Raw genomic sequence first — 57,671 nt, 5'->3', positions numbered from 1 at the left:
TAACGTAGCCTGTGGAAGTTTGGGTGCTCCCATACGTTGTAATGCTGCAACGGTTATTGGAGTCGGAGCTGCTACAGGATTAAATATGACAAGTACGATTCTAAGTGCAGCCGGAGGTTCTCTTACTCCTTATTGTAAATATATGGATGTTTTGCCCGGGCAGACTTATTATCTGTTTATCGATAACTGGGTGAGCAGTACAAGCAGTACGACAGCTCCGTTTTCTCTGACCTGGGGCGGTACGGCAACATTAGCTTCACCGTTTACAGATCCTAATATCCAGATAAATCCTTTCCATCCTCCCGGAGTTCCGGCTGCAAATCCGGCAGACCCAAGAGAAGTTGTGATTTGCGGAAGTACAGAATTATTTGATTTCTCTTCCCTTACTGCAGGTATTCTTAATGGAAATCAGCATTTCAGTATTACTTATCATACAAGCCAGAATGATGCCTTGACAGGGATAAACCCCATTACTGCACCAAGAATAGTGAATACCACAACAGTGTATTATTACAGCATCAGCTATACGGATATTACCAATCCGAATAATCCTCTTAATCAGTGTAAACAGGTAGGAAAATTTAAATTTAAAAACGGAGCAATTACCGTTAAGAATGCAACTTTGACAGCATGTAACAATAATAATTCCGGCACGGCAACATTTGATTTAACAACAGCTGATCTTATTTCGGATCCCAACGTTACGAAAAAGTATTATAACAGTATGGCAGATCTTAATACAGGAAGCAATGAGATCACCACTCCAATGGCTTTTCTATCTTCAGAAGGTACGGTGTATGTAAAAGTGGTATCTCCGTTCGGGTGTACTGCTGTTGCCCAAATTACATTAAAATTCTATCCGGCAATTGTGGTCAATGATGCTACCTTAAGAACATGTTTCCTTGAAAAAAATCCCTCTACCGGTATTTTTAATCTTACCACTGCAAGTGTAACAACCCAGCAGGGAATCGTAAAAAAATATTATCCGTCATTAACTGATGCGATGAATCAGACTAATGAGATTTCAAATCCAATGACTTATATTGCACCTAATGGTGTGGTGTATGTCAGAGTATCAGGTGATCACGGATGTTATAATGTAGCTAAAATTATTTTAATCGTTATTCCTCCGGTGTATTCAACTCTACTAAAAGATAAAACGATTTGTGCTGAAAATACGACGACTTTAGATGCCGGATCAGGTTTTAAGAGCTATGAATGGAGTACCGGTGCTACTACGCAGTCTATCAGTAATGTGGGAATAGGAACGTATTGGGTGAAACTTAAGACCGGTGATTGTGTAGCGATACAAACCGTGAAAGTATATCCTTCCGATCAGCCCGTAGTTTCAGCAATTGACATTGATAATAACAAAATTACGGTATCGGTAACAGGAGGTAATCCCCCGTATCAGTATTCTATGAATGCTATAAACTGGCAGGATTCCAATGTTTTCAACAATGTTTCAAGAGGAGATCATAAAGTGTCAGTCAAAGATTCTTATCATTGTAATCCTATCGAAATAGCGATTGTTGTTCCTAATTTAGTGAATGTTATTACTCCAAATGCAGATGGTATAAATGATGTGATTGACTATTCTGCATTAGGAAATAAACAGAACTTTGTTATGGATATTTTTGACCGGTATGGAAACAGAGTGTATCGTGCCGACCGATCGAACGGTTATAAATGGGATGGTACGGTAGCAGGAAAAAGAGTGCCTACAGGAACGTATTGGTACTCTGTTACCTGGACTGAAAATGATAAAAAGAATACCCCGGTTAAGTTTTCAGGATGGGTATTGGTTAAAAACAGAGAATAATTTTAAATAAAATACATAGATAAAACCACTTCTTTTGAGGTGGTTTTTATCTTTTAAATTGTTTACTTTAGTCAGTAAAATTAAAAGAATGAAAGAACTGTTTATCAAACGTTTTGAATATTATAAATCTCTGGGAGATAAAGCATTTAATCAGTTGTCTGATGAACAGGTTTTCTGGCAGTATAACGAAGAAAGTAATTCTGTTGCTGTGATTGTAAAACACATTGCCGGAAATATGCTTTCCAGATGGACTGATTTTTTATCTGAAGACGGAGAAAAAAGCTGGCGCAACCGTGATGATGAATTTATCAATACCTTTCAGACAAAAGAAGAAGTTATAGGATATTGGGAGAAAGGGTGGACGTGTTTTTTTGATGCCCTGAATCAGATCACTGATGAAAATCTGAATTCAGTAATTTATATTAGGGGAGAAGCCCATTCCGTTGTGGATGCAGTGTTCAGACAACTGGCTCATTATCCTTATCATATCGGACAGATTGTTTACATCGCCAAGATGATGAAAAATGAGAACTGGAAAACTCTTTCTATTGCCAGAAATCAATCACAGGACTTTAATAATGAGATGAAAAATAAATTTTCTTCCGAAGAACCGGGCGCTCATTCATCTCCTGTATGTTTTCAAAACAGCCCTGAAGTAAGAGATGAATACAAGCAATAGATTGAATCAATATTGAGTTGTGATTAAAATTACTATCTTTGCACCCATAAAATTCAGGAGTAACACATGTCTACTTTTCAAAGAACTGCCGCGTATCATACACTTGGCTGCAAATTAAACTTTGCAGAAACATCTACTATTGCCCGTCAATTAACAGATGCAGGTTATGATAAGGTAAGCTTTGATGAGAAAGCTAATATCTATGTAATCAACACCTGTTCGGTAACTGAAAACGCAGACCGTGAATGCAAACTTCATGTAAAAAGAGCAATGAAGGCAAATCCTGAGGGGTTAGTGGTAATTGTCGGTTGCTATGCACAGTTAAAACCAGAAGAAATTTCACAAATCGAAGGAGTAGATCTTGTATTAGGCGCCAAAGAAAAATTCAATATTCTGAGCTACCTTGATGATCTTGAAAAAACAGAAAATGAAGGAATTGTTCATTCATGTGAAATTGAAGAAACCGACTTTTTTATAGGAAGTTATTCTATTGGTGACAGAACCAGAGCCTTCCTTAAAGTACAGGACGGTTGTGATTATAAATGTACGTACTGTACCATTCCGTTAGCCAGAGGGATTTCCCGTTCGGACACGATTGAAAATGTTCTCAGAAATGCCACCGAAATTGCGGCAAAAGACATTAAAGAAATTGTTCTTACAGGAGTCAATATCGGAGATTACGGAAAAGGAGAATTTGGAAACAAAAGACACGAACATACATTCTTGGATCTTATTTCCGAACTTGATAAAGTAGAAGGAATAGAAAGAATCCGTATTTCTTCTATTGAACCGAATCTTTTAAAAGATGAAAGTATCGAGTTGGTTTCTAAGAGCAGAAGCTTTGTTCCGCATTTTCATATTCCTTTACAATCAGGAAGCGACGATTTATTGAAAAAAATGAAGCGCCGTTATCTGACAAAACTCTATAATGACAGAGTCAATAAAATCCGTACTGTAATGCCTGATGCGGCTATTGGTGTGGATGTTATTGTAGGTTTTCCCGGGGAAACAGAGGAGAGATTTATGGAAACCTATAATTTCCTTAATGAGCTTCCTATCACCTATCTTCACGTATTTACTTATTCTGAAAGAGAAAATACGGAAGCTGCAGATATGGATGGAGCGGTTCCTATTCCTGAAAGAAAAAAACGTAATAAAATGCTGAGAATCCTTTCTGAAAAGAAAAAAATGGCATTTTACCAGACTCAATTGGGCAAAACGCTTCCTGTTCTTTGGGAGCATGAAAATAAAGACGGAAAGATGTTTGGCTTCACAGAGAACTATGTGAGAGTTCAGAAAGATTTTGATCCGGCTTCAGTCAATCAGATAGAATTTCTAAATTTAGAAAAAATCCTGTCAGATGGCACGGTTTCTGTGCAATCTTCTTACCAAAATTTTTTAGCAAAAGCATAGGCTCTTTGCAAAAATTCCACTAAATTTATTTTTAACTTTAAATACTACATTCATGAGAGATAAGTTTTTATCTTGGGGAATTGTATTAGTAGCTGCTACATGGATTATAGCACTGCTGATCAGAACGCATTATTGGATACCAACGCTGCTATCCGCCATTTATGCATTGGGTGTGTACAATGCTTATCAGTCTAAACATGCTATTTTGAGGAACTTTCCTGTATTGGGGTACTTCAGGTACTTTTTTGAAAGTATTTCACCCGAAATGCAGCAATACTTCATCGAGAGAGAGACTGACGGAAAGCCGTTTCCAAGAAATCAGCGTTCTGCAGTATACAGACGTGCCAAAAATTTAAGTGATACCGTTGCTTTTGGTACTCAGCTGGAAGTTAACCATAGAAAATACGAAGGGATCAAGCATTCTATTTATGCTAAATCGCCATCAGAAGAGCTTCCGAGAGTTTGGGTAGGGGGAGAACAATGTACTCAGCCTTATCATGCGTCTTTACTCAATATTTCAGCCATGAGTTTCGGAGCTTTAAGTGACAGAGCTCAGATTTCTCTGAACAAAGGGGCCAAAAAAGGTAATTTCTATCACAATACAGGTGAAGGAGGTATTTCTCCTTATCATTTGGAAGGTGGAGATTTATGCTGGCAGATCGGAACAGGATATTTCGGATGCAGAGATGAAGAAGGAAAATTTAACCCCGACTTATTTGCAAAGTATTCAACACTTCCTAACGTGAAGATGATTGAAATCAAATTATCTCAAGGAGCCAAACCGGGCCATGGCGGGGTACTTCCGGGAGTAAAAAATACTCCGGAGATTGCAGCCATTCGTCATGTGACTCCGGGAATGACAGTGATTTCGCCACCGTCTCATACTTCTTTTTCCGATGCCGCAGGACTGCTGAGGTTCGTACAGCAGCTAAGAGAGCTTTCAGGAGGAAAACCAGTTGGATTTAAACTCTGTATCGGAGATACCAAAGAATTTGAAGATGTCTGCGTTCAGATGAATGTTTTGAAAATCTATCCTGATTTTATTACCATTGACGGAGCTGAAGGAGGAACAGGAGCTGCACCTCCGGAATTTTCAGACGGAGTGGGAATGCCTTTGGAACCGGCTCTGATTTTTGTCAACAGAACTCTTAATAATTACAACTTAAGAAACAAACTAAGAGTGATAGCAAGTGGTAAAGTACTTACAAGCCTTGATATTTTACGAGCAATTGCCATGGGAGCGGATATGTGTAATAATGCAAGAGGGTTTATGTTCTCTTTAGGATGTATTCAGGCTCTGAGGTGTAATTCAAATAACTGTCCTACAGGAGTTGCTACCCAGGATAAAATGCTGATCAAAGGATTGGATGTTACCGATAAAAGTGAAAGAGTATATCACTTCCATAAAAATACCCTTCATACTTGCAATGAACTTATTGCGGCTGCGGGAAGAAGTTCTTATGAAGAAGTAGATGCAACAATGTTTATGAGAGGAGACGAATTTGACCACCTGGCGGATCTTTATTTCCCGGATATTTTAGGGAATGTAAAACAAAAAGCAAGATCTTAATTCAGATAAAACAAAAGCCCCGCAACTTAACTATTGCGGGGCTTTTTATGTTATAACCAATTATTAATTGGCAGTTCTCGGAGTATTTTTATATACCTGGAAGTTGAAAACAAAACTTCTGTTTCTAAAAGAATATCCACTGTAATTGTAGTGAAGATCTCTTGCAAATGCTGCTCTTGAAGGAACAATGATCACCCCTTGAAGACTGTATCCTTCAGAATCTGATTTGTTATAAGACTTAAACTTCTGTAACGCTTCATTGAATCCTTCAATCATATAGTAGCTTTTCTGTTTTGCAGCGTCTGTCGTTGCACTCGTGATTAATTTATCATCGGATCTGATGTAGAAAAACTTGGGATCAACTATTGGTAACCCGGTTTCATTAATTGAATTATAATTAGTCATTGCAGCTTTCTGACCAAATACAGAAGTTCCGTTGACGTTTGTCGCAATATAGGTCTGAGTATTGGTCATGATACGGATACTGTCTTTAGGACCTATTGGAGTGTCTGCACCGGCAGGAGCTGTAGGTCTTGTGATAATGACCGTTCCGGAAGGAAGTGTTTCGTTCGGTAAATCGGATAATTTTTTTTCATTATCGTCACTAGTGTCCGTGTCACTGAAAGCCTTTATATTTCCCTGGGTATCCAGATAATTTTCATTCATAAATTTTTTAATAGCATCATTATCATAGCTATTTTGAACGTTAATGTCTTCGGGCTCATTAAGTGAAGTGTCTACAACATCATCTTTCTTACAAGCAGTAAAACACAAAGATCCCGCAAGGATATATAAAAATATTTTTTTCATTTCAAAAAACTTTAATTACTTTACAAATAATATAACGGCAAAAGTATAAAAAAATATGAGAATAGATAAATTTTTATGGAGCATTCGTTTTTATAAGACGAGAAGTATTGCAGCAGAGGAGATAAAAAAGAACCGCGTTTCCATAGGAACGTCTGCCGTAAAATCATCAAAGGAGGTAAAAGAGGGGGATGTCATTAAAATCCGTAAGAATCAGATTGATTATAAAATAAAAGTTATTCAGATCCCTAAAAGCAGGATAGGAGCGAAGCTGGTCCCTCTTCACATACAGGATGTGACAGATAAAGAGCAGTATGAATTGCTTAAAGTCCGTAAGATGTCTCAGGACTATTATAGAAATAAAGGGGAAGGAAGACCAACCAAGAAAGATAGAAGAGAGATGGATGAATATGTAGGAAATGATATTGCTTCCGATTTTACAGACTGGGATGATTTCTTCGGTGAAACAGATGATGAAACCGAAGAAGGGGAAGATTAAAATAAAAAAGCTCTAGATATAGAGCTTTTCTATTATTTCGTTGACAATGTCTTCGGGGGCTCTGGAATCAGTACCTACCGTAAACTGAGCTTTGCTGTAAAACTGGTTTCGTTCAAATAAATGTTTAGCAATAAATTCCGGAAGATCTTCATCAGTAATGTTGGCTATTAAAGGTCTTTTTTCTTTCTGCTTGGAAAGCCTTTCTGATAATGTACCTACCGATGTTCTTAAAAAGATACTTTTAGAATTATGGTTGATGATTTCCATGTTATTATAGTAAACGGGAGTTCCGCCACCTAAGCTTAACACTACATTTTCTTTGGAAGCCAGAATTTCTTCCAAAGCTTCTCTTTCCAGCTTTCTAAAATAAATTTCACCTCTTTTTTCAAAGATTTCAGGTATGGTTAATTTATTTCGCCTGGAAATCTCTTTGTCAAGGTCTATGAGGTTGAAATTTATTTTTTCGCTTAATATTTTGGAAATGTGAGATTTGCCGCTCCCCATGTATCCAATCAGTGAAATTATCATGAATTTTTTTTAAACAAATTTGCGAAAAAGTTTTGAGATAAAGAAAAAAGTCATATCTTTGCACCACTTAAAACAAGGGACATTACTGAAATGAAACTTGATGAATAAGTGGCCGACTCGGTAGCTCAGCTGGTAGAGCAATACACTTTTAATGTATGGGTCCTGGGTTCGAATCCCAGCCGGGTCACTAGCAATAAAAATTACTGATCTGTGTGATTTTATTGCCTGCGTGGTGAAATTGGTAGACACGCCATCTTGAGGGGGTGGTTTCCTAAGGATGTGCTGGTTCGAGTCCAGTCGCAGGCACTGCAAAGAAAATTAATAATTAATATTGAAATTTATTTCATTTTAATTGTGGCCGACTCGGTAGCTCAGCTGGTAGAGCAATACACTTTTAATGTATGGGTCCTGGGTTCGAATCCCAGCCGGGTCACAAGTTTACTGAAAAGTAAATTTTTTTCATATTAATATTTTGTGATTTGGTGTTTCAAAGGTCTCCCTCAGGAGGCCTTTGATTTTTTTTATATCATCCAGGAAGAGGCTTTGCTATTAATAAAAAAACCGGTTTCTAACAAGAACCGGAATTGTTTATCATATGTTTGCCTCTGAAAAGCATTGGCAGGGTTTTAGTCCAAATGCATATTGTCTATAAGTCTTACCCCGTCTACTTCCACTACAATAAAAGCTCTGAAGTTTTTATCTTTATAGAAAAAATCAGTTTCTTTTAAAGTGTCTTCATCGGCAATTAGGAAATATTCCAATTTCATCCCCTGTTGATCGTCAAAAATATCTCTTACTCTTGCTTTGATTTCGGGAATACTAACGGTCCTGAACCAGTCATTTACTTTTTTTAAGGTCTGGTAAATAATAGAAGATGCTTCTTTTCTGTTGTCATGAAGTCTTTGGTTTCTTGAGCTTAATGCCAGTCCGTTTTCAGCTCTGTAAATGAGAACTCCTTTTATTTTCAGCGGAAGGTGTTTTTTTTCAACCATTTTTTTGATAATGGCTAATTGCTGGAAGTCTTTTTCTCCGAAATAAGCATTGTCAGGTTGTACTTGTCTGAAAAGTTCTTCCACTACCGTGCCTACACCGTCAAAGTGTCCCGGTCTTGATTTGCCTTCCATTTCATTTTCTAATCCGTCAAAATCATAGTGTTTGCTTTCTGCTTTTTCAGGATATATATCAGTGACTTCAGGGATATAAACCGCGTCTACAAGACCTGAGTTTTCCAGAATTAAAATGTCCCGGTTTACATCCCGGGGGTACTTTTCAAGGTCTTCAGGGTTGTTGAATTGTGTTGGATTTACAAAAATTGAAGAAATTACCAGATCATTTTCTTTTCTTGCCTCTTCATAGAGGGAAAGATGGCCTTTATGCAGGGCTCCCATGGTAGGAGCAAAGCCAATTCTTTTTCCCATTTCTTTCTGTCTTTCAATGAAATCCTGAAGAACTTTACTGTTTTTTATAACTTCCATAGTTTATTTTAATACTATTTCAAAAATACTAAAAATATCGTATAATAAAGTGTGTTTTTAATAATTTGGAAAAGAGAATTTTCGTAAAAAAATGTTAATTAAAATAATGTTGGATGTTTTTTTGTAATTTTGCACATTAAAGCATTTTTACAAAAATTAGATAGAAAGTTTATGCCGAATCAAAAAATACTGTACATTACTACAGAGATGTATCCATATCAGGAAGATACAAATATGGCTGCAGTGGTTAATAAAATGGCACTTAAGATGCACAATGAAGGCAATGATGTAAGAGTTTTTATGCCAAGATTTGGACAAATAAGTGAGAGGAAATTCCAGCTTCATGAGGTGATCCGTCTTTCGGGAATGAATATTATTATCAATGACCTGGATCAGCCTCTAATCATTAAAGTAGCGTCTCTTCCGGGGGAAAGACTTCAGGTCTACTTTATCGATAATGAAGAATACTTCAAAAGAAAACAATACTATTTTGACGACGAAGGGAATCCTTTCGATGATAACGACGAAAGAGCTATTTTCTTTGCTAGAGGAGTTATTGAAACCATTAAGAAGCTGAATTGGGTTCCTGATGTGATTCACCTAAACGGATGGATGTCTTCATTTGTTCCAATTTATCTTAAAACGTATTACGAATCCGACACTTACTTCAAAGACGCAAAAATTGTTCTTTCCCTGTACAATGAGAAAGATGCAGCTCTGGATAAAAAAGTCGATGAAAAGCTGAAGTTTGATAATATTTCAGGCTTAAAAGCGTTAGATAATCCAACGGTTAAAAGTTTTGTTATCGAAAGTATGAACTATGTAGATATGGTAGTGAAAGGAGATGAGTTTTTAGATGAAGATCTGGATAAAGGCTTCAATGAAACTCCTACTCAAAAATCAGAATATCTGGACGTAGATTCTATAAACCAACTTTATTAAAAAACACATTTTTAATGACTCATACTCTTAAAAAGATTTTCGCCGTGCTTGTACTGGCGATCTTCGGAAGCACGATTCTTCATAATTGCGAACCGGATCCGGATTCTCTTGGTGAACAGCTCTTTGCAAAAGATGCCGTAGATGGTGAAGAAACCTTATATAATCTTATTGCTTACAATATCAGTAATAACGATTCTATCAGAAGTGATGCTTCCAGACTTGTCGGAGACCAGAATACTTCAGGAATATTTTCAACATATGGTGTTTTAGGGGCTTTTACCGAAAATGAATTCGGCGGGCAGAAAGCATCCTATGTTACCCAGTTAAGAATGCCGGACAGCTTTGACTTTGGCGGATCTAATGTGAAAGTAGACTCTGTGGTACTGGTAATGAAAGCACCGGATTATATTACAGACTCTGTGAAAGCACCGGGAGCTTATGATAAAGCAGACTTTCCGGTAGGTACTGAAAATGTAGCCGTTTCAATTGATAAAAAAACATATCCTGTTCGTAAATATGGTAAAATAGGAGGAAGTTATAATTCAATGACCGTCAATGTTAATGAAGTAACCACTTTCATGGATCCGAATATTCAGGCATTAACACGCTCAAATGCAGATATATCTACAGATAAGCTTTTGGGTTCTGCAGTATTTGACGGAACAGTAAGTACAATTTCCATTACTAAAAAATCTGATAACTCTTCCGTGTTTACTTCTAGTAACGATTTCAGAATGAGATTGGATAAAGATTATTTCCAGACTAAAATTGCAGATAAAGCAGGACAGCCTGAACTTCAGAATGCGGCTAACTTTATCAGATATTTCAGAGGACTGAGAATTTCAGTCAATGAAACGGATAAATATCTTTTCCAGTTCTCTCCGAATGATATGCAGATGATCATGTACTATAAATATGATAAAACAGATAATGGTACGGTAACAAGACCACAGGCTACCCTGAATTTTAATTTAGGTGCCGGGAATGTACATTTAGGACAGTATGCATACAACAGAAGCCAGACTTTCAATACCGTATTAGCTGGAATCAATACCACGGATGGAGATTCAAGGCTTTACGTTCAGGGAATGGGAGGCCCTTCTATAGGCGTTAAAATTCCACAGGAAACTATTGATAAGCTTAAAGCGCTTTATCAGGATAAGAAGGCAGGAATTGTAAGTGCAAGAATCAGAATGTACGTAGACACCGGGAAGACCTGGAATAATAAACATTCAGTATACACAGACCGTAAATTTACCCTTCTTCCTGTAGATAATTCAACCGGAGTAAATACCATATCAGATTTTACAAAGGATTTCTTAGCAGGTTCTCCTATTTACACGGTTAATCAGGATCCATTGTATTATGATTTCGTAGTAACGAGAACAATTAAGGATATTGTTGAAAATGCTCAGACCAATAAGCTTCTTCTTATTAATCTTGGATCTTTCATTAAATCTCAGAGTACAGGAGGATATTTTGGAGCTAAATTCAGTACCAGAGCATTTGATATGAACAGGGCCGTATTAATAGGAAGTGATAAGAATTCTGATAACAGAATTCAGCTGAGAGTTACTTACGGCACAAAGAAAATAACACAATAAAAATAAAACACTAGACAAAATAATTATGTGCGGAATAGTAGGATATACAGGTTTTCAAGATGCTTATGATATTGTTATCAATGGTCTTAGAAGATTAGAATACAGAGGATATGACAGTGCGGGAATCGTTTTGGAAGCTGCAAATAATAAGTTTGAAGTCGAAAAAACAAAAGGAAAAGTAGACGATCTTGTTAATATTTCGGAAGGACTGAAAGGAACAGCCAAAATAGGAATGGGACATACCCGTTGGGCAACACACGGGGTTCCAAGTGACAGAAACTCTCATCCACATTTGTCAAACAATGGGAAAATAGCTATTGTACATAATGGTATTATAGAGAACTATGATACAATTAAAAAGATGCTTACTGAAAAAGGATTTACTTTCCAGTCTGAAACAGATACTGAAGTATTGGTAAATCTTATTCAGCATTTTATGGATCTTAATCCTGAAAACGATTTCCCGACAGCAGTAAGATATGCACTGAATGAAGTATATGGTGCTTATGCGATTACTGTCCTTCATGAGGATTATCCGGGAATACTGGTCGTAGGTAGATTAGGTTCACCTTTGGCAATTGGGATCGGGGATAAAGAATACTTTATCGCTTCTGATGCTTCTCCATTTGTAGAATTTACAAAAGAAGCGATTTATCTTGAAGAAGGTCATATGGCTACAATTTCTCTTGAGCATGGAGTAGATATCAGAACCATTAGTGAGAATTCTAAAATAGAACCGGAGATCCAAAAGCTAAAATTAAGCTTAGAGCAGATAGAGAAAGGAGGATATGAGCATTTCATGCTTAAAGAAATCTTTGAACAGCCTAAATCTGTACACGATACGATGAGAGGAAGATTGCTTGTAGATGAAGGAATAATCAAAATGGCAGGAATCTGGGATCATGTAGAGAAATTCAAAAATGCTAACAGGATTATTATCATTGCATGTGGAACTTCGTGGCATGCCGGTCTTATCGGGGAATACCTTATTGAAGAATATGCAAGAATTCCTGTTGAAGTAGAATATGCTTCCGAATTCAGATACAGAAACCCTATTATTACGGATAAAGATGTTGTAATTGCCATTTCTCAGTCAGGAGAGACAGCAGATACAATGGCCGCTTTAAAACTGGCAAAAGAAAAAGGAGCATTTATATATGGTATATGTAATGTGGTAGACTCATCTATCGCCAGAATTACAGATGCAGGGTCATATACCCATGCCGGCCCTGAGATCGGGGTTGCTTCAACAAAAGCATTTACAGCCCAGCTTACCATTCTTACATTAATAGCATTTAAGCTAGGTAAGCACAATGGAAATTTAGGGAACGCTGAATTTATGAGCTTAATTGCAGAGTTAGATGCTATTCCGAGAAGAATTGAAGAAGTACTGAGCGCTACGCATGAGCAGGTTCAGGACATTGCAAAAGATTTTGTAAGTGCTACCAACTTCCTTTATTTGGGAAGAGGATACAATTATCCTGCTGCCCTAGAAGGAGCATTAAAATTAAAAGAAATTTCTTATATCCACGCAGAAGGATATCCGGCTGCGGAAATGAAGCACGGTCCAATTGCTCTGATTGACGAGAATATGCCGATTGTGATTATAGCGCCTAAAAAAGGACACTATGATAAAATCGTAAGTAATGTTCAGGAAATTAAGGCAAGAAAAGGAAAAGTTATCGCTGTGGTTAATAAAGGAGACCGTCAGGTAAGTGAAATGGCAGACTATGTTATTGAAATTCCTGAAACATCAGAATGTTTCTCTCCGATAGTGGCTTCAGTACCTCTTCAATTGCTTGCTTATTATATCGCAGTATATAGGGGCGCAAACGTAGATCAGCCAAGAAACTTGGCAAAATCTGTGACCGTTGAATAAAATGTTGTTGTAAATAAAATAAATTTAGATTTCTTCCGTTATTTCAAAAAAAATCTTAAAAGTTTCTTAAAAAAATTATATATTTACGGCTTAATTATAAAAATTAACATGAAAAGGATATTTCTTTTATTATTGTCTGCGTCAGTAGCATCGGTATCTTGTTCAGGTGGTGGCAGCTCTTCTGTAGGGAAGCCAGGAACAAAAGGAGAATTGATACCAAGAGAAAAAACGAAATCATTTGTTGCGGAAAGACCATACGGAATGGTTGCTATTCCTGCAGGTTCATTTGTTGCTGGTCTTGCTGATCAGGATCCAACACATACACCTGAAAAAACAGCATTGAAGACCGTTACTGTCTCCTCTTTCTTCATGGATGAAGCGGAAACTACTAATGCGGAATACAGGGTATTTATCAATTATGTAAGAGATTCTATCGCTAGAACTTTACTTGCCGAAGCTGCCGGAGAAGGTGGTGATGAAGGCGGACGTAAAGGAACCGGTATAGGAGATTACGCATACCTTGCTAAAAAAGAAGAAAATTTAACACCTTATCAAGAATATATGGAAGGCCAGGGTGGCCGAGAAGACGGAACTTATGATGCGAGCAAAAGATTAGATTGGAAAATTCCTTTACACTGGAGTACTACAAAATATCCTGATGTGGAATATGCAGAAGTTTTAGAATCTATGTACTTACCTGCGTCTTCCAGAATTGGAAACGAAAGAATTTTAGATGTAAGCAAGCTTAAATATACGTACCGTTGGGGAGATATGGATGCTGCACTTGCAGATAACGAAAGAGGAGTTAATTACCTGAAGAGTTCAAGTATTGCGGTGTATCCCGATACCACTGTTTGGGTAAAAGATTTCCACTTTGCTTACAATGAGCCATTATTCGAACAGTATTTCTGGCACAAGGCTTACAAAAACTACCCGGTAGTTGGAGTAACCTGGGATCAGGCAAGAGCTTATTGTAACTTCAGATCTAAATTGAAAACGGATTACAACGAAAGTTTAAAAAGAAAAAAACAAAGACCATTGCAGTTCCGTCTTCCTACAGAAATCGAATGGGAATATGCTGCAAGAGGGGGAATGCAAAATGCTACTTACCCTTGGGGCGGTCCATACTTAATGGATGACAGAGGTTGCTACTTAGCCAACTTCAAACCGAAGAGAGGTAACTACATGGAAGACGAGAAAAAAGGTACTTATACATATACAGCTCCAGTTAAGAAATTTAAGAAAAATGGATTTGGGTTATTTGATATGGCTGGAAACGTTTCTGAGTGGACAGAATCTGCGTATAACAATTCTTCATACGGATTCTCTTCAACATTAAATCCTTCTACTAAAGATAAAAAGGATACTAAGAAGTCTGTAAGAGGAGGATCTTGGAAAGATATAGGATATGCGTTAATGACGGGTGCAAGAGATTGGGAGAGAAAAGATTCAGCAAGAAGCTATATCGGATTTAGAACTGTACAGGATATTCCTGAGGCAGCTGTTAAGCCAAGAAGAGTTAACAGATAATAAACCAGACAATTCATTTTTCAATAACAATTTTATTTAACATTAAAAAAACTAACTCAATATGTTTAAGACTAAAGATGCTTGGATGAATTTCTTCTATTCATTCGGTGCTGCAATTGTAATTCTTGGAGCTTGGCTTAAAATTACTCACATTACACTGGGACCCATCAACGGTAATATAGCACTTACTGTGGGACTTATTACGGAGGCTATTATCTTTATCATTTTTGCATTTGACCCTCCGAAAACTGAAGAGTCTTATGCATGGGAAAATGTTTATCCTGAATTATTAGATAAACATGCTAACCCAAACCCATTACACTCTAATGTAACCACTAAAAATACGAATGCTCAATTTGCAGAATTAGAAAATTCTCTTTCTAACAAATTAGACAAAATGCTTCAGGATGCAAAATTAGATGTTCAGTTATTTGACAGATTAAGAACAGGAATTGATAAATTTTCAAATTCTGTAGATCAGATCAATCAGACGGTTGACGTATCTGCTTCTACTCATAAATATAACGATCAGTTAAACAAAGCTGCTCAGCATATGGAAAGTATGAATGCTTTATACGCTATGCAACTTGAGAATGGTAAGAAGCAATCTGAATTTGCCAATAAATATGTATCAGATATGCAAAAATCTGCCGAGCAATCTGAAAAATTCAATCAAGAGCTACAAGGTTTAACAACTAATCTTAATAATTTAAACAGAGTTTATGGTGGTATGTTAACTGCTATGAAGTCTTAATTCCTAACCATTTCTAAAATTTAACTACTTAATCAAAAACAAATAACAGAGAATGGCACAAGGAAAACAGACCCCTCGTCAGAAGATGATCAACCTGATGTATCTGGTTTTCATCGCGATGATGGCCCTAAATATTGATGCAGAAATCATCAGATCATACTATGACTCTACTAAAGCATTGAATGAAACCAGACGTTTAACAGAAAATAAAAACGAGAAGATTTTTGAAAGAACACTGGAAGCTAAGGCTAGACAGGTTCCCGATACTTACGAACAACCTTGGGGACAATATAAATTATTGAAATCCAAGATTGATGTACTTGTGAAATCTGCTCAGGATATCAAAGATTTGTTAAAAAAACAGTCTGAGTTTCATGACAAAGATAAAGAGGGTAAAGAAATCGATGTAAGTGAGAATTTTGCTGCACTTAACAATAACGAAGCTACCACGGAATATTTCTTTAAGGAAGGAGATGAAAATACCCCTTCAAAAAATGCACTGGACCTGAAAAATAAAATTGATGACGTAAGAAATTATATCAATGCAACTTTCGGTAACAATGCTCAGCTTAAAGATTTAGTGGAAAGAGCCAACAAATCTCTTATCGCGGAATATCCTAAAGGGAAATCTCCGAATGATAAGACATGGTTCCAGAATAAATTTTACCACCAGCCGCTAATCGCTGCAATATCCAATTTGGAAATTATCCAAAATGATGCCAGAAATGTGCAGTCAGATGCATTGGCATTATTGCTTCAGGAAAAAGTAGATGCAAGTATTAAGTTTTCTAACTACGAGCCTATTGTTTCCGGTCCGGTTGATATTCAGGCAGGTAAGCAGGCTGAAGTAAAAGTAATGTTAGGTACTTATTCTAACAGTAATAAGATCAACATTTCAGGTGTTAGCAAACAAGAAAACGGAAAAGGTACTATTTCAATTTCAGGTGCTGGAATTGGAGAGCATAAATTAGGAGGTACAATTACATTAACAGATGCTTCTGGTAAGCCACAAAGCTTCCCTTGGACGCATACATACAATGTAATTGCAGGACCTAGAGAAGTAAAACTTGAAAAAGGATTATTACTTTCTGCTGATAAAATGAATGTAATGTATAGAGGACTTGAGAACCCTGTTTCAGGATCAATCTTAGGGGCTGACAATTCTAAACTTTCATTATCAGTTCCGGGAGCTACTGTGAAAAGTACAGGACCTGGTAAATGGAATGTAAGACCTGGTGCAGGTAATACAGTTAAGTTAACATTATCTGGTTTAGATCCTTATGGAAAATCAGTATCTCAGGTATTTGAATACAGAATCAAGAATGTACCGCCACCACAAGGTCAGATGAGAGGACAGAATATATTGTCTATGCCGGCAACTTCTATTCCGAATCAGACGGTACAGGCAACGATTCCTGACTTCGACTTCCCGGTTTCATTCACGGTAACTCAGTTTATGGTTAGAGTACCTGGAAAAGCAGCATTGCTGATCCACGGAAACTCTTTAGGTGAGGCAGCCGGACTGGTAAGAAACTTAAGATCAGGAGATGTATTCTCAATCTTTGATATTAAAGCAACAGCTCAAGGTTTAGAAGGGCAACAGATTAAAAACATTACTCCTATATTAATTAATGTTCAATAGGACTAAAATTGTAACTTATTATGAAAAAATATATTAGCACCCTTTTAGTATTAGTTTCGGGATTTGCTTTGTCCCAGACTATTCTGAACGCTTCTTCTCCAGAAGAGTTTAGAAAGATGAGAGAGGAGAACAAACAAAAAGTTGGTGATACTATTATTGATAAAACAGTAAAGCCTCTTGAATATGGTTTTGTAGAAGATAAAGATATCCTTAAAAGTATGTTTGTTTGGGAAATCATTGATATGAATGATAAGATCAATCAGCCATTCTATTATGACAATCCGGACGGATTACTTTCCACTCCTACAAGATCTTTATATAAATTATTGCTTGATGCTGCTTTGAGCGGTAAGATTGAGCAGGTTTACAATGATGAGAATTTCGTTGATAAACTGACTCCTGAAGCCATTAAGAAAAGATTGGTTAATGTGAAAATCAGTGATGCAGCGATTGATATTCTGAACTCTGGTAGACAGTTAACCGAACAGGAGAAAAAAGAATATACCGATATTATTGAGACGACTACTGATAAAGTGAAAGTTCTTAAAATTATGGGAATGTGGTTCATTGATAAGAGAGACGGACAGATGAAGTACAGACCTCTTGGTATTGCTGCTATGGGACCTGATCCTGCAGTACAGGGTGTTGTAGGACCTGATGGTAAGCTGCTTGCAAGTAATGATGAGCTTATCGATCTGTTCTGGATCTTCTATCCTAATGCAAGAGATATCTTAGCTAACAATTATGTGTACAACAGAAAAAACTCTTCAGCTGATTTATCTTTCGATGATATTATCAATGCAAGAAGATTCTCTTCTGTAATCTATAAATCTTCAAGCGGTTTAGGAGACGGTACTATTAAAGATTATATTCCTAGAGATGCTGATGATCAGCTTGATGAAAGCGACAGAATCAAAGCGCAGATCCTTGAAATGGAAAATGATATGTGGAATTACTAAATTTCACTTGATATTTATACAAAACCTGAGTATTTTTACTCAGGTTTTTTTTATTATGAGAAATGTAGATTATATTATTGTGGGAGACGGGTATGCAGGACTTTTCTTCGCGCACAGGCTGATTAAGAATAACAAATCCTTTGTCCTGTTTTCAGAGGGTAGGAAAAGCGCATCCCAAATTTCTGCGGGAATTATCAATCCTGTGGTTCTTAAAAAATTTACAACCTTCTGGAAAGCGCAGGAACAAATTGATTTTCTTAAAAATACTCTCGAAGAAATAGCATCATATACCGGGAAAAATTATTTAGTAGATCAATCCATTCACAGAATTTTCCATGATGAAAATGAACAGAAGCTCTGGCTAAAAAAATCCGGTAATGAAGATTTATCCGGTTTTCTGAACCCAAATTTTGAGTCTTTAAATGGGGTAAAAAACGATTTTCTCAGCGGAAAGGTGAATCAGTCTGCCAGATTGAATGTTAGTGGATTTTTTGCGGGTTTATTTGGTTTTCTTGAAAAAAATGATCATTTGGTAAGAGAAAAATTCGATTATGAACATCTTAAGCCCTCCGAATCATCTTATAAAGACTTTGGTTTTAAAAATATAATCTTCTGTGAAGGGATGGGAGTGAAAGAAAATCCTTATTTTTCTGAAATTGCTGTCAACCCGAATAAAGGACATCACATTAAAGTCAGACTTTCAGAAAAGACTCCTGACGTAACCATTAAGAAGAAACACTTTTTATTTCCAACGGATAACGGTCTGCATTTCTACGGCGGAACTTATGACAGAGAACAACTTCATCATCATATAGACGAATCCGCGGTAAATCAGCTGGTAAACGGACTTTCTGAATTTTATCCCCATGATTTTGAAGTGAAAGAAGTTCATTTTGGTTTTCGCCCTACGGTAAAAGACAGAAGGCCTATTATGGGCAGACATGAGAATTTTGAAAATCTCTATGTTTTTAATGGCTTAGGAGCAAGAGGAATTCTGAACGGATCTTATTTTGCAAATGATCTTTATCGTTTTATAGAAGACAATATTCCTTTACATGAAGAAGTTGCTCTGAATAGATTTAAATAAGTTTTAAAGGTAAACTGAATGGGATGAACGAAAATATATTGGGTATTATTGCGGGAATTTTGACTTCTGTATCTATGCTTCCCCAGCTGATTAAAATAATCAGAGAAAAAAATGTAAAAGATATTTCTCTGGTTATGGTTTTAGTGCTTATTTCAGGGCTTAGCCTGTGGGTATGGTACGGAGTGAAAAAAGATGAACTGCCCATTATTCTGTCCAATTCATTTGCGGCTGCAGTGAATGTATGTCTGCTGGTCTGTTATATAATATATCACAAAAAACAACTATAATAAAAAAGAGCCCCTTCTGGAAGGAGCTCTTTTTATATGAAGTTCATTCATTGAATGTTTTTATTGAAGCACAAACTTAGCTAAAGGAGCCATTCTCGCTTTATTTAAAGTCAGAGTATTCCCGTTTACAGAATAGTTATCTGCAGAAAGCAAAGCTTTTGTGAACTGGTTTTCAATATCCAGATCTTCACAAGCCATCATCGTAGACATTCCCTGATTGAATTTAATTCTCATCATCTCAGGTTTGATTTCAAATGTACCACCTAAACCATTACATCCTGCATGACCTTCATATCTCATCCCGTCCGTATTAAGTTTGAAATAAGGGTTGTTTTTAGGATTCTTTAACTTAATAGGCTGGCCGTTAAGTTCAGTTAACTTCCAGGTTTTTCCTGTGATATCTGTAGTTTTTTGTTGGGCAGCCGGTGCTTTGCACGCAACAAGAAATACAACTAGAAAAAGGGCTGATAAATAGTAATACAAATTTTTCATAACATCGTTTTTTAAATGACTGTTTAACTCTTAGCTAATATGATGCCATTTTAGCCGGGCCTGATTCTTTTTTATCTTTTTTAAAATGGAAGAGAACCATATCTACATTTTTCTTCAGAAATGTAATATTACCTTTAATTTCGGAATATTGATACTCTTCATTAGAGGCTGTATACTCAGGCAGAGCATCACTTTTTTTAAGGTCATATGTTTTTCCGTCCAGATGTATGGAGGCAGTGTTCTTTGTATTGTTTATGCTGACTTCTATCTTTTCTCCGTAGTTGTCAACATATACGTTTTTAATAATATCATCTTCGTTTTCCGGGCTGCTCACGGTACTGCTGATTGTTTCTGTTTCTTTTCCGGGATGTTTACACGCTGTTAAGGAAAGAACTGCCAATCCCAAAAGGATTGTTGGTAATAATTTTTTCATAATGATAAGTGATTTTAAAGTGTTTCATGAATGTGGTGTTAATACTATATAAAAATACGAATATTTTTAATAAATATATGTTAATTTTTCATAAACTAATAATATATTTTAATTAACTCCCACAGCAACGCTCATCAAAGCGCTTTCTTTACAATAGAATAGATGTGCTTAAAATAATAAGAAATCAAAGACTGGGCTTTATAAGCTAACATTATGCAGTCGGCTCATTATAAGACAGATAAAATATAAATTTTTCATTGTTCATTTGTTGTCTAAATTTCCGGCAAAAATAATTCAATTGCCGGAGAATAACAACAGGGTTTTGTAAATAATTGGAAATCATGATAAAAGTTAGTTCTTATTAGCTTTTTTTCTGGATAAAATCTCTAAGAATGGTATTGGGTCGTATGATGGACATGGGAAGCTAAAACTTATATTACTCCGTAAATTCAGTTTTTTTAAAGGTTCGTTAAATTTTGTTAATCTATTGTGATAGTATCAAAATCTAGGTGTACATTTGCGACTTCAAAATGAGAAACTACATTGTATATTTTTTAACAAGTCTTTTTCTGCTGTTTATAGTAGAAACTAAGCTGAATGTTAGAACACTACGAAATGACTATTCGGGTCATGTTTCTCATCATTTACCCAAAAGAGCCAACCGTCTGAACCAGACCTATGAAAAATTAACGGTTCAGCAGATGGCAGATAATTTTGATACTTCCACCATGGAACTTATCGAAAATGATTTTCAGTTGTCTGATGTATTTCAGGTTGTTGTTACTTTTGCGGGGATTTTCAGTCTTATTTATATTTTTGGATTAAAAAGCTATAAACAATTTAAGCAGGAAATCCATGGTTTCGTTTTTGGCCTTGCTGCCAAAAGATTTCTTTTAATCCGTTCTATAAGAATTTAAAAATTCACCTTTCCGTGTATTTTCTGCCTGACTCAGGCAGACCCATTTTACGTTCAGGATGCTGGTAATCATCTTTTCGTATTATTCTTAATTACCATTTTTTTATTTCTATTCAAAACATTAACGATTTATATAAACTCTAGAATTATGATGAAAAGAGTTGCCTCGGGCATTGCGCTAAGCGTCCTCCTATTGGCCGTCGGCTGTAACAAGAAAAAAGAAGAGAAAGAAGAAGTCTCGGTTTATCCCATAACTTCCCCCGTAATAATGGACACTGTAATCAATAAAGAATATGTGGCCCAGATTCAATCGGTGAAAAATATTGAGGTAAGAGCACAGGAAAAAGGTTTCCTTGAAAAAATCTTTGTAGATGAAGGACAGTATGTGCAGGCCGGACAAACCTTATTTCGTATTATGCCTAAACTCTATCAGGCAGAGCTTTTAAAAGCTAAGGCTGAAGTAGAACAGGCTTCTATCGAATTGAAAAATGCGAGTACATTAGCCGGAAACAATATCGTGTCTAAAAATGAAAAAGCAATGGCAAAAGCTAAATTAGATGCTGCCAATGCAGAAATGAAACTAGCCCAGATTCACCTGTCATTTACAGATATTAAAGCCCCGTTTTCAGGAGTAATCAACAGAATCCCTTTAAAACTGGGAAGCCTGGTAGATGAAGGGGATTTGCTGACTTCATTATCAGATAATACCAGTATTTATACCTATTTCAATGTTTCAGAACCTGAATATCTTAGCTATCAGACGCATGTAGCAGACAGAGGAAGCAATCAGGTGTCATTAATTACGGCTAATGGAGAAATGTATACCCAAAAAGGAGAAATCCAGACGATTGAAGGAGAATTTGATAATGAAACCGGGAATATCGCTTTCAGGGCAAAATTTCCCAATCCGGATAAACTTCTGAGAAACGGAGAGACCGGAAAAGTACAGATGACTATGCCGGTTCATAATGCTTTGATTATCCCACAGAAAGCAACCTATGAAATTCAGGACCAGAAATACGTATTTGTGGTAGATAAAAACGGGACGGCAAGATCCAGAAATATTAAAATTGCTTATGAACTGCCTGATCTTTATGTAGTAGGTTCGGGACTTTCCAAAGGAGATCAGATCCTTCTGGAAGGTGTTCAGAAGGTAAAAGATGACCAAAAATTAAAAACAAAATTCCAGGATCCTAAAAAGGTTCTTCACTCATTGAAATTAAAAGCAGAGTAGTACTCTAAAAATGAAGTTGTATGTTTAAGAAATTCATTCGCAGACCTGTTCTGTCTATTGTAATCTCATTGATTATAGTGTTTTTAGGGATTTTGTCGCTGGTAAAACTTCCGGTGACTCAGTTCCCTTCTATTTCTCCGCCTAAAGTAAATATTACGGCAGAGTATCCCGGAGCCAACAATGAGCTGTTGATTAAATCCGTAATTATTCCTCTAGAAAGAGGATTGAACGGGGTTCCGGGGATGAAATATATGTCCTCCAATGCCGGAAACGACGGTGAAGCTGCTATTCAGGTGGTATTTGACCTGGGAACAGATCCCAATGTTGCGGCAGTAAACGTTCAGAACCGTGTATCTTCAGTAGTCAACAAACTCCCTCCTCTGGTAGTACGTGAAGGGGTGAAAATTACCCGTGAAGAACCGAATATGCTGATGTATATTAACCTGTACAGCGATGATCCCAAAGCTGATCAGAAATTCCTTTTCAACTATGCAGATATTAACGTAATGTCTGAATTGAGAAGGGTAAGCGGTGTAGGTTTTGCCGATATTCTAGGAACCCGTGAATATGCAATGCGTATCTGGCTGAAACCTGACAGGCTTACAGCATACAGTATTTCTGCTGATGAAGTCATGGAAGCACTGAACCAACAGAGTTTGGAGGCTTCTCCGGGGAAAACAGGAGAAAGCTCAGGAAAAAGAGCTCAGTCTTTTGAATATGTTTTAAAATATCCGGGACGTTTCAATAATGAAAAAGATTATGGGAATATTATTTTAAAAGCAAAGACAAACGGTGAATCTGTAAGATTAAAGGATGTGGCGGATATTGAGTTCGGAAGTTCAATGTATGATATCTATTCCACATTAAATGGTAAACCTTCTGCTGCAATTACTGTAAAACAGTCTTATGGATCTAATGCCAGTGATGTTATTAAAAATGTAAAAGCACTGATGTCTGATCTTGAGAAAAATTCATTTCCGAAAGGAATGCATTATGAGATCAGTTATGACGTTTCCCGATTCCTGGATGCTTCTATGGAAAAGGTAATTCATACATTGTTTGAAGCTTTCGTATTGGTAGCTATTGTAGTATTCCTGTTTCTGGGAGACTGGCGCTCAACGTTAATTCCCGCATTAGCGGTACCTGTTTCACTGGTAGGAACTTTTGCTGTGATGTCTGCATTTGGAATTACCCTGAATATGATTTCGTTATTTGCCCTTGTTATGGCTATCGGGGTAGTGGTAGATGATGCAATTGTTGTTATCGAAGCTGTTCACGCCAAAATGGAAGAGAAAAACCTGTCTCCGCTAAAAGCTACAGAAGAAGCCATGCATGAGATCAGTGGAGCAATTATAGCAATTACACTGGTAATGGCATCGGTATTTATTCCGATTGCCTTTATGACAGGCCCGGTAGGAGTGTTTTACCGCCAGTTCTCCATTACAATGGCTTCATCCATTATTTTATCAGGAGTAGTAGCCCTTACTTTAACCCCTGCACTATGTGCTTTAATCTTAAAAAATAATCACGGAAAAGCTAAAAAGAAAACTCCGATTACCCTCTTTCTGGATAAATTCAATGCCCTCTTTACCAGAGGAGCCGGGAAATATGAGAAAATGCTTAATAAAACGGTAACTAAGAAAGCCTTTACATTACCATTATTACTGGCTTTCTGTGCCGGAACTTATTTCCTGAGTAATTCTCTCCCGTCCGGATTTATTCCGGCAGAAGACCAGGGAATGATTTATGCCATTATCCAGACACCGCCGGGATCCACGCTGGAAAGAACCAATCAGATTGCAAGAGAACTCTTAAAAGAATCTGAAGGTATCGACGGGGTACAATCCGTTTCTTCACTGGCAGGATATGAGATCCTGACGGAAGGTACCGGCTCCAATTCCGGAACCTGTCTGATCAACCTGAAAAGCTGGGATGAGCGGAAAGAATCTGCAGGAGAAATTATCGAAAAACTGGAAGAAAAAGCTAAAAATATTCCGGGAGCCAATATTGAATTTTTCCAGCCACCTTCCGTACCGGGCTACGGTGCTGCAGGAGGCTTTGAACTCCGTTTGCTGGATAAAGCAGGAAGTGGAGACTATCATAAGATGGAGAAAGTGAGTAATGATTTTGTAAAAGAGCTGAAAAAACGACCTGAACTGGGATCAGCATTTACATTCTATTCTGCAAGTTTCCCTCAGTATATGCTGAGAATAGATAATGACCTTGCCGAACAGAAAGGCGTAACGATTGAAAAGGCAATGGATAACCTGTCCACACTAATCGGTTCCAACTATGAAACCAGCTTTATCCGCTTTGACAGACCTTATAAGGTAATTGTTCAGGCAGGACCGCAATACCGTGCCTTACCAACCGATCTGCTGAAATTATATGTTAAAAATGATAAAGACCAGATGGTGCCCTACTCAGACTTTATGAGACTTGAAAAAGTATATGGTTTATCTGAAATGACAAGACATAATATGTATAATTCCGCACAGGTGAGTGGAACTCCGGCACCGGGATATAGCAGCGGACAGGCCATTAAAGCCATTCAGGAAGTTGCAGACAAAACGCTTCCGAGAGGTTTTGGTATCGACTGGGCGGGGATTTCCAAAGATGAAGTAAGCCGTGGAAACGAGGCCGTATTTATCTTCCTTGTGTGTTTAGGATTTGTTTATCTGATTCTTTCTGCACAATATGAAAGCTTTATCCTCCCGCTTCCGGTAATTTTATCACTTCCGGTAGGGATTTTCGGAGCATTTTTATGTTTAAAACTTTTAGGACTGGAGAATAATATTTATGCCCAGGTAGCCATGGTCATGTTGATCGGGCTCTTAGGGAAGAATGCCGTGTTGATCGTAGAATTTGCAGTACAGAAGAAGGCAGAAGAAGGCATTCCTGTTGTACAGGCAGCTATTGAAGGTGCAGCTATCCGTTTCCGTCCGATTTTGATGACATCATTTGCATTTATCGCCGGGTTAATTCCTTTGGTTATTGCTACAGGGCCGGGAGCCGTAGGAAACCGAACCATCGGAACTGCTGCTGCAGGAGGAATGTTGATCGGAACCATTTTCGGACTGATGATTATTCCAGGGTTGTATTACATCTTCGGAACCATTGCCGATAAATCCAAACTGGCAAGATATGAAGAAGAAAATCCTTTAACAGAACAAACTGAACCTTATGAACATGATGGGAAATTTGAAGACTAAAAATATAATAACAGCCATTGCTGTATCACTCGTTCTGGCAGGTTGTAAAGCTCCGATGGCGACAGTCATAAAAGACGAGGTGAAAACCAATATACCTCAAAATTTTAATCAGGAGGAACAACAGGATGCTAATAATAATAGCGGAACAACGCCATGGAGACAGTTTTTTACAGATCCTAATCTTGTTAGCCTCATTGAAACGGCTTTAAAAAACAATCAGGAGCTGTTGATCACGCTTCAGGAAATTGAAATTGCTAAAAGTGGTGTTTTAGCTAAAAAAGGAAGACTAAGCCCTGAAGTTTCTGCCGGAATAGGAGCGGGACTGAAAAAAGCAGGCCGTTACACCAGTGAAGGAGCCGGTGACGCCAGTACCGAAATGGAACCCGGAAAACCAATACCGGATCCTCTGGGAAATTTTGGAGCAGGGCTTAACGCAAGCTGGGAAATTGATATCTGGAAAAAGCTGAGAACCGAAAAAGAATCGGCAGTAGCGCACTATCTTTCTACTGTGGAAGGTAAAAACTTCGTACTCTCTAATCTTATTGAAGAAGTAGCCGATAATTATTATGAATTACTGGCACTAGATAACCAGTTGGATATTATTCAGCAGTATATTAAACTTCAGCAGAAAGCGCTGGAAATTTCTAAAATTCAGAAAGAAGCCGCAGCAGCCACAGAACTGGCAGTGAAGAAGTTTGAAGCAGAACTGGCTAAATCAAAAGCTTCTGAATATACAATCCGTCAGCAGATTACTGAGAAAGAAAATGAGATCAATGCATTGTTGGGAAGATATCCGCAATCGATTGTAAGAACAAAAGAAAGCTTTATGTCTACAATACCGCAAACCGTTTATACCGGAATTCCGTCACAATTGTTGTCGAACCGTCCGGATATCAAACAGGCGGAACTGGAACTGAAATCTTCAAAACTGGATGTGGAAGCAGCAAGAAAAGAATTTTATCCTTCACTGGAAATCTCCGCTACCTTAGGTCTGGAAGCATTCAAGCCTTCCTATCTGGTAAAAATGCCGGAATCCATAGCCTATAACCTTGCCGGAGAGCTTGCGGGACCACTGATTAATAAAAGTGCTATTAAAGCAAACTTCCAGACGGCGGATGCAAAGCAGATACAGGCATTGTATGAATACGATAAAACGATTTTAAATGCCTATCTGGATGTAGCCAATCTGATGTCTAAGATTAAAAATATAGATCAGTATTATCAGCTGAAATCACAGGAAACAAAAGCCCTTGATCAGTCTATTGATATTGCCAACCAATTGTTCCGTAATTCCAGAGCAGATTATCTTGAGGTACTTCTGAACCAGAGAGATGCCCTGGATGCCAAAATGGAACTGATAGAAGCTAAACAGAAACAGCTGAGCACCGTGGTAGACATTTATAAAAGTCTGGGTGGTGGCTGGAAATAAAGAAACATCATAATTCAATCAATAAACAGTTAATGTTTTGAGGGGTCGGTTCTTAGGAGCTGGCCCTTTTTTGTGTTCTCACAGATATATAGAGAATCGATGATGTCTAATTTAGGTATCATTTACAATGAAAAACAATGGCGGAATATGGGTCGTCTTTATGAATTCACAGCAAATAGTCTGATTGTTTTTAAGGGGAAATCTTTTATCTTATAATTGTACAAGAAATCTGTAAAAATAATGAGCGAAAAAAAACGGAAGACCATCGAAAACTTTATCCATCAATTCGAAAGTAATATATATGGGAAAAAGGAAGTACTTATGGATATTGATCAGGTCCATCGTGATCTGTTTTACATAAAGAAAGGAGTAGCCCGAATATTTTATTATGATGATAAAGCCCACGACCATACCCATTGGATCAGCTCGGATTATAGTTTTATCGCTTTGTTTTCCAGTCTGTTGTCAGGAAGGCCTGTCCCATTTGGAATTGAAGTGCTGGAAGACAATACCGAGATTTTCCGGGTACCTTATTGTCAGCTATTGGAATTAAAATCAAAGAATATTGAAATACAGCAATGTATGGAAGATTTATTTGCTGAAAGCCTGATTGTGATGGGAAACAGACTTCTTGATTTGCAGATCAAAACAACTGAGGAACGATATCATGACTTTGTTGCAACACATCCTGACTGGCTTCAGAGAATCAATCTCGGATATATTGCCGGATATCTTGGAATGACAAAACAGCAGCTGAGTAAAGTAAGAGCTCAACGCAGATAATCCTTTTTTAATCCAGGTGAAAAAAAAAGCTAAACTTTCGCTGTAATTTCGGAAAAAGTTAAGTGATAAAAGTATGGCTGATGACTCACATACCAGCATACTGTTTTTTACAAAAAAGAAATATATGAAAAAAGGAACCTATCAATTGCACACTGACTCGAATTTTAATTTTCAACTGAACAGAACCATCATGTGGGGTGGTGGTGATTGGGAAGAAATCAAATCCATAGCTCCAAAGATAAGTACAACAGAAGACTGGGTACGTGAAATGACTTTCCTTGGGACTAACGCAGAAAATCATCAGCAAATTTCTAAGGCTATCGGTTACTACAGAATGGCTGAATTTTTTGAAGCAGACGGAAGCCCTGAGAAATCCAGATTATATCTGCACTCAAAATCTTTGTTTTATCATTATCACAAATCTGTTTTTGATCAAATAATACAAAGGGATAAAGTAGCATATGAAGATAAGGAATTACCGGTTTGGATAGCCCGGCCACAAGGGGAAATAAAGGATACTGTTGTTATTCACGGGGGAAACGATTCTTATATGGAAGAATTTTTACCGGTGGTTCAATGGTTGCTATCAATGGAAATTGCTGTTTATATTTTCGATGGCCCGGGACAGGGTGGTGCATTAAGAGAATCAGGTATCTATTATACTTATGAATGGGAGAAACCCGTTACAACTATTTTAAATGCCTATCAGCTGGATGAGGTGACTCTTATTGGCCTGTCTTTAGGGGGAATGCTGGCGCCAAGAGCTGCTGCTTTTGAAGATCGTATCAAAAGAGTAGTAGCATGGGGAATAATGCCTAATTTCTATGATGTGATACTGACTAAAATTCCTGAAGGATTACGTGTCTTGATGGAGGCTGAAGAAAAACAACAAATTAATGCTTTGATTGAGAAAAAAATGAAGATAGATCCTCTGGTAAGATGGGCAATACAACACGGAATGTTTAGTATGAATGTTGATACACCCTATGATTACCTGAAAAAAACCCGGAATTTTGAAATGGAAAGTATAGGATCACAGATTACTCAGGATTTCCTGCTTCTGGGTTCCAACGAAGATCATTTTATTCCTGTTGAATTCTATAAAAGAGTGATCGATGCTTTACCCAACGTAAAATCACTTACTTACAAAATGTATACAAAAAACGATTCTGCAGAGAATCATTGCAGTTTCGGAAATACTGAATTGGTGCTTAAAGATATTGTTCACTGGATACTGAACGCAAAGAATAAATAATGAGCATTCCGCTTTCAGGTAAATATTGAGGCTGTTTCTTCGGAGACAGCCTCTCTTGGTACAACTATAATTCTGAAGTAAAAAAGAACCACGGAAAGCTTAGCCTTAAAATTGTTAAAGCACAAATACTTTTCTATATTTATAGAATCAAACCATTTCACAAAAACAATTTACTATGAAAAAAATTCTTTTAATTCTTTTAGCTATTCTTATTATTTTGGCGGCTGTACTGCTTGTCAGGACGTATACTTATCCCTTTAAAAAAAATGCAGCAGGTGCCGGAGACGGATGGAAACCGCTAAAAAATGATTCCGCGGTGATGAGATTTTCGGGAGGAATTAAAATTCCTACTGTTTCTACAGGGAGCCTCGGTGAATTTAACTATACCCCGTTTGCTCAGTTTAAAGAATACTTAAAGAGCTCTTATCCACTGGTGTTTCAGAATACGGAAAATGTAGAGGTGAATACATATGGGCTGGTGTTCAGGTTAAAAGGAAGTAATCCTGCACTGGAGCCGATTGTATTTCTATCCCATATGGATGTAGTGCCTCCTGGAGATGCGGACGTGAAAAGTAAAGAAGAAAACATTTTCCGCCCGGATGATCAGCCGGCTGCTCCGGTAACAAAAGTAGCAGAAGACTGGGATTATGCTCCTTTTTCAGGAGTTGTAGCTAATGGAAGAATCTATGGGAGAGGTGCTATTGATATGAAAGGAATGCTTTTTTCCCTTATGGAATCCATGAACAATTTGATCAAAAATAAACAAGTCCCTTCAAGAGATATTTATCTGGCTTTTGGTTTTGATGAAGAAGTAGGCGGACAGAAGGGGGCAATGCAGATCGCGGATTATTTTAAGAAAAAAGGATTGAAATTTGATGCTGTATATGACGAAGGTGGCCTGATCATGCAAAAAGGAAATGTAGCGGGAATTGATTCCGATGTGGCAGTCGTAGGCTGTGCTGAAAAAGGATTTCTTTCAGCAAAAATAAAAGTAAAAGGACTTGGAGGACACTCATCTATGCCGCCTATGGAAAGTGCCATTGGGAAAGCTGCTGTTATTATGCAGCGGCTGGAAGATGATCAGATGAAGCCTACTATTAGTCCGCTGATCAAAGAGTTTTTTGATAATATCGGAGGAGCTATGCCGTTTACCAGCAGGCTGGCTATTGCCAATCAATGGCTTTTAAAACCTTTGTTGCTGTCACAACTTACCAAAAACAATACGACGAATGCACTGGTTCGTACGACAACAGCTTTAACGATGATGAAGGGAAGCGACGGGACTAATGTGCTTTCTCCAGAAGTGGAATTTGTTGTTAATTTCAGACTCCTTCCCGGAAATACGGTGAAAGATGTGAGAGCACATATTGCACAAGCAACAAAAGGTTTTGATGTTGAAGTAGAAGAAATAGATAATACAAGAGAAGCTTCGGCAATATCACCTACCAATACCAAAGCATTTAAAATAATTGAGAAAGGAATCAGGGAAATCCATCCGGGAGCTATTGTTACTCCTTATCTTACCATGGCAGGTACAGATGCCGGTAAATATGAAATCGTAAGTAAGAATGTGTATAGATTTATGCCTATTAAAATCAACCGTTTTGAGCAGCAGAGTATTCACAGCACCAATGAGTATGTCAGTATTGAAAACTATCTGAAAATGATTCATTATTTTGAATACGTAATGAAGAATTATGATAAAAAGTAAGCTTAACTAGGTGAAGGGATTAGGTTTTAAATAGTAAAATGAACTGCCGATTCTTTATCATCATGAATTCACAGTGATTCTGAAAACAAAAATATATTGCGTCAAGTTTTGTCGCATTACCGTAATAGCTTTGTAGTATCAAAATTACAGAGTTATGGAATTACCGTTTTACTTAAATTTTAAAGACTTTGAAAGTCATTATTATCATAATCTTGAAAAATGGTTTGAAGAATATCATAATACCAGTGAAATAGATTATCTGAAAGCTCTTGCTGATTTGTATAGCCCTTATCTCTATTACAATTTTGCAAATGACAGCATTCAGGCAGATGCTAGCATTGAGATAAAAGACTGCTTTTTCCCTTATCATGAAAAAATTGGGATTTCTTTCTGTACTCATTGTGAAAAAGAAGGGACATCTAAGAAACACCTGAATCACGTTTTTGAATTTAAACATATTTCGATGATGGAATATGCACAGCATATTTTAGATAAAATCAATAAATACTGTTCTAAAACACCTCATGCTCTGGAAGGAAGCAAAAATATTCTGGATTATATCAATCATTATGATATTATCACCGCTGTGGAAGGAGTAGGGTATTGTATCAGCTACAACCGTCATCAGAAGGTGCTTCCTTTTCTGAAAGCTTATCTTCCGTATTATGGGCAAACGGTCAATATGGCGGTATACAGAGATTTTATTTTCTCAGTTGTGGATATTGCTGAATATATTGATCAGAAACTGAAAACGGTGAAAGCATTTGAATATTCTATCTACACGCATTCCAGAGCGGAAGCAAGATGTAAGGTCCAGATGGGACGTCAGTTCCTGACCTTGTGCAATTAAATTTTACACCAGACTTTAACTCATTATACAGAGGAGAATCTTGTAGGTTTTCCGCACAAAAAATCCCAACTGTTTCCGGTTGGGATTTTTTTTGACAACTAGGCCGGAAGGTTTGTTTTTTTTCAGTCAAGATGTTCCTGATTATCAGCTTCTTTCTTTTTATAAGGGATATTCCAGATCAGATCGGCTGCGAGATAATGTACGCCTCCTTTATGGATGCTCTGGCTTCCTCTGATTAAATCATCCATATAACCAATATCCACGGTAAAAGGAGAGTGTGGAATGCTGAACATATAATAGGCAGCAATACGCATCTCTCTGTATCCGAAAGCGGTCCACTGAGGATCCGGCTCATTAAGATGGCTGATTGAAAATAAAGCTTCTGCACTTACCGCTAACTTTTGATTGTTTTTCGATGATAAATTATAGGTAAGCTGGCTTTTGATCCGGGTTCTCAGTTGAAAATCTTCTTCCACCTTTTTGAAATCGGCATCAAAAAATTTTCTGAATTCCTGACGGACTGTATTTTTTAGTTTCCATTTTTTTCCAAAATCAAAAGTATAGGCATATCTTCCATATGCCCGGAATTCCTGTTCTATACCTTCTTTTTCGTAAGGAGCATTAGTCTCGTACTGAGGCTGCCTGCGGTAGCTCAATGCATAGCTGTATTGCTGATGAGGTGCGAAAGAATGGTAAAATTCATGATTAAACACGAAAATAGCCTGCTTGGAAAACAGGTTGTCATTATCCGGACTGCTTTTACGACCTATACCAATATAATCCAATGTCTGTTTCTTTCCTAAAGAATCCAGTGTACGCTTCACTCCAAAGGCAGACCAGAATGCCGTATTGGCATCTCCCAGACCAGGCGGACTGATCTGTGCTTTTACAGAAATGCCTGTAAAAACCATCAGCAATAATGATACGGATATTTTCTTTATACTAAACTTCATAGGCAACTGCTTCAATGTGGATTGAACGGACTGCAGAATCATCTGGGTACTGATAAGGTAGATTTGCAGAGAATATATTTTATCACAACAAAATTAAAAACTTTATTCATTCAATAATTATTCAAATTCTTTTAATACTATTTAAAAACATGACAAAATAAAGCAGAGATTTAGGAAAAAGTTAGGAAAAAAAAGAAAATCTTCATTTTTGAAAATATGACTTTTAACATTTATTTAGAATAATTTAAATTAATATTGTAGGTTAACTTGTGATTTCGTTATTTTGCGTTTTATTTATAATCATTTTAAATAAGGTTGAAAAAATGACTGAATGTACTAAAAATGACTTCCTGATCAGACAGGTTGTCGGTAGCTGTCTCATGGGGATAAGACAAGCTTCCGGTCCTTTAAACATCAAAATTACTCACAAAATTAAACTGCTTTCACTACTGCTTTTTTCATTGATATCTTCTCTGGTGTCTGCACAGGAAATACAGGGTGGTATTACCGGAAAAGTAAATATGATTGATGGCCAGCCATTGAGAGCTATATCGGTTTCATTACTGGGGGCAGACCGTCAGACGTTAACAGATGATGAAGGAAACTACAAATTCGAGCACCTGAACGCAGGAAACTATACTGTAAAGTTTCAGATTTTGGGGAGCAAAGAAATCCGTCTTCCGGCTGAAGTAAAAACAGGGGAGACTACTACATTGGATTATCAGCTGACCAAAGAAAATATTCTGGCTATTCAGGAAGTAGTCATTATGAAAAATACAAACAGGTTTTCAAAAAAGGAAAGTGGATATGTAGCGAGATTACCGTTGAAAAATCTTGAAAATCCACAGGTATATAATACCGTTACCAAAGAGTTGTTTCAGGAGCAGGTTGCTGTAGACCTGGGAAGTATTTCTAAAAATGTACCGGGAGCCGGTGTACCGATGATTGCCAATCAGGGTAGAGTGACCTTTCGCTCAAGAGGATTTGAAACAGAACCTAATGCCAGGAATGGAGTGGCAGGTGCTGCTTTTTCAGTTATTGATCCCGTGAATCTGGAACGTATAGAAGCGATTAAAGGACCTTCTGCAACTTTATTTGGAAAAAGTGTGGCAAGCAGCTACGGAGGGGTATATAACCGTGTGACTAAAAAGCCGTATAATGATTTTGGAGGTGAAGTAGGCTATGTAGGAGGAAGCTGGAATTATAACCGCCTGACTGTAGATGTTAATACACCAATTAATAAAGACAGAACTGCTCTTTTCAGGCTTAATGCTGCAGGGACTTTTGAGAAGAGTTTTCAGGACTTAGGCTTCACAAACTCCTTAGCAATCGCACCTAGTTTTTCTTATCAGATCACCGACCGCCTGTCGTTGCTTCTGGATGTGGAATTTAATCAGGCAAAAGGAACTTCGGTAGTACGTTTTAATCCATATACAGGAGGAAATAAAATTCAGTCTATTGCTGATATGAAGTTTCCGTATTACAAAAACTTTTTAAGTGATGACCTGGCTTATGAAACCCAGATGATGAATATTTTCGCCCAAATGAATTATAAAATCTCAGAAAACTGGACTTCTCAGACCATATTATCAAGAGCGAGATCTACCATTAACGGATATATTTCTGCTATCAACGGTAAAACAGACTCAACAGCGAGTGCTCAGGTAATGGTAGGAACTACTTCTTTCATTGCCACTAATATTCAGCAGAACTTCATCGGAGATTTTAAAATCGGACGTTTCAGAAACAGAATGGTTGTAGGACTGGATTATTATAATAATTCCAATCATTTTGACCGCTATCATACCAATACTAAGGTTTTTAATTTTGTTCATCCTTCAGCAGATTTCAGAGTAAACCGTAATACAATTGACGCACTTACAGCAACTTCTGTAATGAGAAAGGAAAATAACGGTGATAATACGTATGCAGCTTATGTTTCCGATGTGTTTAATATTACGGATCAGCTTATGGTAATGGCCAGTTTAAGAGTAGACCGGTTCCAGTTTAAAGGAGTATATGATATTGCAACCGGTGAAATAAAGGGCGGATTAAGTAATAGCGGAACACAAACAGGACCTTATGGACAGACTGCATTTTCTCCTAAATTAGGAGTCGTTTATGAAATTCTTAAAAATAAACTTTCTCTATTCGGTAACTATATGAACGGGTTTAATAATGTAAGCGGAACGGATATCAACGGGAATACTTTCAGACCTGAATACGCCAATCAGCTGGAATTCGGTGCAAAAGCCGATCTTTTCAATCACAGGCTTGTAGGAACATTAAGTTATTATAATATTCGGGTTGATAATATTCTGAGAACCAATCCTGATGATATCAATTATTCCATTCAGGATGGAACACAGCTGAGCCGGGGGATAGAAGCGGAGCTGACTGCCAATCCGTTTGACGGTCTGAATATTGTCGCCGGTTATGCTTATAATGACAGTAAATATACAAATGCCAATCCTTCTGTAAACGGTTTGAGGCCTGCATTATCAGGCCCAGCCAATATGTATAATTTCTGGATCAGCTACCGTATTACTGATGGAAAACTGAAAGGATTAGGAATCGGAGGTGGAGGAAATATGGGCTCCTCTTCTTACCAGACGAATACCCAGACGGCGAAAGTCATTATTCCTTCTTATAAGATGTTTGATCTGGGAATTTTCTATGATCAGCCAAAATACAGGGTAGGACTGAAATTTGACAATATTACCAATGAACAAGCGTGGTCGGTACGTTTAACACCACAGGCTCCGGCCCGTTTCCTGGGAAGTGTTTCTCTTAAATTTTAAATGATAAATGTTGATACTAAATATCCCGGGTTACAGAATCCGGGATATTTGTTTTTTTGATGACCTGTTTCAGTTGATCCAGAGACAGTAATTATTACGATACCGTATTTTTCCATAAGCATTATCATTTAAAACTCCCGGACTGTTGTCATACCAGTCCTGACGGATGACATACAGCCCCGGCAATGTAGGTTTGAAAACAATCTGATGGTTTTCATCAGTCTGTACATTTTTTTCCCAGTTTTCAGGATTGAATATCCGTATCGTCGTTCCTTTCTCTACTGGTTTCATGTCGCGGTAGGGAAAAACAGTATAAATCCCGTTTTTTTCCTGAAGAATAATATCCATGAATTGAGCAGGTTTCATAGGAACAGAAGAAGAGCCGACACGATAGGCTCCGCACATAAGATCGATGGGGCGTACATTTTCCTGTGAATTTTTCGATCGGAGAAGTACAGGTAGCTGATCATTGAGTCCCAGAATACGGTAAGAGCCCTCCTGGTCAGGAATAAAACGGCCTTCCCAGTGATCGCCTTTGATCTGTAATTCTATTTTTGATTTTTTTCCTTTATCATTCAAAATAAAGAATTTAAAATTCCGGATTTCCTGAAATTCCGGACCTGTAGTACGATGACGTTCGCTGAGATCATCAATAAAACCGTAACATACCTGGATTTTAACTTCTTCATTTACTTTTCCGGATCCGTGAATTTCCATCCAGTAAGCGCTCGCTTTTATGGATTGGGGAAATAAAAAAAATGTTAGAAATAAAAGGACCGGAATAAGTGTTCGTATCTTATGCATTGTCGTTGAATTGTATTTTTTGGGTGCTAATGTAGTGAAAAATGAAGCGGGTCATAAGCAATGAGCCAATCATAAATCTATTTCAAATACAGTATTTTTCTATTTTATCCTTTATAGCTGGCGGGCTGGCTGATGAAGTCTGTGTGCGGTGAGATTGTTTTTGTGGAAAACTTGTGGAAAACTTATGAGCTCTTTGTGGAGAAAATAGAGTCGTATAATCTGTAAAAAAATAAAGCGTTGTAAAACAACGCTTTATCTTGCAGAAAGGAAGGGATTCGAACCCTCGATACAGTTACCCGTATACTACCTTTCCAGGGTAGCTCCTTCAACCACTCGGACACCTTTCTTTTTGAGATTGCAAAAATAGAGTATTTTATTGAATATCCAAATTATTATTGCAATTTTTTAATCAGTAATTTCTCCGCAAAGGCTTTGTGTGAAGTTGTCTGCAAAGTTTCCGGAGTAATTAGGGTTGTCTATCAGGTGCATAGCTTTGGTAATAGCTGTCTCAGCAGTCATATCTCTGCCGCTGATAGCCCCGATTCTTGAGAAAATATTACTGTTTTCATATTTTCCAAATGAAATTCCTCCCGAAATACACTGGCTTACCACAACGATTTCCGTTCCGTTGTTTCTGATTTCCTGAAGAGTTTCCTGGGTTTTTTCGCTGCTGAAAATAGTTCCGGATCCGAAAACCTGCAGAATAAGAACTTTCATCTTCGGAATTTCTCTGAAATGGCTCAAATGCATTCCTGGAAAAATTCTCCAGAATAGAATATCTTCGGAAATATGTTCATCAACATGAAATTCCACAGCAGGATCACAACGGAAAAGATTATCCTTAATAATATTTAAATGCACGCCGGACTGTCCCAGAATAGGGTAATTCGGACTTGCATAGGCATCAAAATACTCCGCAGAATATTTCAGCGTTCTGTTTCCTCTTAACAATTTATACTCGAAGTAGATTGCAACCTCCTGAATAACCGCCTCATCATTTTCATAAAGACTGGCATAATAAAGACTGGTCAGAAGGTTCTCTTTAGCATCTGTTCTCAGATCACCTATCGGAAGCTGCGAACCGGTCATGATCACAGGCTTTCTTAAACCTTTCAACATGAAGCTTAATGCAGATGCCGTGTAAGACATGGTATCTGTTCCGTGAAGGATCAGAAAGCCGTCATAATCATTATAATTCTTGAGAATATAGTTGGCGATAATTTTCCATTCTTCAGGTCCCATATCAGAGGAGTCCAGAGGTTTTGCGAAAAGATGTACAAAAACTTCACATTCCATGAGTTTCATTTCAGGCATCTTTTCAAATATGTTTCCAAAATCAAAGGCGCGGAGGCTGCCGGTTTCGTAATCTTTTTCCATACCAATGGTTCCTCCGGTATAGATAAGCAGGACTTTTCGCTTCATGTATTATTTTTAATTAAGAATTTGAGCCTGTACAAGGTTCATAGCCCAAAATTACGTTAATTTGCAAAGATTTGAAAATGAATGAAACGCTTAGGGTGAAATTTTTATTAAAATTAAGACTACAGTCGAAAGCGTAAGCTCTGTCTATTGACAAAAAAATAACTGAATGCAGATGAAAGATTTAGCGCAAACTTATGAATATTTAAAGCAGTTTTTAACAGAAGAAAGACTTGCAAAAATTGAACATTTCTCCGTAGAAAGTTCTGATTTTGTGCTTCCTGTAGTAGAAGATATTTATCAGTTCCGGAATGCTGCAGCGATTGTACGCTCTGTAGAAGCCTGCGGTTTTCATAAAGTTGTGGCTTTGCAGGAAGAGTATAGTTTTGAACCTAATCTTAGGGTAACTAAAGGCGCGGATACCTGGGTGGATGTCGAAAAACTCCCCCGCAATATGGAATCCTTTCAGGATATCAAAGACAGGGGATACAAAATTGTGGTGGTTTCGCTGGAAAATAATGCTAAAATGCTACCTGAATATGAAATTACAGAGCCTATTGCTTTGGTTTTCGGAACCGAAATGGAAGGGGTTTCTCAGGAAATTCTGGATTTTGCAGACGAAACACTGGCCATTCCGATGTATGGTTTTACAAGAAGTTTTAATGTTTCCGTGGCCGCTTCAATCTGTATGTATGAATTAAAACAGAAACTTATAAAATCAGGAATTGATTATAAACTGGATGAACAGAAACTGCTGGAAATGAAAGTCAGATGGGCGGTAAATTCTATCAGAAGCGGAAAAGAAATTCTGGAAAAATATCAGAAAGATCATAATTTATAAATCATCAGATGAAAAAATATACCCGATATATATTCTTTTTTTCCTTTATAATGTCCGTGATCAGCCTCGTAATCAAAGAAAAAGGTTTTAAGGAAATGTATCCTTTTGCCAGCTGGAAGCTGTTTACCGTTCCGGGTGGAGGAGAAGCTTTTGCTGAAAGATACAAATTGTACGGAATAAAGGCTCATGATACCATAAGAATTTTAAATACAAATCTGAAAGCTTATGAAGCCAATGATGAAGAAATCATTGTTAATATGTACGGAGGGAAGATTGAAAATAATGAAGACCGGGAAATATATAAAAAAAAGCTTCTGATTTTTGCCAGAGATACCAGACCCGAATTTCAGAGTTATCTGTTGTATAAAGAAAAATACAAACCGGACCAGATTGGCGAAAAAAAAATGGAGATCAATAAAAAACTGATTACTAAGCTGTAATGAAATACCCGCAACTTACCATATTCAATTATAAAATTGTCTATTATGCCCTAAGAATATTTAGTATATACTGGCTGATTGATCAGTATGTGAAGTTGAGTGCATTAAGCCAAAGATCCGGGGAAATTTATGAACCCATATTTTGGCTTCAGAAAATCATATTTCCGGAATTTCCGGGGATGCTTTTATCTGTCGGGCTTTTGGTGGCTTGTGGCATATGTATTATTGCTTCTGTTTTTAGACCATCTTATGTGCTGAATATTCTGATCTTTTTGTTAATGGCAATTATTAACCTGCCATTATCTGCCAATTTCTCAGTACATCATGATAATCATCTCCTGATACTGGCGTATTTCCTGAGTATATTTTTATTACCACGGGATCTGGAAGATAAAGACTATAAACTTGTACAATATTTCTATCTGGGAATTCTGGTTACCTATTCGCTGGCCGGAATGAGTAAGTTTTTAGGAACCGCTAAAAATATTATTAAACATACGGATAAACTGACATGGCTGGATAAAAATGCTGCAAAGATGAATACTTACGACAGCTATTGGACGGCAGATCTTGCGGTACCGGAATGGATAAAAGAGGTGTATGCCTATGAAAATGTATGGGTAATGCTTACTGTGGGCGGAATTGTTTTACAGCTTCTTTGTTTTCTTGGCGCATTTAACAGGAAGTTACTTACCTTTTTTATGGTATTTCTGTATGTATTTCATATGTATACTGCAAAATTTGTACTGGCGGATTTTGAAAATGCCAATTACCTCCTTCTTGTGGTATTCTTTCCTTATCATATGCTACAGCCTCTTTTTAAAAGAAAAGAGACTGCATTGGCATGATGATTAAATCATTGTATTGTAATTCCAGGCTGCAACAAATAATCCTGCAGTTTCGGTTCTTAATCGTTGGCTGCCCAAAGATACCGCTTTGATATTGTGTTCTGACAGATAGCCAATCTCCTTTTCAGAAAAATCACCTTCGGGTCCGATAAGAAATGTATGACTGTCGGACGATGGAATCTTGTTGAGGTCAATTCTTTCCAGGTTTTCATGGCAGTGGGCAACAAAGGTGTTTTTAGGATCAATATTTCCGAGAAAATCAGATAGTTTTACCGCGTCGTTGATTACCGGAAAGTGAAATCGCAAACTTTGTTTTGAAGCTGCGATACTCTGTTTTCTGATTTTATCGATGTTGATGTTTTTACGTTCGGTTTTTTCCGTAATAATAATGCTGATTTCAGATATTCCCATTTCTACAGCTTTTTCCACAAAAAATTCTATCCTGTCAATATTTTTTGTAGGAGCAATGGCAATATGGAGTTTTGGGTTGAAATCCGGAAGATCACTTTTAATTTCTGAAACTTCTATGCCTGCTTTTTTTCCTTCTATAACAAGCTTTCCGGAAGCCAGACTTCCCTTGCCGTCTGTTACATGAATGTTTTCTCCGTCCTTCATCCTTAGGACTTTCACAATGTGTTGCTGTTCTTCGTCGTTGATGATGACTTTATTACCTGTTATTTCTCCGTAAAATAATTTCATATATCCTGAGTTAAGAATGCAACTCCTGTTTTTAAGGTGGTGTATATATCTGTATCGCATTCACGGTAAGTACACATGAATACCTCCTCTATCCAGCTATCATTAATAAAGATCAGATTCAAATATTCCTGTTTTCTCAGGTTGTTTTTGATGGATAAATAATCTCCTTCTTTGGGCGTGTAGGAGAAGCTGAAAAGATTCTCTGAATTGATTTTTTCCAGGATTTCATCTTTTACATCCTGAATATATCCTTTTTCAGAACTGGAAGGGAAATAATCCGCAGGTTCTTGCGGACCATCCGTTTTTCCTGTGATCGTTTCCAATACCCAATAATATTTTGAGCTCTTTTTAGACTGTCTTCCCAGTATTTTTTCTTCTAAGAGTATTTTCATAAGTCATATTTGGCCGTGGCTGTTGTTCTCAGGTCTGTAAATTCACCTCTTTCGAATTTCAGCTGGGCTACCATGGCGATCATCGCTGCGTTATCTGTTGTATATTCGAATTTCGGGATATAAATTTCCCAGCCTAATTTTTCTCTGTTATCTTCCATTACTTTTCTTAAAGCAGAATTAGCAGAAACACCTCCTGCTATAGCTACCTGGTTAACATTGAGTTCTTTGGCTGCCTTTTCAAGTTTGTTCATTAAGATATCAATGATAGATTTCTGTACCGAAGCACAAAGGTCATTAAGGTTTTCTTTAATAAAATCAGGATTTTTCCGGACTTCTTTCTGAATGAAATATAAAACGGAAGTTTTAATACCGCTGAAGGAGTAATCATAGTTTTCCATTTTCGGTTTGCTGAATGTAAAAGCATCCGGATTTCCTTCTTTAGCAAGTCTGTCGATAATGGGGCCTGCAGGATAATCAAGGTCAAAGATTTTTCCGATTTTATCAAAAGCTTCACCTGCTGCATCATCAATAGTTTTTCCGATAATTTCCATATCAAAATAGTCTTTTACCAATACGATCATGGTATGACCGCCACTTACGGTAAGACATAAAAAAGGGAAAGTAGGCGGCACAGGATTTGCATCCTCAATAAAATGGGCTAAAATGTGGGCCTGAAGGTGATTTACTTCAATTAAAGGAACGTTTAGGCTCATTGCCAGTGATTTAGCAAATGATGTTCCTACGAGAAGTGATCCTAAAAGTCCGGGGCCACGTGTAAATCCTATAGCTGAAATTGCATTTTGTTGTATATTTGCTTTAGTAAAAGATTTTTCAACAACGGGAATGATATTTTGCTGATGAGCTCGTGAAGCCAATTCAGGAACTACACCACCATATTCTTTATGGATGGCCTGATTCGCGGCAATATTCGAAAGAATAGAATTTCCCTTGATGATAGCTGCTGAGGTGTCGTCGCAAGACGATTCAATACCTAAAATTATAGAGTCGCTCATAATAATGGCAAAGTTAGAGAATAATAACGAGAATGAGAATAAAAAATCTGTAGCTGAAAACCTAGGGGATCAGGTACAGAAGACTGTTGAAAATGTGGAAGAAAAAGTACGGGAGACTGTAAAAGAAGCGTCTGAGCTTGCTTCAGATGCCATTAATCATCCTGTAGAAACAGCCGGGGAATTTGGAAAACAGGCTGTAAAAGATGTGACCAGCTATACATGGTGGGCAAAACTTCTTCTGATTTTGTTTTGGCTGGGAATTATTCTTGTTGGAGGAATACTCATTGGGATAAACCTTCCGGTAACCAAGCAATGGGCAGCAGATCAGGCTCTGAAACTTGTGAATAATGATTTTAAATCTCAGTTTTCTACAGAGAGCGTTGATGTTAATTATTTCGGAGACGTAACGATAAAAGGATTAAAAGTAAAGGATTACAAAGGTCTTGATTTTATTACTTCAAAGGAGTTTCGTGCTGACTCAGACTGGATTTCTCTGGCCGTGAATGCCATTTCCGGAAAAAGCAATTCTCTGAGTTTTAACTCGCTTACGCTGGTTAATGCAGATATCAAAGTTATTACTTATAAAGGCGATAGTATCTCCAATTTTATCAGATTTACTGAACTTTTTGATAACGGTAAAAAAAGAGATCCCAAAAAACCTCCTTTCCAGCTCAATTCCAGGGTACAGATTATTGATTCTAAAGTGTCTATTGTTAATCAGAACTCACCGGGAGAGCCTGGAAAATGGCTTACGGCAACAAAATTTAATTTAAAAGCTCCCAATGTTAAAGTGAATGGCCCCAATGTTTCGGCATTGATCAATAATATGTCATTCGTCACAACGAGATGGGGAAAATCTCATTTTGTAGACACTTTTTCCACCGAACTGTCTTTAACTCATCAGTTTTTATCTCTTAAAGATTTAACACTCAATACAGATCACACTTTACTTCAGGGAGATATTAAATTTAATCTTCATAACGGATCATGGGCAGGCTTTGCCGATAAAGTCCGTTGGGATATGAATATTAATCAGGGAAGTGAGGTGAGCGGATATGATATCAGTTATTTTGTTACCAACTGGGATAATATCAAACCATTCAATCTTTCAGGAAAAATGACAGGCCCTCTGAATAAATTTCATCTGGAAAATTTTCTGATCAGAAACCCTGATGTTAATATTGCCACAAAAACAATGAAGGTGGATCATTTGTTAAAAGGCCATTTTTCTATTGAAACCAAGGATCTTTCTACAGATTTTACCTACAAGGATTTAAAGGCAATGATGCCTTCATTCATTGCCAAGAAGATGAAGAATTTCGCTGATGATTTCGGGAAACTAAAATATAACGGAACTGCCAAAGTAAATCCTGATCAGATCTATGTGGAAAGCGGAAATCTGCTTACGGGAATCGGGCAGGCAAAAATATCCAAACTGTCACTGACGGGCTATAGCACTACTATGCCTAAGTATTCAGGGTATCTCGATATAAAGGACCTTAATACTTCTGTGATTACCAAGAATAAAACAGTAGGTTTAATTTCCGGTAAATTTGATCTTAACGGGCAAAGTTTTGATGTAAATACCATGCGTCTCACTACCAAATCTCAGATTGCAAGTGTGGAAATTATGGATAAAGTGATCAATAATCTGTATTTAGACGGGTTATTGGATCATAAAAAATATAACGGGCTTATCACGGTGAATGATGAGCAGGCAAAAGCTACCATTAAGGGACTGATTGATTTTAGTACTTCTAAAGTATCAATGGACGTAGATGCGGATGTGGGGTTTCTTAATATGAATTATTTTACCAACAAACCGGGGAATCAGATCGTCAGTGGTAAAGTGAATGGGAAAATGTCTATGTCTTCTATTAACGACCTGACTTTGGATGTGGATGCTAATGATCTGCAGTTTGCTACGGCAACACAGAAATATACCATTCCGAGTGCCAAGTTAAAGACCTTTGTAGATGCAGGAGGACGAATGATTGATGTGGATGCACCGGGAGCAGCTACAGGTAAAATCTCAGGAAGATACAGTCTTGGTGATCTTGCAGGGATGGTGGAAAACGGTATCGGACGAATATTAGTGGGGCCGCCGCCAAGAAAACTCTACAGGGGACAGAATTTTACACTGAATTTTGATGTTCAGCAAGGTCTGGTCAATTATTTTTTACCGGAACTGAAACTTCCGCACGGCGCTAAAGTGGAAGGAGAATATAATGGAGACTCCAATAATCTTATCTTAAATCTGGATGCTGCCTCTTTAAAATACATCATGACCAAAGAAGAGGAAATTACAGATGCTGATAAAGCCCTGGCCTCCTCAAATCCTGATTATCAGGTTAACGACAGAAAGAATATCAGCAGAGACAGCGCATTGGTAGATAGTGTTAAGGTAAGAATCAATACCGCTGATCTCAATCAACAGCTGTATGCCAAAATAAGCAGAGTGGTCTATAATAAAAACATTATTAAGGATTTTGAGCTTAAAGGAAATAATGAGAATGATAATACCCTGCACTTATCTGCCATATTCAAACACGGAAGCCCTGAAGATGAAACGGAAGATAAGCTTAAAGAGTATGCAATCAATGTGGATCAGACTACGGATGCGGAAGGGGATTATGTTTTCAAATTTGAACCCACCGAAGTTAATTTCAATGATGTGAAATGGGCTGTTGATACCAGTCCGGAACTCAATCATTCGATTACATACAGGAAGAAAACCGGAGATTTTGATATCAGGAATCTAAGGGTCTATTCTGACAAAAGCGCCTTATTCATTAAAGAGGCACAGTTTAAATCCGCTAAAGACTTTTACGTAGATGCTGATATTAATGATTTTGCCATAGAAAAACTCCTTGAAATGCAGTCCGGCGGAAACGGAATGGATATCAAAGGTCTTGCTAACGGAAGTGTGAAAATTAAAATGGATAAGAGCACACTTCAGCCATTGGTAGATCTTACCATAGATGATATTAAGATGAATGGTAATGATATGGGGGATATTACCATTTCTGCAACCAACGGATTTTCCCTGAATGTATATGATATTGATGTAAAAGTACATTCCGCAGGAGTACTCGGTAATAATACCCTGAATCTGACGGGAACCGTTAATAATAATACTCCTAAACCGGTTATAGATCTTACTGCGGAAATGCGTGATTTCGACCTTGCCTTTACCCAACAGTTTGTGCATACTGTTTTTGGTAATATGAGAGGAAAGGCAACCGGCGATCTTAAAATTAACGGAAAACTTAATGATCTGGATTATAGCGGGGATATTGCTTTAAAAGATTTTGGACTTAAACTGCTGTTTACAGGGGTGGATTATTCATTTGATGATACCGTGATCCAATTATCAAAAGGACTTGCCATTCTCAACAATATTGAAGTACATGACGGAAGATCCAATTCTAAAGGAAATATTTCCGGAGCAATCCAGTTTGAAACGCTTTCTTCAATGGGGGTCAACCTGGTAATGAGAGCGGATAATCTTTTAGTCTTAAACAGTACACAAAAAGATTCTGATCTCTTCTGGGGGAGAGTCTACGGACAAGGGGATTTGTATGTGGATGGGCCGGTTTCCGGATTAAGTATCACGACTCCTAATATGAAGTCATTAAACGGAAGTACCTTTACCTTTAATTCGAGCTCAACATCCAATGTGGAAGAATTTAAAATGCTGAGATTCCTGAAGGAAGGTAAAGACGGATTAATTACGCTGGACGAAAAGAAAAAGACCGGTGCCAATATGAATATTGACTTTAATCTGGCAGTAGACAAAGGAACTACTGTAAATGTACTGATAGGGGATGATGTAGGAAATATTACCGTAAAAGGTACCGCTGATCCTTTGAAGTTCCAGATGAACAGACAGGGAAATATTGCCATGAGTGGTACTTATAAAGTAGATAACGGAACATTTGTTTCTAAGGCAATTCTTAATAAGACCTTCCAGATTGAAAAAAATAGTAGTATCCGATGGGATGGTGATGCGATGAAACCGGCACTGGATATTACCGCTAATTATGTCAGAATGGTTTCTAATGCCGGAGAATATCTGAGCATGGGAAAATTACAGCCTATCAGTATATTGCTGCAGGCTCACATCAGCCAGTCTTTAACAGATCCTAAGGTTGACCTTAATGTAACGGCAATGGATGTTTCCAGTCAGGTAAGAGAAACATTGGCCGCCAAAATGAGCCAGGAAGGTGAAAAGGTTCTTCAGTTTGGTTCGGTATTGCTATTAAGCACGTTTAATGTTTCCAATACGGGTGGGGTAGATGTGAATGTAGGAAACGTTGCGGAATCTTCCGGATATAATATGCTTCTGAAACAGCTGGGATCCGTTTTAAATACGATGAGTAATGAATTCCAGATTGACCTTAATTATGTAAAAGGTGACCAGAATGCCAATATCGGAGACAGAGCGAATGCGGGAGTAAGTGTTGCACTTTCACCAAGGGTAAATGTAAAGACCGGATTAGGGATTCCATTATCAAAAACAGAGGGTACACAGACGAATTATCTCTCCGGAGAGGGATCTATTGAGTATGATCTTTCTAAAAAAAATGACGGTAGTTTAATTTTAAGAGGCTATTCAAAACCAACCAATATTGGGATGGTAAGTACCAACGGATCTGCTAATCAAGCCTATGGAATGGGAGTTGTGTGGAGTAAAAGCTTTAATTCTTTATTTAAAAAGAAGAAAAAAGATAAAAAAACTCCTGAAGACAAAACTGAAATAAAAACAGATTCTATAAAATCGAAAGCTAAATAGTCGGAATATTTTAATGATTTTTATCATCTGTGTTAATTATTGTTAATATTTGATATAATTTTTTTAGTTAAATTATTTTTTATAAATTTGCAAAAAATACATAGATTTTTTAAAGAAATTGTAATTTAACTAATATGAACTATCAACTGGACGAAATAGACAAGAAGATTCTTGATTTCTTAGTAGAAAACACAAGAATGCCTTTTACCGAAATTGCAAAGCAGATGGATGTTTCTGCTGGAACAATTCACGTAAGAGTGAAAAAGATGGAAGATGCAGGTATTATTTTGGGATCATCTCTTAATATCGATTATGGTAAGTTGGATTATCACTTTACTGCTTTTATCGGTATCCTTTTGACAAAATCAAACCGTACTCAGGAAGTATTGAAAGAATTGTCAACTATTCCTAACGTAATCGAAGCTAGCGTTATTTCCGGAAAATATAATATTTTCTGTAAAGTAAGAGCTAAGAATACAGATGACGCTAAAAGAATTATCTATCAGATAGACGATATTCAGGATGTAATGAGAACTGAAAGTATGATTTCAATGGAAGAGTACTTAAGCGACAAAAACAGATTGATCAACGCTATCTCTATCTAATTCAAATTTTAAACGAATTATTATAAAAGAACTTATGAAATCTCTCATAAGTTCTTTATTTTTGTAGTATGGAAGAATACAGCTATTTTGATGAAGATCCGAAGAAAGGATGGGGATTTGTACTGGCATTTGCTGCCCTGATGTTGTTTACGATTATGGGACTTGGAATTGATGTTGATGAATATCTGCAACATGAATACCTGGAAATTCCAAGATGGTATTTTTATGTTATTTTTTCTATAGACCTTTTGATGATGATAGGTCTTGTGCTGATGTTTTTTTACCGGAAAATCGGAATTTTTATGTTTCCCGTTTTACTGGTGCTGCACTTCTTTATGCATAATTATTACCTGTCAACATTCTTATACACGGATGTGACCAATCTGTTCCTTTTCACAGGATTTGGGATGCTGGCTATTATTCCGAAATGGAAGTTTTTTAAATAAGAGATGCAGCGTTTTCTTATTATAGTATAAAAAAGCTTTTAAACATCATTTAAAAGCTTTTATGTTCTATATCTTATAGTGAGTGACGGCTTTCTGTTTAAGCGGGTTTTTACTCCATTCTTCCCATTCGCTGGTATAAGGATTATAACCGCACTTTAAAGGCTTTGATATATCCAGGTTTTCCGAGGTATAATGTGATCGTTCCGTATAAGCCCTGCAATCAGTACAGATATACCTGAATTCACAGTCTTTACAACCTTCTATACGATCTTTATTCATATTCCAATATTGCCGGAATGCAGGCTGCGCGATAGCTTCCTCAAGACTTGTATTTTGAATATTGCCGTAACTTTCAGACATTAGAGGACAGTTTTTAATATTGCCGTCTTTATCTATACCTATTTTTTTATACAGACAGGAATTATGGTTGAGGGCTTCAAGAACCTTTGGAAGATTGGTATTGAAGTATTTTAAGTCTACCTTTCCGCAGGCAGATATCTGTAAGTCTTGTCTGATGAACTGTACGGTAAATCTGAAAATGTCTTTTGAACGGAATGGGATCTTTGAACAGGTATGAAATACCAAATTGTAAATTCTATCAACGGTTTGATGAAGTGAATCAATAAAATTTCTGTCTATATCATCGTGGAAAGGTGAGATAATTTCTATACCATTTAAAACAGAATTTTTAAATTTTGAGTCAATATTCTGGAAATCTTTAAGTAAAAGTTTTTGATGACTATAAATAACAAGATGTTTCACTCCAAGATTTTCCACCTCTTGTTTTATTTTGTTGAGAACAGAGAGACTGCTAATTTCTATAAAAATATTAGAAACTTCATTCGGCTCATGGAAATGATAATTTAGTGACGGAAAATTTCTGTCCCAGTCTCCTTCTGTTATAAAACCGTATTCTTTTTCAACCAGCAGATTAATATATTCTTGAACGAATGATATCGATTCTGTATCGTAATTTTTCAGAATATTTTCTACAGACTTATTCTTCAACTGCTTTATAATTTCGTGAAATTCTAAAGGATACAATTCAGAAGAATTTCTTTGCAGATCAGAGATCAGGATACGTTTGGCCCCTTTAGTGACGAGTATATTGCTGAATAAATTGAAGTATTTCATAAGATTCTGATAAGTGCTTTTAATGGTTTTTCTCTTACATGATAGTCACTCTGATACTTTTTACTTTTTACAAAAAACAATAAATTACTATGGATTTTACATACATTTTTGGTTTTAAAGATCTCAATATATTTGAATGTAAGAGGTAATTTATTTTTTTCGTGATACATTTTTTTCATAAGAACTCAGCTATTTTCTGTTCAAGGAAATAATTACATGTATGAGATAGACCCATGAACTGACCAATTGGATTGATCTCCAGAAAGTAATATTTTTCTCCTTTCTTTATAAAATCCACAGACCCGGAATTAAGATCTAAATATTGCATAAGGAGATGTATTTTTTTTTCAAGTTCAGCAGGAAGGCGATAAGGGACATTCCTATTGGGTTTTATTTCGTTGTATTTCCGGAAATCAGTTTTAGTTTGGGCATCATTTTGTGAGAATATTGCCATAGACCAGCATAAACCATTTAAATAAAAGGTTCTTACTTCAAAATCCTTTTCAATTTTCTTCTGAAAAAAAGTAATGAAGAAATCTCTGTTTTCTCTTTCTTTAACTACCGAAGTATACATAAATCCGCTGAAGCTTTTTTTTATTTCTTCAAGCATCACATTTCCATTTATTGTTTTTATAATGGTCTTTTCTATTTCCACATCGTCAGTATTTTCTGATAAAAAATATTCAGGAACATCGAATCCAATATCTTTTGCTTTGTTCAGTATGATCAGTTTGTTAACATCGCTGTTACTTTCTTTGTTGATGTTTTTTTTGGATTCTAACGTCTTCTTTACATAATCTTCAAGCCAGTGCTGCGTTTCCGACATATTTAAATGAATGGACCGATTGGTATATTTTAATCTTTTAAACTTCAATCCTCCACGCCTGTACCAAACACTTTTTATATCATCAAGAAAAAATACGTTATGTGTACCTTCCAGAAAAATTTTCTTATCCCGGATTTTAATCTCAAACAATTCATCTTCATGTACTCTGATGAATTTTTTATTCATCTGAATAAGATATTTAATAACTTCAGTCGTGGTGATTTCGTTATTTTGAGAAAGAATCAGAATCATATTAATAGCTTAAATTGGGTTATATAAATAATTCAAAACTTAGCAAATAAGTTCAATGGCTGATCTTTTTTTGAAAATCTTTAATGATTTTCTCTGACTGGCTAAGAGTAGGAAAGCCTATTGCTTTTCTATTATTGTTAATTCTTGCGGAATCTGAAACATTCAGCTCAGGTCTGTTGTAATGCACAAATATGCGATAAGCAGTGTCAAAATGATGGATGTAATTATATTTATCAACCATTTCTATATAATCTCTTGGAGTACATTCTCCAGACTTTACATATTCCAGTAATTTTGTCTTAAAATAATCATAGTAGACTGTTCCTGCCATATGATTAAGAAGGGTTCCCATATACATAAGCTGCTCATTGCTTCCATAAAGACCTATCTTATCTCTGGAGGGGAAACCGTAATTTTTAAATGTCCAGATTAAAAGTTCTGCATTTTTGCGGTCATTAATCGTAACGGTTGGCCCGATACGATCATTATACTGATCACGTTTAAATGCAATGTTAAAAGAATCAATTAATACTTTATTTAATTTCTGATTCCATACAATAATTTTTTTTTCAATATCAATACTATCCATCCCATATTTTTTATAAAGTGTAAAGAAAAATGGTTCGAGTCTTTTGTATTTCCAGTTCGGAGCAACCTGTGAGATGAGTTTGCTGAGGGTTCGTTTTCCTCCAAAATTTGTATGATATTTGTCTGCATACCGAATATAAGTTTCAAATTCTTCAATTCTTTCATTTTGTACGGGAGGATATTTTCTGAACAATTTTTTATATTTTCTGATGGTTGCTAAAGTATCCCTGTCAATCCTATGAGTACTGTCGATTGCATAAACTTGATTGTAATAATTTATATAGTTAAGTTTTTTACTTGTGCAAGCAATAAAAGTGAATATAATCATCATAAAGGAAAAAAAAATGTATTTCATAAGCTATATATATTATTGTATGAAATAAAAGGGGGATTTTTTCCCCCTGTAATTTAATCAACTGTTATAGTCGAGTGAGCTGTTCCATCGTTGAATAGCCTAGTATCTCCTGTATTGCCAGGCTGACCGTTAGGCCCCGTTTCTTCAGTTGTTCTCACATTTGTGTTTCCTCCAAAAATCATCTTTGAATTTTTCAGTTTCTTGTTTTCCAATGAAGAAAAGCTCTTCATTCCTGTAAGTTTTTTCATAATAAATAATTTTAATTAAAACCTGTATTGTCATACAATCCCTGACATGGGAGATTCTCAGACCGGTATTATAGTGTACGGGTATAATATCATCTGAAATATAATTTTTATCAACGCTGATGGTATCAAAACTAAAAATAATTACATCACTGTATCGTGATTGTTGTTGTGATTTTTTTGTAAGTTTTTCAACGTGGAAATTGTATAAGATGCTCTGTAAGAGGTAGGTATCTTTTTTTATTAAATCTTCATGATTGATGAAAATAAAATAAGTGCTTATAGTATGATAAGAATAAAACCTGTAAAGATGATGATATGATATAATATTTTCTTAGTGTACACATTCATGATTTTATCCGGTGAAAATGATATCATGTACAAAAAAAGAGAGAAAACATGAACTGTTAATCTATTGATTATTAAGGCTGTTGTCCAGAGACCGTAAAATAGATTAGCTATATTCATGAAAATGACCGGAATTATACAAAATAGAATACCCCGGTTTAAAGAGATAAGGGTAATTTTACCGCCCCATTTTAAACAGATGAAGTATGAACTTTGAGATTTTGAAACAGAAAATAGAAACGGCTGCCAAAAAAGCATTTCTGGATGCTTATGAAAAACACGGATCTGAAAAGATCTATAGTTTTGCTTTATATAGTGACGAAGGAGCCATGACCGTTTGCCCTGCAACAAATACAGTTAGAGTACTGGAGCATTATGCAGAAGAAGGAGATCTCGTGTATTATAAGTATGAGCCTGCTGAATGGGCCTATGAAATGGAGGGTGCAGAAAAGGAGTTTGATGATATATGCTCTGAGCTTAGAGCAGAACTGGATAAAAATGATGAAGATAACGGATGGTTTGAAAAATTTCAGACCGGATTATATTCTGCCTGTGTTGAAGTTCTTGAAAAGCTTAAAAAAGAAAACTTTTTCAGCCAGATTACCGGTGATGAGATCTTCCTGATCTTTACGGTTTCAGATTATGAATTTGAAACGGATGATCTTAGAAAAATAATTACAAGGCTCAATGATAATGAATATAAAAATGAGTATCTGGCCTGGATGGATACCTGGGGTAATTAAATACAATACCCATCAAATTATAGCATATGAAACTGAATAAAATAATTGTATCTGATAATGCTTATAACAGCAATGATCCTTATGATATCATCCGTTCCAATATCTCTGTGGTAAACCTGCTGGCTGAAGAAGGAGTAGAAACGGAAAACCAGCATGAGGACGCTGTTACAAGTTATTATGTGGATTACTATCTGTGGCAATATAAAAACGGAAACTTTTCCCAGTTTGTGTGGAATTCCCAATGGTCTCCGGTGGTTAACGGAATGATAATAAAAGGCTTAACGAAAATTGGAGCCTCGAAACATCTGGAATTGTTTTTTGAACAGTCTTCAAAAGTTGAAAGCCTACAGGAAGGAGTACTTCAGAAATTTTTGGAAAGCGATTATTTCGGCTCCAATGTGACAAGGGATCAACTGAACAATGACTCTTTTTATAATCTTGAGGAGGATCTGATCGTTTTACATTCTTACTGGTTAAAAAATCATTCTGATGTGCAGGTATTAGCTGTAGATGATATGTTCTCAGCATTGGAAAAAGTAGTGGGAAGAACCATTGCCCGATAAATTTAAAGATAACGATAATTGATGGAAAAACTCAAAAAGCTCAATATTGAATTTCAAAATTATTTAGATGAGATAAGCGGATCATTTACCGATGATTTGACCAATATACTTAATGATGAGAATATAAGGTATCTTGGAGATCACAGTAAAGCCGATATTAAAGCTTTTTACTTTGAATATGAATACGACTATTTAAATCTGGTATGCTGGGCTGTTAATGCATCAGGCGAGATTATTATTGCACCCATGATGCTTCCGGAAAAAAATGACGGGAAGAATTCAGAAGCAGACCGATGGAACGCATTCATTCCTGAGGATATATGGAATGAAGCTGCAGAATTTTGTGATTCCTATGAAGAAGAAGATGCTGATGATCTTCTGGATGAATATAATGATGAGAAATATACCCTGTTTGAAAATTGGTTTTTTGAATGCTGGAAGAAAGCTGCTGCTGCTACTGAAAATAAAACAGATGCTTATTTCTCAATTCACGATACCTATTTCAGAACAGACCTGGTCACATTTGAAACCATTAATGACGATGACATTGCAAAACGTTACCGATAACAAAATACACCCCATTCACTTATTTTAAACTCAATCAAAACATAATATAAATATTACTATGAATACCTTAAAATTTTACAAAAAAGACGGAAACCTCTATACTTTTAAAAATCAGCCTGTCTTTATTTCCATACTAACGATTGTATTTTTAGCGGGAGCTGTCTTCGTTTACAGACTGGGAATTACATGGCTGTTCTTTTCTTTGCTGGCGGTTGCAGTACTTATTATTGCCAATTTTTTTGCCAAGAAGTTAATCATTGATATGGACCGGCTTACCGTTACCGGAAAACATTCTGTCTTTGTTCCCGCCAAAACTTATCCGATAGAGAATTTTACCAATTTTGAAATTTTTACGACCAAATATTGGGGACTGATTACCACTAATGTAATCCTTTCAGCTCATTTTGAAGTGGATGGCAAAAATAAAAAGCTGACGATAGGACAGGCGGTTACTCAAAGAGGAATACAAAATATGGTGAATGAAACAGAAGATATCATGAATATTAATGATCAGAATAATGAACGTAACAGACCGTTATAAATTCCGTGAAGACGGAAATGAGATCCGGATTATGCCCAAATACAATTTCATGCGTTTTTTGATGGGCTGGCTGGCTTTAGGACTTATAGCATTTCCTGTTATTTTTTATTATCAGCCTCATATGTCCCGGAATTCTTTTCAGATTGCCATAGGATTATGGGCAGCTTATATGATCTATTTTCTGGCGGATCTTATTTTCAGAATTCCTGTGACTTATATTTTTGATAAATCTCAAAAGTGTATTTATAAGAAACTTTATTTTTCCTGGAAAATCATGGATTTTAATGAAATGACTTATTTTATCCACGAAGAGTGGGGAGGCTACCACTTTTGTATCGGGAAAAAAAGAAATCAGTTTGTAAAAAACTACAGAATCAGTAATTATTTTTCCGGTTCTAAGGCTTCAAACAGAAGAGAAGATGAATATATTGATCAGATATTATGTCCTATTCTGGAAGCTGTAGGAATTCCTAGAGAAAGATAGCGATAAAACCTTCAGATGTTGATCAGATTAAATAATTGATAGATATATAAACGAAAATCGGCTGCTTCCCTGAAACAGCCGATTTTTTATATTGATAATAGCTTATTTTAGCTTGCTAAAATTCTTTTTACAGCTTCCTTCACTGCAGCAGCATCAATCTTGTACTTCTTCATTAGTTCCGCAGGAGTTGCCGATTCTCCGAAAGTATCATTCACAGCCACGAATTCCTGTCTTGTAGGTCTTCTTCTTGCAAGCATTCCTGCAATAGATTCCCCTAAACCTCCAAGGTAGTTGTGCTCCTCAGCAGTTACAATTTTACCGGTCTTTTCCACTGATTTTAAAATGATCTCTTCATCCAAAGGTTTGATCGTGTGAATATTGATTACTTCACATGAAATACCTTCTTTTTCAAGCTCATCAGCGGCAACAAGAGATTCCCATACAAGGTGACCTGTAGCAACGATCGTTACATCAGTTCCTTCCTGCAGTAAAATTCCTTTTCCGATTTCGAAAGGCATATCTTCAGGCATAAATACCGGAACGGTAGGTCTTCCGAATCTTAAATATACAGGCCCCTCAAAGTCTGCAATAGCCAGTGTTGCAGCTTTTGTCTGGTTGTAATCACAAGGATTGATCACGGTCATTCCCGGAAGCATTTTCATCATACCGATATCTTCAAGAACCTGGTGAGTTGCCCCATCTTCTCCTAAAGTAAGACCAGCGTGAGATGCACAGATTTTTACATTTTTCCCTGAATAAGCGATAGACTGACGGATCTGGTCATACACTCTTGAAGTAGAGAAGTTGGCAAAAGTTCCTGTAAAAGGAATTTTCCCTGTAATACTAAGACCTGCTGCCAGTCCCATCATATTGGCTTCGGCAATACCTACCTGAAAGAATCTTTCCGGAGCTTTTTCAATAAATTTCTCCATTTTCAAAGAACCGATAAGATCTGCACAAAGTGCTACCACATTAGGGTTTTTGTCAGCCAGTTCCGCTAATCCGGCTCCGAATCCTGAACGAGTGTCTTTTTTTTCTGTATATGTATATTTCATTTTTATTTTTTTAAGATATTAGTAATCTGCAGGAGCTTCTAAATACAATTGTTTGAATGCTGTTTCCAATTGCTCATCATTAGGAGCTTTACCGTGCCAAGCGTGACTTCCCGTCATAAAATCAACCCCATAACCCATTTCCGTATGAAGAATGATTGCTACCGGTTTTCCTTTTCCGGTTTCAGTTTTTGCTTTTTCAAGAATAGCAATCACAGCTTCAAGATCGTTACCGTTCTTTTCTTCCAGAACGATCCATCCGAAAGCCTCAAGTTTAGCATGAAGATTTCCTAAGCTTAATACATCATCAGTATCTCCGTCAATCTGACGTCCGTTGTAATCAATCGTTGAAATGATGTTGTCTACTTTTTTAGCAGCAGCATACATCAACGCTTCCCAAACCTGACCTTCCTGAAGTTCACCATCACCGTGAAGCGTGTAAACAAGAGACTTGTCTCCGTCTAATTTTTTACCCTGAGCAACACCAAGTGCCACAGAAAGCCCCTGACCTAAAGAACCTGAAGCGATTCTGATCCCTGGAAGTCCTTCGTGAGTCGTTGGGTGTCCCTGTAATCTGGAATCCAGTTTTCTGAACGTTTTCAGCTCGTCTACCGGGAAAAAATCGAATCTTGCCAGTGTAGAATAGTAAACCGGTGAAATATGTCCGTTTGACAAATAAAAATGATCTTCATTTTTTCCCTCCATCGTAAAAGGAAGATGATAGTTCATCACCTTTCCGTAAAGAGCTGTAAAAAACTCTGTACAACCTAAACTTCCACCCGGGTGTCCTGAATTAACAGCATGAACCATTCTTAAAATGTCTCTTCTGATCTGTGTAGTAAGAGATTTTAACTCTTCGATACTTTTACTCATTATATCTGATTTATTTGCATGCGAATTTACAATTTTTTGGCGGCTTACGGAAATGCAAAATCCGGAGCTCAGGTCCGGATTTTGATTATTTTATTTAAAGCAGGGAGTTAGCAGCCTTCGTTAAGATAAACTGAAATTTCTACAACCGTATTGTTGACCAGTTTAAAAGTAAGCTGTGTTCCGGCCTGGCTGTCTTCTAAAGTGAAATAACCTGCATCCTTAACAGGTTTCTGCATTGTATCATCCCATTCAGGACGAACACTGAAGCTGGAATAATTTCTGTAGGCATTGATCAGGTCATCTCTGGTACTTCCGATTCCGATTCCGCTTTTTGTTTTAAATTTTTTGCTGGTTGTCGTCATATACGAAACAGAAGGAACAGAAGGGTTGGCTTCATTTACATACTGGTCGAAAATATCAATCTGAATGGTTTCTCCATTATATTTCACATTGTTTTTTTTATCCCCTTCGGCGTATAGTTTTGTACCTGCAATCTTTTCAGCTTCTGTTTTAGACATGAAAATCTTAAAAGGTCCGATTCTCAATGTAGACAGTTCAAAGTTTTCCTGAGCGCTCATCATCCCAAATGTCCATACAAAGATGAAGAGCGAAATCATTTTTTTCATAGTTAATAAAGTGTATTTTTTGAATTTTTTATTTTTTTACTGAGGCTTTATGAATGGCATTTTTTATCAGTGGTTCCATGATGGCGTAGCCTGCGGGAACCGGATGGATACCATCCTTCGAAAGACCTTCACGCATTCCTCCCTTTGAATCACGCATCACAGAATTATAATCTGCATAAATAATTTTGTTGTCATTTGCATACTGCTTTAGCCTGTTGTTGAGGGCATCTACCTTCTGGGGAACATCCGTTATTTCTTTGCGCCACGGAAATGCAGCAGCAGGTAATACGGAGGCTATGATAACCTTAATTCCGTTGTTTTGGGCAATATCAGCCATTGCTTTGATATTATTAAACGTAAAATCAGGATCATAAACACCTGTATTCTGAGCAATGTCATTGGTTCCCGCATTAATGATCACCAGTTTTGGTTTTAAAGCAATAACATCATTCTGAAAACGCAGTAACATCTGTGATGTGGTTTGCCCGCTGATTCCTCTGCCTGTATAATTATTTTCAGAAAAAAATTCCGGATGGCTTTTCACCCAGCCTTCTGTAATGGAATTGCCCATAAAGACAACATCCACTTTTTTCTTTGAACTTAAAATGCTTGTATTTTCATCTTTA

General features: G+C 36.9%; 53 protein-coding genes and 4 tRNA genes (2 of these 57 running past the window's edge). 37 read left to right on the top strand and 20 right to left on the bottom strand.

What is annotated here, in order from left to right; all coding sequences use genetic code 11:
• The 4 genes from JO178_RS08290 to JO178_RS08275 all read left to right on the top strand — a co-directional run.
• On the top strand, positions 1–1,822 hold the 3' portion of the coding sequence (locus tag JO178_RS08290) for a T9SS type B sorting domain-containing protein (RefSeq protein ID WP_291934162.1). Its footprint begins 284 nt before the window's first position; 1,822 of the gene's 2,106 nt are visible here — the last part of the coding sequence; its start codon lies beyond the left edge, outside the window; its stop codon occupies positions 1,820–1,822.
• 88 nt (positions 1,823–1,910) lie between these two features.
• Positions 1,911–2,501: a DUF1572 domain-containing protein gene (locus JO178_RS08285; RefSeq protein WP_291934158.1), complete on the top strand. Its 591-nt coding sequence runs from the start codon at positions 1,911–1,913 to the stop codon at positions 2,499–2,501.
• Positions 2,502–2,567: 66 nt separating this feature from the next.
• Complete coding sequence (gene mtaB / locus JO178_RS08280) at positions 2,568–3,914, top strand: tRNA (N(6)-L-threonylcarbamoyladenosine(37)-C(2))-methylthiotransferase MtaB (RefSeq protein WP_291934154.1); 1,347 nt, start codon at positions 2,568–2,570, stop codon at positions 3,912–3,914.
• 52 nt (positions 3,915–3,966) lie between these two features.
• A complete protein-coding gene (locus JO178_RS08275; protein ID WP_291934151.1) occupies positions 3,967–5,484 on the top strand; it encodes an FMN-binding glutamate synthase family protein in 1,518 nt (505 codons plus the stop codon).
• A 63-nt stretch (positions 5,485–5,547) separates the two neighbouring features.
• Here JO178_RS08275 and JO178_RS08270 read toward each other — a convergent pair whose 3' ends face one another.
• Positions 5,548–6,294, bottom strand: a complete 747-nt coding sequence (locus JO178_RS08270) for a hypothetical protein (RefSeq protein ID WP_291934148.1) — start codon at positions 6,292–6,294, stop codon at positions 5,548–5,550.
• A 55-nt stretch (positions 6,295–6,349) separates the two neighbouring features.
• Here JO178_RS08270 and JO178_RS08265 point away from each other — a divergent pair, with 55 nt between their 5' ends.
• Positions 6,350–6,790 carry an RNA-binding S4 domain-containing protein gene (locus JO178_RS08265; RefSeq protein ID WP_291934145.1) on the top strand — a complete coding sequence of 147 codons (441 nt, stop codon included), beginning with the start codon at positions 6,350–6,352 and terminating at the stop codon, positions 6,788–6,790.
• Positions 6,791–6,802: 12 nt separating this feature from the next.
• Here JO178_RS08265 and JO178_RS08260 read toward each other — a convergent pair whose 3' ends face one another.
• Positions 6,803–7,318 (bottom strand): shikimate kinase, encoded by a 516-nt coding sequence (locus JO178_RS08260; protein ID WP_291934142.1) that lies wholly within the window; start codon positions 7,316–7,318, stop codon positions 6,803–6,805.
• A 114-nt stretch (positions 7,319–7,432) separates the two neighbouring features.
• On the opposite strand from JO178_RS08260, the gene JO178_RS08255 reads away from it, so the two are divergent.
• The 3 genes from JO178_RS08255 to JO178_RS08245 all read left to right on the top strand — a co-directional run bounded on the left by JO178_RS08255 (position 7,433) and on the right by JO178_RS08245 (position 7,751).
• A tRNA-Lys gene (locus JO178_RS08255) sits at positions 7,433–7,505 on the top strand.
• 36 nt (positions 7,506–7,541) lie between these two features.
• A tRNA-Leu gene (locus tag JO178_RS08250) sits at positions 7,542–7,624 on the top strand.
• A 54-nt stretch (positions 7,625–7,678) separates the two neighbouring features.
• Positions 7,679–7,751: transfer RNA gene (locus JO178_RS08245), tRNA-Lys, on the top strand.
• A 193-nt stretch (positions 7,752–7,944) separates the two neighbouring features.
• Here JO178_RS08245 and panC read toward each other — a convergent pair.
• Positions 7,945–8,793 carry a pantoate--beta-alanine ligase gene (gene panC, locus JO178_RS08240; protein WP_291934138.1) on the bottom strand — a complete coding sequence of 283 codons (849 nt, stop codon included), beginning with the start codon at positions 8,791–8,793 and terminating at the stop codon, positions 7,945–7,947.
• Positions 8,794–8,964: 171 nt separating this feature from the next.
• On the opposite strand from panC, the gene JO178_RS08235 reads away from it, so the two are divergent.
• The 9 genes from JO178_RS08235 to JO178_RS08195 all read left to right on the top strand — a co-directional run bounded on the left by JO178_RS08235 (position 8,965) and on the right by JO178_RS08195 (position 19,477).
• The gene (locus JO178_RS08235) at positions 8,965–9,735 is read left to right on the top strand and encodes a glycogen/starch synthase (RefSeq protein WP_291934135.1); all 771 of its coding nucleotides are present in this window, start codon (positions 8,965–8,967) and stop codon (positions 9,733–9,735) included.
• A 14-nt stretch (positions 9,736–9,749) separates the two neighbouring features.
• On the top strand, positions 9,750–11,339 hold the full coding sequence (locus JO178_RS08230) for a DUF4270 family protein (RefSeq protein ID WP_291934132.1): 1,590 nt from the start codon (positions 9,750–9,752) through the stop codon (positions 11,337–11,339).
• A gap of 25 nt (positions 11,340–11,364) precedes the next feature.
• Positions 11,365–13,218, top strand: a complete 1,854-nt coding sequence (glmS, locus tag JO178_RS08225; protein WP_291934129.1) for a glutamine--fructose-6-phosphate transaminase (isomerizing) — start codon at positions 11,365–11,367, stop codon at positions 13,216–13,218.
• 108 nt (positions 13,219–13,326) lie between these two features.
• Entirely contained in the window at positions 13,327–14,748 is a 1,422-nt protein-coding gene (gene gldK, locus JO178_RS08220) for a gliding motility lipoprotein GldK (RefSeq protein ID WP_291934125.1), read from the top strand.
• Between the two features lie 61 nt (positions 14,749–14,809).
• Positions 14,810–15,502 (top strand): gliding motility protein GldL, encoded by a 693-nt coding sequence (gene gldL / locus JO178_RS08215; protein ID WP_291934122.1) that lies wholly within the window; start codon positions 14,810–14,812, stop codon positions 15,500–15,502.
• A gap of 52 nt (positions 15,503–15,554) precedes the next feature.
• On the top strand, positions 15,555–17,144 hold the full coding sequence (locus JO178_RS08210) for a GldM family protein (RefSeq protein WP_291934120.1): 1,590 nt from the start codon (positions 15,555–15,557) through the stop codon (positions 17,142–17,144).
• Positions 17,145–17,164: 20 nt separating this feature from the next.
• Complete coding sequence (gene gldN / locus JO178_RS08205) at positions 17,165–18,103, top strand: gliding motility protein GldN (protein WP_291934117.1); 939 nt, start codon at positions 17,165–17,167, stop codon at positions 18,101–18,103.
• Between the two features lie 55 nt (positions 18,104–18,158).
• Positions 18,159–19,190, top strand: a complete 1,032-nt coding sequence (locus tag JO178_RS08200; protein WP_291934115.1) for an FAD-dependent oxidoreductase — start codon at positions 18,159–18,161, stop codon at positions 19,188–19,190.
• Positions 19,191–19,213: 23 nt separating this feature from the next.
• Complete coding sequence (locus JO178_RS08195) at positions 19,214–19,477, top strand: SemiSWEET transporter (protein WP_291934112.1); 264 nt, start codon at positions 19,214–19,216, stop codon at positions 19,475–19,477.
• 60 nt (positions 19,478–19,537) lie between these two features.
• On the opposite strand, the gene JO178_RS08190 is transcribed toward JO178_RS08195, so the two are convergent.
• Both JO178_RS08190 and JO178_RS08185 read right to left on the bottom strand, forming a co-directional pair.
• Positions 19,538–19,969: an META domain-containing protein gene (locus tag JO178_RS08190; RefSeq protein WP_291934109.1), complete on the bottom strand. Its 432-nt coding sequence runs from the start codon at positions 19,967–19,969 to the stop codon at positions 19,538–19,540.
• A gap of 34 nt (positions 19,970–20,003) precedes the next feature.
• Positions 20,004–20,402 (bottom strand): multicopper oxidase domain-containing protein, encoded by a 399-nt coding sequence (locus JO178_RS08185; protein WP_291934107.1) that lies wholly within the window; start codon positions 20,400–20,402, stop codon positions 20,004–20,006.
• A 530-nt stretch (positions 20,403–20,932) separates the two neighbouring features.
• Here JO178_RS08185 and JO178_RS08180 point away from each other — a divergent pair.
• The 8 genes from JO178_RS08180 (at position 20,933) to JO178_RS08145 (ending at position 31,792) form a co-directional block, all read left to right on the top strand.
• Complete coding sequence (locus tag JO178_RS08180; protein WP_291934104.1) at positions 20,933–21,319, top strand: hypothetical protein; 387 nt, start codon at positions 20,933–20,935, stop codon at positions 21,317–21,319.
• 150 nt (positions 21,320–21,469) lie between these two features.
• Positions 21,470–22,552, top strand: coding sequence for an efflux RND transporter periplasmic adaptor subunit (locus JO178_RS08175; protein WP_291934609.1), 1,083 nt, complete (start codon positions 21,470–21,472; stop codon positions 22,550–22,552).
• 20 nt (positions 22,553–22,572) lie between these two features.
• Positions 22,573–25,764, top strand: coding sequence for an efflux RND transporter permease subunit (locus JO178_RS08170; RefSeq protein WP_291934102.1), 3,192 nt, complete (start codon positions 22,573–22,575; stop codon positions 25,762–25,764).
• Positions 25,736–27,193: an efflux transporter outer membrane subunit gene (locus tag JO178_RS08165; RefSeq protein WP_291934099.1), complete on the top strand. Its 1,458-nt coding sequence runs from the start codon at positions 25,736–25,738 to the stop codon at positions 27,191–27,193. Before JO178_RS08170 ends, JO178_RS08165 begins: the two co-directional genes overlap by 29 nt.
• Positions 27,194–27,433: 240 nt before the next feature.
• Positions 27,434–27,976 carry a hypothetical protein gene (locus JO178_RS08160; protein ID WP_291934097.1) on the top strand — a complete coding sequence of 181 codons (543 nt, stop codon included), beginning with the start codon at positions 27,434–27,436 and terminating at the stop codon, positions 27,974–27,976.
• Between the two features lie 124 nt (positions 27,977–28,100).
• Positions 28,101–29,231 (top strand): alpha/beta hydrolase, encoded by a 1,131-nt coding sequence (locus tag JO178_RS08155; RefSeq protein WP_291934094.1) that lies wholly within the window; start codon positions 28,101–28,103, stop codon positions 29,229–29,231.
• Positions 29,232–29,406: 175 nt separating this feature from the next.
• A complete protein-coding gene (locus JO178_RS08150; RefSeq protein ID WP_291934090.1) occupies positions 29,407–30,942 on the top strand; it encodes a M20/M25/M40 family metallo-hydrolase in 1,536 nt (511 codons plus the stop codon).
• 154 nt (positions 30,943–31,096) lie between these two features.
• Positions 31,097–31,792 carry a hypothetical protein gene (locus JO178_RS08145; RefSeq protein WP_291934087.1) on the top strand — a complete coding sequence of 232 codons (696 nt, stop codon included), beginning with the start codon at positions 31,097–31,099 and terminating at the stop codon, positions 31,790–31,792.
• A 122-nt stretch (positions 31,793–31,914) separates the two neighbouring features.
• Here JO178_RS08145 and JO178_RS08140 read toward each other — a convergent pair whose 3' ends face one another.
• A complete protein-coding gene (locus JO178_RS08140) occupies positions 31,915–32,745 on the bottom strand; it encodes a DUF2490 domain-containing protein (RefSeq protein WP_291934084.1) in 831 nt (276 codons plus the stop codon).
• A gap of 323 nt (positions 32,746–33,068) precedes the next feature.
• Here JO178_RS08140 and JO178_RS08135 point away from each other — a divergent pair, with 323 nt between their 5' ends.
• A complete protein-coding gene (locus JO178_RS08135) occupies positions 33,069–35,546 on the top strand; it encodes a TonB-dependent receptor (protein ID WP_291934081.1) in 2,478 nt (825 codons plus the stop codon).
• A 69-nt stretch (positions 35,547–35,615) separates the two neighbouring features.
• Here JO178_RS08135 and JO178_RS08130 read toward each other — a convergent pair whose 3' ends face one another.
• The 3 genes from JO178_RS08130 to JO178_RS08120 all read right to left on the bottom strand — a co-directional run bounded on the left by JO178_RS08130 (position 35,616) and on the right by JO178_RS08120 (position 37,772).
• Positions 35,616–36,350, bottom strand: coding sequence for a hypothetical protein (locus tag JO178_RS08130; RefSeq protein WP_291934078.1), 735 nt, complete (start codon positions 36,348–36,350; stop codon positions 35,616–35,618).
• A gap of 260 nt (positions 36,351–36,610) precedes the next feature.
• Positions 36,611–36,697: transfer RNA gene (locus JO178_RS08125), tRNA-Ser, on the bottom strand.
• 58 nt (positions 36,698–36,755) lie between these two features.
• Entirely contained in the window at positions 36,756–37,772 is a 1,017-nt protein-coding gene (locus tag JO178_RS08120; protein ID WP_291934075.1) for an asparaginase, read from the bottom strand.
• Positions 37,773–37,944: 172 nt separating this feature from the next.
• On the opposite strand from JO178_RS08120, the gene JO178_RS08115 reads away from it, so the two are divergent.
• Genes JO178_RS08115 through JO178_RS08105 form a run of 3 tightly spaced genes read left to right on the top strand, consistent with a single transcriptional unit; the run spans position 37,945 to position 39,898 of the window.
• Positions 37,945–38,610, top strand: coding sequence for an RNA methyltransferase (locus JO178_RS08115; protein WP_291934071.1), 666 nt, complete (start codon positions 37,945–37,947; stop codon positions 38,608–38,610).
• Positions 38,611–38,618: 8 nt separating this feature from the next.
• Positions 38,619–39,050, top strand: coding sequence for a hypothetical protein (locus JO178_RS08110; RefSeq protein WP_291934069.1), 432 nt, complete (start codon positions 38,619–38,621; stop codon positions 39,048–39,050).
• On the top strand, positions 39,050–39,898 hold the full coding sequence (locus JO178_RS08105) for a hypothetical protein (RefSeq protein WP_291934066.1): 849 nt from the start codon (positions 39,050–39,052) through the stop codon (positions 39,896–39,898). Before JO178_RS08110 ends, JO178_RS08105 begins: the two co-directional genes overlap by 1 nt.
• 3 nt (positions 39,899–39,901) lie before the next feature.
• Here the strand turns inward: JO178_RS08105 and JO178_RS08100 are convergent, their stop codons facing one another.
• The 3 genes from JO178_RS08100 to tsaD are packed head-to-tail and all read right to left on the bottom strand — an operon-like array spanning position 39,902 to position 42,002.
• Positions 39,902–40,597 (bottom strand): RsmE family RNA methyltransferase, encoded by a 696-nt coding sequence (locus JO178_RS08100; protein WP_291934064.1) that lies wholly within the window; start codon positions 40,595–40,597, stop codon positions 39,902–39,904.
• Positions 40,594–40,989 carry a hypothetical protein gene (locus JO178_RS08095; protein ID WP_291934061.1) on the bottom strand — a complete coding sequence of 132 codons (396 nt, stop codon included), beginning with the start codon at positions 40,987–40,989 and terminating at the stop codon, positions 40,594–40,596. Before JO178_RS08095 ends, JO178_RS08100 begins: the two co-directional genes overlap by 4 nt.
• Positions 40,986–42,002, bottom strand: a complete 1,017-nt coding sequence (gene tsaD, locus JO178_RS08090) for a tRNA (adenosine(37)-N6)-threonylcarbamoyltransferase complex transferase subunit TsaD (protein WP_291934059.1) — start codon at positions 42,000–42,002, stop codon at positions 40,986–40,988. Before tsaD ends, JO178_RS08095 begins: the two co-directional genes overlap by 4 nt.
• A gap of 4 nt (positions 42,003–42,006) precedes the next feature.
• Here tsaD and JO178_RS08085 point away from each other — a divergent pair, with 4 nt between their 5' ends.
• The 3 genes from JO178_RS08085 (at position 42,007) to JO178_RS08075 (ending at position 47,848) form a co-directional block, all read left to right on the top strand.
• Positions 42,007–46,797, top strand: a complete 4,791-nt coding sequence (locus tag JO178_RS08085; RefSeq protein WP_291934056.1) for a translocation/assembly module TamB — start codon at positions 42,007–42,009, stop codon at positions 46,795–46,797.
• A 134-nt stretch (positions 46,798–46,931) separates the two neighbouring features.
• Positions 46,932–47,402, top strand: coding sequence for an AsnC family transcriptional regulator (locus JO178_RS08080; RefSeq protein WP_034682046.1), 471 nt, complete (start codon positions 46,932–46,934; stop codon positions 47,400–47,402).
• Between the two features lie 68 nt (positions 47,403–47,470).
• The gene (locus JO178_RS08075; RefSeq protein ID WP_291934041.1) at positions 47,471–47,848 is read left to right on the top strand and encodes a hypothetical protein; all 378 of its coding nucleotides are present in this window, start codon (positions 47,471–47,473) and stop codon (positions 47,846–47,848) included.
• Positions 47,849–47,914: 66 nt separating this feature from the next.
• On the opposite strand, the gene gwsS is transcribed toward JO178_RS08075, so the two are convergent.
• The 4 genes from gwsS to JO178_RS08055 all read right to left on the bottom strand — a co-directional run bounded on the left by gwsS (position 47,915) and on the right by JO178_RS08055 (position 51,251).
• Positions 47,915–48,982, bottom strand: coding sequence for a grasp-with-spasm system SPASM domain peptide maturase (gene gwsS, locus JO178_RS08070; protein WP_291934037.1), 1,068 nt, complete (start codon positions 48,980–48,982; stop codon positions 47,915–47,917).
• 175 nt (positions 48,983–49,157) lie between these two features.
• Complete coding sequence (gwsG, locus tag JO178_RS08065; protein WP_291934035.1) at positions 49,158–50,060, bottom strand: grasp-with-spasm system ATP-grasp peptide maturase; 903 nt, start codon at positions 50,058–50,060, stop codon at positions 49,158–49,160.
• Positions 50,061–50,112: 52 nt separating this feature from the next.
• Complete coding sequence (locus JO178_RS08060) at positions 50,113–50,841, bottom strand: hypothetical protein (RefSeq protein ID WP_291934034.1); 729 nt, start codon at positions 50,839–50,841, stop codon at positions 50,113–50,115.
• A gap of 215 nt (positions 50,842–51,056) precedes the next feature.
• Positions 51,057–51,251 (bottom strand): hypothetical protein, encoded by a 195-nt coding sequence (locus JO178_RS08055; RefSeq protein ID WP_291934031.1) that lies wholly within the window; start codon positions 51,249–51,251, stop codon positions 51,057–51,059.
• 551 nt (positions 51,252–51,802) lie between these two features.
• On the opposite strand from JO178_RS08055, the gene JO178_RS08050 reads away from it, so the two are divergent.
• From JO178_RS08050 to JO178_RS08030, 5 genes are read left to right on the top strand one after another with little or no spacing between them, the layout of a single operon-like run.
• A complete protein-coding gene (locus tag JO178_RS08050) occupies positions 51,803–52,339 on the top strand; it encodes a DUF4303 domain-containing protein (protein WP_291934029.1) in 537 nt (178 codons plus the stop codon).
• Positions 52,340–52,365: 26 nt separating this feature from the next.
• The gene (locus tag JO178_RS08045; RefSeq protein ID WP_291934025.1) at positions 52,366–52,902 is read left to right on the top strand and encodes a hypothetical protein; all 537 of its coding nucleotides are present in this window, start codon (positions 52,366–52,368) and stop codon (positions 52,900–52,902) included.
• A gap of 21 nt (positions 52,903–52,923) precedes the next feature.
• The gene (locus JO178_RS08040) at positions 52,924–53,469 is read left to right on the top strand and encodes a hypothetical protein (protein WP_291934024.1); all 546 of its coding nucleotides are present in this window, start codon (positions 52,924–52,926) and stop codon (positions 53,467–53,469) included.
• A gap of 58 nt (positions 53,470–53,527) precedes the next feature.
• A complete protein-coding gene (locus tag JO178_RS08035) occupies positions 53,528–54,010 on the top strand; it encodes a hypothetical protein (protein WP_291934020.1) in 483 nt (160 codons plus the stop codon).
• Positions 53,988–54,494 (top strand): hypothetical protein, encoded by a 507-nt coding sequence (locus JO178_RS08030; protein ID WP_291934017.1) that lies wholly within the window; start codon positions 53,988–53,990, stop codon positions 54,492–54,494. The genes JO178_RS08035 and JO178_RS08030 overlap by 23 nt, the downstream gene beginning before the upstream one ends.
• Before the next feature lie 107 nt (positions 54,495–54,601).
• Here JO178_RS08030 and JO178_RS08025 read toward each other — a convergent pair whose 3' ends face one another.
• From JO178_RS08025 to JO178_RS08010, 4 genes are all read right to left on the bottom strand, one after another.
• On the bottom strand, positions 54,602–55,549 hold the full coding sequence (locus JO178_RS08025) for a transketolase family protein (RefSeq protein ID WP_291934015.1): 948 nt from the start codon (positions 55,547–55,549) through the stop codon (positions 54,602–54,604).
• 18 nt (positions 55,550–55,567) lie between these two features.
• On the bottom strand, positions 55,568–56,452 hold the full coding sequence (locus JO178_RS08020; protein WP_291934607.1) for a transketolase: 885 nt from the start codon (positions 56,450–56,452) through the stop codon (positions 55,568–55,570).
• Between the two features lie 74 nt (positions 56,453–56,526).
• Positions 56,527–57,045 (bottom strand): hypothetical protein, encoded by a 519-nt coding sequence (locus tag JO178_RS08015; protein ID WP_291934012.1) that lies wholly within the window; start codon positions 57,043–57,045, stop codon positions 56,527–56,529.
• Positions 57,046–57,073: 28 nt separating this feature from the next.
• Positions 57,074–57,671, bottom strand: the 3' portion of a protein-coding gene (locus tag JO178_RS08010) for an SGNH/GDSL hydrolase family protein (RefSeq protein WP_291934009.1). 92 nt of this gene lie beyond the right edge of the window; the window shows 598 of its 690 coding nt (coding positions 93–690); the start codon falls outside the window, past its right edge; its stop codon occupies positions 57,074–57,076.

Origin of the sequence: Chryseobacterium sp. (assembly GCF_019236175.1) — a bacterium.
GTDB lineage: Bacteria > Bacteroidota > Bacteroidia > Flavobacteriales > Weeksellaceae > Chryseobacterium.
The sequence above is the reverse complement of the archived record's forward strand: the minus strand, read 5'-3'. Positions and strand labels throughout refer to the sequence as shown.

Coding starts and splice junctions, on each gene's coding strand:
- tsaD (WP_291934059.1), bottom strand. CDS start 42,002: ATGAGCGACTCTATAATTTTAGGTATTGAATCGTCTTGCGACGACACC.
- JO178_RS08110 (WP_291934069.1), top strand. CDS start 38,619: ATGAAAAAATATACCCGATATATATTCTTTTTTTCCTTTATAATGTCC.
- JO178_RS08055 (WP_291934031.1), bottom strand. CDS start 51,251: ATGAAAAAACTTACAGGAATGAAGAGCTTTTCTTCATTGGAAAACAAG.
- JO178_RS08145 (WP_291934087.1), top strand. CDS start 31,097: ATGGAATTACCGTTTTACTTAAATTTTAAAGACTTTGAAAGTCATTAT.
- JO178_RS08080 (WP_034682046.1), top strand. CDS start 46,932: ATGAACTATCAACTGGACGAAATAGACAAGAAGATTCTTGATTTCTTA.
- mtaB (WP_291934154.1), top strand. CDS start 2,568: ATGTCTACTTTTCAAAGAACTGCCGCGTATCATACACTTGGCTGCAAA.
- gwsG (WP_291934035.1), bottom strand. CDS start 50,060: ATGATTCTGATTCTTTCTCAAAATAACGAAATCACCACGACTGAAGTT.
- JO178_RS08175 (WP_291934609.1), top strand. CDS start 21,470: ATGAAAAGAGTTGCCTCGGGCATTGCGCTAAGCGTCCTCCTATTGGCC.
- JO178_RS08035 (WP_291934020.1), top strand. CDS start 53,528: ATGAATACCTTAAAATTTTACAAAAAAGACGGAAACCTCTATACTTTT.
- JO178_RS08115 (WP_291934071.1), top strand. CDS start 37,945: ATGAAAGATTTAGCGCAAACTTATGAATATTTAAAGCAGTTTTTAACA.
- JO178_RS08140 (WP_291934084.1), bottom strand. CDS start 32,745: ATGAAGTTTAGTATAAAGAAAATATCCGTATCATTATTGCTGATGGTT.
- gldL (WP_291934122.1), top strand. CDS start 14,810: ATGTTTAAGACTAAAGATGCTTGGATGAATTTCTTCTATTCATTCGGT.
- JO178_RS08095 (WP_291934061.1), bottom strand. CDS start 40,989: ATGAAAATACTCTTAGAAGAAAAAATACTGGGAAGACAGTCTAAAAAG.
- JO178_RS08235 (WP_291934135.1), top strand. CDS start 8,965: ATGCCGAATCAAAAAATACTGTACATTACTACAGAGATGTATCCATAT.
- JO178_RS08190 (WP_291934109.1), bottom strand. CDS start 19,969: ATGAAAAATTTGTATTACTATTTATCAGCCCTTTTTCTAGTTGTATTT.
- JO178_RS08230 (WP_291934132.1), top strand. CDS start 9,750: ATGACTCATACTCTTAAAAAGATTTTCGCCGTGCTTGTACTGGCGATC.
- JO178_RS08075 (WP_291934041.1), top strand. CDS start 47,471: ATGGAAGAATACAGCTATTTTGATGAAGATCCGAAGAAAGGATGGGGA.
- JO178_RS08030 (WP_291934017.1), top strand. CDS start 53,988: ATGAACGTAACAGACCGTTATAAATTCCGTGAAGACGGAAATGAGATC.
- JO178_RS08015 (WP_291934012.1), bottom strand. CDS start 57,045: ATGAAAAAAATGATTTCGCTCTTCATCTTTGTATGGACATTTGGGATG.
- JO178_RS08210 (WP_291934120.1), top strand. CDS start 15,555: ATGGCACAAGGAAAACAGACCCCTCGTCAGAAGATGATCAACCTGATG.
- JO178_RS08260 (WP_291934142.1), bottom strand. CDS start 7,318: ATGATAATTTCACTGATTGGATACATGGGGAGCGGCAAATCTCACATT.
- JO178_RS08170 (WP_291934102.1), top strand. CDS start 22,573: ATGTTTAAGAAATTCATTCGCAGACCTGTTCTGTCTATTGTAATCTCA.
- JO178_RS08265 (WP_291934145.1), top strand. CDS start 6,350: ATGAGAATAGATAAATTTTTATGGAGCATTCGTTTTTATAAGACGAGA.
- gldN (WP_291934117.1), top strand. CDS start 17,165: ATGAAAAAATATATTAGCACCCTTTTAGTATTAGTTTCGGGATTTGCT.
- JO178_RS08285 (WP_291934158.1), top strand. CDS start 1,911: ATGAAAGAACTGTTTATCAAACGTTTTGAATATTATAAATCTCTGGGA.
- gldK (WP_291934125.1), top strand. CDS start 13,327: ATGAAAAGGATATTTCTTTTATTATTGTCTGCGTCAGTAGCATCGGTA.
- JO178_RS08040 (WP_291934024.1), top strand. CDS start 52,924: ATGGAAAAACTCAAAAAGCTCAATATTGAATTTCAAAATTATTTAGAT.
- JO178_RS08130 (WP_291934078.1), bottom strand. CDS start 36,350: ATGCATAAGATACGAACACTTATTCCGGTCCTTTTATTTCTAACATTT.
- JO178_RS08050 (WP_291934029.1), top strand. CDS start 51,803: ATGAACTTTGAGATTTTGAAACAGAAAATAGAAACGGCTGCCAAAAAA.
- JO178_RS08165 (WP_291934099.1), top strand. CDS start 25,736: ATGAACATGATGGGAAATTTGAAGACTAAAAATATAATAACAGCCATT.
- JO178_RS08270 (WP_291934148.1), bottom strand. CDS start 6,294: ATGAAAAAAATATTTTTATATATCCTTGCGGGATCTTTGTGTTTTACT.
- JO178_RS08025 (WP_291934015.1), bottom strand. CDS start 55,549: ATGAAATATACATATACAGAAAAAAAAGACACTCGTTCAGGATTCGGA.
- JO178_RS08180 (WP_291934104.1), top strand. CDS start 20,933: ATGAGAAACTACATTGTATATTTTTTAACAAGTCTTTTTCTGCTGTTT.
- JO178_RS08135 (WP_291934081.1), top strand. CDS start 33,069: ATGACTGAATGTACTAAAAATGACTTCCTGATCAGACAGGTTGTCGGT.
- JO178_RS08120 (WP_291934075.1), bottom strand. CDS start 37,772: ATGAAGCGAAAAGTCCTGCTTATCTATACCGGAGGAACCATTGGTATG.
- JO178_RS08045 (WP_291934025.1), top strand. CDS start 52,366: ATGAAACTGAATAAAATAATTGTATCTGATAATGCTTATAACAGCAAT.
- JO178_RS08105 (WP_291934066.1), top strand. CDS start 39,050: ATGAAATACCCGCAACTTACCATATTCAATTATAAAATTGTCTATTAT.
- JO178_RS08150 (WP_291934090.1), top strand. CDS start 29,407: ATGAAAAAAATTCTTTTAATTCTTTTAGCTATTCTTATTATTTTGGCG.
- JO178_RS08160 (WP_291934097.1), top strand. CDS start 27,434: ATGAGCGAAAAAAAACGGAAGACCATCGAAAACTTTATCCATCAATTC.
- gwsS (WP_291934037.1), bottom strand. CDS start 48,982: ATGAAATACTTCAATTTATTCAGCAATATACTCGTCACTAAAGGGGCC.
- JO178_RS08085 (WP_291934056.1), top strand. CDS start 42,007: ATGGCAAAGTTAGAGAATAATAACGAGAATGAGAATAAAAAATCTGTA.
- JO178_RS08155 (WP_291934094.1), top strand. CDS start 28,101: ATGAAAAAAGGAACCTATCAATTGCACACTGACTCGAATTTTAATTTT.
- JO178_RS08200 (WP_291934115.1), top strand. CDS start 18,159: ATGAGAAATGTAGATTATATTATTGTGGGAGACGGGTATGCAGGACTT.
- JO178_RS08100 (WP_291934064.1), bottom strand. CDS start 40,597: ATGAAATTATTTTACGGAGAAATAACAGGTAATAAAGTCATCATCAAC.
- JO178_RS08185 (WP_291934107.1), bottom strand. CDS start 20,402: ATGAAAAAATTATTACCAACAATCCTTTTGGGATTGGCAGTTCTTTCC.
- JO178_RS08195 (WP_291934112.1), top strand. CDS start 19,214: ATGAACGAAAATATATTGGGTATTATTGCGGGAATTTTGACTTCTGTA.
- panC (WP_291934138.1), bottom strand. CDS start 8,793: ATGGAAGTTATAAAAAACAGTAAAGTTCTTCAGGATTTCATTGAAAGA.
- JO178_RS08275 (WP_291934151.1), top strand. CDS start 3,967: ATGAGAGATAAGTTTTTATCTTGGGGAATTGTATTAGTAGCTGCTACA.
- glmS (WP_291934129.1), top strand. CDS start 11,365: ATGTGCGGAATAGTAGGATATACAGGTTTTCAAGATGCTTATGATATT.